Here is a 57,671-nt window from a genome sequence, read left to right on the forward strand (position 1 = left end):
CTCTGATCAATCAGCGTACCGGCGGCTGGCATCAGGCACTATCGTTCCCCTAGCATTTTGACATGGTGCGCGACCGTAACCAGCCGGAACGAGCGCACCAATAAAAGCGTCCGTGCCGGAGATGTTCCGGCGATGGCGGACCTTGCAGGGAGTGGCTGATGAGCCTTGAAACCAGAATTCGCCGCAAGTCGTTGCATGACCGGATCGTCACGCCTGAGACGGCGGCGGCGCTGATCAAGGACGGCATGACGATCGGCATGAGCGGCTTTACCAAGGCTGGCGATGCGAAAGCCGTGCCGCTGGCCATGGCGCAGCGGGCGGCTAAGGAGAAGTTTCGCATCACCCTGATGACCGGAGCGTCGCTCGGGCACGACATCGACAAGATGCTGACGGAGGCGGGCGTTCTTGCGCGCCGCCTGCCGTTCCAATCCGATCCCGTGCTGCGCGCTGCCATCAATCGCGGCGAAGTCATGTTCATCGACCAGCATCTCTCTGAAACGGTCGAGCAGCTCCGCTCCGGCCAGATCAGCCCGATCGATTATGCCGTCGTCGAGGCGGTGGCGATTACCGAGGACGGTGGCATCGTGCCTTCGACGTCGGTCGGCAACTCCGCAAGCTTTGCGATCCTCGCCAGGAAAGTGATCGTCGAGCTCAATCTCAGCCACAGCCCGGAGCTCGAGGGGCTGCATGACATCTACATTCCGGCCAAGCGACCGTCGCGCACGCCGATCCCGGTCGTCGCCTGCGACAGCCGCGTCGGCTCACCCTATATTCCGATCGATCCGGACAAGATTGCAGCGATCGTTATCACCGAAAAGCAGGACAGCGCCGCGCGCATCTCGCCACCGGATGCCGAGACCATCTCGATCGCCGGGCACCTCATCGACTTCCTTCAGGACGAAGTGCGCAAGGGTCGGCTCGACATGACGCTGAACCCGTTGCAGGCGGGTATCGGCGTCATAGCGAATTCGGTCTTGAGTGGCCTCGTCGACAGCCCGTTCCACGATCTGCGCATGTACAGCGAAGTGCTGCAGGACAGCACCTTCGAGCTTTTCGAGGCCGGCAAGCTGAGCTTCGCCTCGGCGGCGTCGATGACGCTCAGCAGCACCTGGGCCGATCGGGTCTTCCGCAATATCCGCGCCTACAAGGACAAGGTGATCCTGCGGCCACAGGAGGTGAGCAACCATCCGGAGATCATCCGCCGCCTCGGTGTCATAGGCATCAACACCGCGCTCGAGTTCGACATCTATGGCAACGTCAACTCGACCCATGTCGGCGGTACCGACATGATGAACGGCATCGGTGGCTCCGGTGACTTTGCCCGCAATGCGTTCCTGTCGATCTTTGTTGCGAAATCGGTTGCCAAGGGCGGCGCGATCTCGTCCGTGGTGCCGATGGTTTCCCATGTGGATCACACCGAACACGATGTCGATATTCTGGTCACCGAGCATGGGCTCGCCGATCTGCGCGGCCTTGCGCCGCGCGAGCGCGCGCCGTTGATCATCCGCAATTGTTGCCACCCGGCCTATCGCGAGTTGCTGGCGGATTATTTCAAGCGCGCCGTGGCAACACGGGCAGGGCAGACGCCGCATATCCTGGAGGAAGCCTTCGACTGGCACGTGCGCCGACTGAAGACGGGCAGCATGCTGCCGGGTGCCTGACCGCCTACTCCTGCGCCAGGTAGGTCATCAGGGCTGACATCGCCGCCGCCGCACCCTCGGCGTCGGCAGACGCGATCGCGTCGATCACCCTGATGTGGCGCTCGACCGATCCGCGCATTCGCTCGACGGACGCTGCGGCAAACCAGATGCGCCGGGCATGCGTCTGCAGTGGCGCAAGAGCCGCCGTCAGGAACCTGTTGGGGCAGACTTCCTCCATCAGTTCGTCGAAGACCTTGTCGGCCACCAGGAAGCCTTCCATGTCAGCAGCGTCTGCGCATCGGCTCATTTCCGCGGCGCATTCCTTCATTGCGCGCCGTGCATCCGTGGTGGCGTGTTCCGCGACCAAGGCGGCTGCAAGCGGCTCCAGCTTCTGGCGAGTTTGCACCACATGCGCGCGATCGTCCGGCCCGATCGTCGTTATCTGCAGTCCGATGCGCGGACGGACTTCCATCAGTTCCTGCCAGGCAAGCTTCTGGATGGCCTCGCGCACCGGCGTGCGGCCATGGCCGGCAAGTTCGATCAGTTGTCTTTCCGTCAGCAACATGCCGGGCTCAAGCTTGAGCGTAACGATCAGCCGCTCAAGAGCGAGATAGGCGAGGTGGGCCTGGGAGTGAACTGACATGTGCATCCCACAGTTTCTGATATATCAGAGCGTGTCATGTTTTCAGTTTAATGGCAAACGAACTCATGGCTGCTAATCAGGAATGATTACACTGATCGAAGTGGTAGCCATGGAACGGTAAAAGCCTCAGATTTCAACGGCCTGAATAAATTTGGCTTGCCGCCCGTTCGAGGGTTGAATGGTGTTGACGAAGAGGAAGCTGCTTGTCAGTCTTCTCTAAAAAGAGCGTCAGACATCGGCGTTGAGGGGCTTGGCTAAAGGTGGGTGCGTTTCTGGTCTGGTCGCTGATTGTTTTTGCGGGTCTGCTTGCCGTCCCGGCAGTCAGCCATACGAACGCGCAGACGACGTTCTCGCTGATGGCCTCCTCGATGGCTTTCGTCGGTATGGGCATCGCGCAGTTCATGGCGGCACGCCCGCCGGTCATCGAGCCGTTGTTCGGCGGGCTTGACCGCATTTATCACCTTCACCGCAAGATCGGCATCAGTGTGCTGGTGCTTATCCTTGTCCACTATTTCCTGACGCCAGATTTCAAGGGGCTGTCATTCACCAGTGGACTGAACCAGCTTGCCGCCTCCGCCGGGAAGTATGCGTTCTACGGGCTTGTCATTCTGCTTGTTCTCAGCCTCGTCAAAATCATCCCAAAGACGAAGATCAAGATTCCCTACCACCTCTGGCGCTATACCCATCGCTTCATCGGCCTGCTGTTCGTCCTTGTCGCGTTCCACCAGATGTTCATCAAGCGTCCCTATGACAGCACCGCTCTGCTTGCGGTGTATCTCAATGTGTTCGCAGCACTCGGGATCCTGAGTTATGCCTATACGCAGCTTCTGCCTTGGCTGAGGACCCGTCGATACGACGTTTCCGAGGTGGTGAGGCACGATGGAGCGACGATCATTTCGGCGCGGCCAAAAGGTCGGGCGCTGCGGGCCAAACCCGGGCAGTTCGGTTTCCTGCGTGTGTTGAAGACTGGCCTGCGCGAGCCGCATCCCTTCACCATTGCCGGCATCGATGGCGACGGCACGGTGTGCTTCGCCATCAAGCCGCTCGGTGATTATACGCAGGCCCTGCGGGATAGCGTTGCCGTTGGCGACCGGCTGAAGCTCGAAGGCGGATACGGTCATTTCAATCATCGACGCGGCGCCAGGAAGCAGATCTGGCTTGCCGGAGGCATCGGGGTCACGCCGTTCCTCGCCATGGCCCGCCATTTGACCGGCGGCGAGGGGCAGGACATCCACATGGTCTATTGCGTACGCGACCGAAAGGAAGCGATCGGCCTTGAAACCTTCGAGGCGCAGGCGGAAAAGCTCGGCAACTTCAGCTTCGTGCTGCACGATTCGGCCACGGACGGGCGGCTTGATGCGGCCAAACTGGCGGCGGGCAGTCTCATCGATCCGGGCGAGGCCGACCTTTGGTTCTGCGGTCCGGCACCGCTGAGGGAGGCGATCGTCAAGGGCTTGAAAGAGCTTGGAAAGAAGCCGCTCCGCGTGGAGTTCGAACAGTTTCAGTTTCGATAGCAGTTTAATTGAAGATTTTTCGATTGAGGGAGTACGGCCATGCGCGGTCTGCGTGAAATGCGAGCAAGCGTCTCGTCAAGTGCCGGCATCCGCACGAGGAACGGATTGGTATTGATTGCCGGTCTGCTCACCGCCACGCTCTGTCCCGGCGCCGCATCGGCGCGCGACGCTTTTGCCGAGGACGCCTTCTCGACCTACAAGGCGAATGTCGGGAACGGCAAATACATATTCAACGCAGCCGGCTGCGGCGCCTGCCACGGATCGGGCGATGAAACCGAGCTTTTGTCCGGCGGCATGGAGATGAACACGGCGATCGGAACCTTCTATGCGCCGAACATCTCGAACCATGCCAACGGTATCGGCGGCTGGAGCAATGCCCAGTTTCTCAATGCGGTGATGGTCGGGCTCGACCGCGACGGCAACAATCTCTATCCGGTCATGCCCTATACGTCCTATGGCGGGATGAGGCCGGAGGACGTGCTTGATATCAAAGCCTATGTCGAGACCTTGCCGCCGTCGGATGCGGCCTCCAAGGAACATGAGATCGCTTTTCCCTTTAGTCGACAAACGACGATAACTCTATGGAAACGCAGCAATTTCAACGTTCAGGCCTATCAGCCGCGCGAAGAGACGCAGATGGAGCGCGGGCGCTATCTGGTTGAAAATGTCGGCGGCTGCGGCGACTGTCATACGCCGCGCACGACCACCTACGGGCTCGATCTGGAACGCGCATATCAGGGCGAGAAGGGGCTGACGGGTGCGGTCGCGCCCGATATCGGCAAGGCGAAGATGGCGGGTCTGGCCGCGCCCGAAGTCTTTACCACGGGCCTGATCGGCGAAGGCAAGAAGCTGTCCGGCGCACCGATCAGCGATCCCGTCATGCGACGCATCGTCAAGGGACTTTCGGCGCTCAGCGACGATGATCGTCGCGCGATCTACGCGTTCCTGTCCGATCGCGAGGTCAAGGCGCCGGCACCGGTGGCGCAATCTGTCACGGCAGTCTGCAAGGAGACCACCGCCTCGACGGCGTTCTCTGGCGACAATGCAGCACTCGCCCAACAGGCGGATGCATTCATCGGCAAGTATTGCCGCAACTGCCATGGTCCCGGCGAGAGTTCGCAGGGCAGCTACCCCGCAGGCGAACTGACGTCGATCGCCGCCGATGCCAATTTCGTCACGCCGGGCAATGCCGCGAAATCACGCCTCTTCACCTCGGTCACGAGCGGCCGCATGCCGCTTGGCAAGCGACCAACGGATGAAGAGGTCAAGGTGCTCGAAGACTGGATCAATTCGCTCAGTGAAAAGAACCTGCCGCAGACGGCGGCCGCCAAGCCGGATCGATCGCGCCCGATGCTGTCCTACGACCAGTTCGTCGAAGCGGCGCTCAAGGATATCTCCAAGGTCAGCGCACTCGATCGTCGGCACGTGCGCTACTTCTCTTACCGCGACCAATATAACGGCATGATGGGTTGCGAAGACGACGCCACGTTCATGAAGCGGATGGATGTGCTGGCGGGTGGCTTCAAGAAGTTGCTGAACTCCTTGTCTTATGGTCCGAAGCTGGTGGTGCCGGCGGAGGTGGACGGCACCAATGGCCTGCTCGTGCGGGTCGATCTGCGAGACTTGCAGTGGGATACCGCCGACTATGATTTCCTGGTCAAGCGCTACTTCTATGGCGTCGATCCGAAGAGCGATGCCTCGCTTCAGGCGCTGTCCACCGAGATGCAGACGCAGCTGCCGATAATGCGCATCGACTGGTTCATGAGCAATGGCGCCCGGCCGGAGATTTACAACAGGCTGATGAAGTTGCCGACGCATATCCGAGAACTGGAAACGCGCTTCAAGATCGATGTGGACGACAACATCAGGCGGCGCAATGTTCTGCGGGCCGGATTTGCGGATGGCTCCTCTGGTGTTTCGGACCACAACCGCATGCTTGAGCGGCACGATATGCCGTTTGGCGGATACTATTGGAAATCCTACGATTTCGCTGGTGATCTCGGCAAACAGGTGCTGAAGCGTTTCCCGCATGGGCCCAAGGAACTGGGCACGCTCGATGCCGGTCTGGTGCCGTTTGAGCACGATGGCGGGGAAATGATCTTTTCGCTGCCCAACGGCTTGCAGGGCTATTACCTGTCGACCGCGGCAGGAAAACAGCTCGATGTCGGGCCCACCACCATCGTTTCGTTCCGCGAGCGGCCGATAGGCAAGGGGGTCGAGATCGTCAATGCCCGCTCCTGCTTCGATTGTCATGCCGATGGCATTCTGTCGAAGCGTGATCAGTTGCGCGACCACATCGCCACGTCGACGCTGTTCAGCAAGGACCAGCAGGATGTGCTGCTGGCGATGTATGTGAAACAGGCGGAGCTGGACGAGGCCTATCGCAAGGATCGCGAGCGCTTCGTCGGGGCTCTGCAGAAATTGGAAGTAACCGAACCGACACCGGACGGCGGACTGCAGAGCAAGCACGCGCCCGGCGACGCGGAGATCGTCACCTATTTCGCCGACAAGTATGAAGACGAACTCGACTTCGACGGTCTGGCGGCTGAATTCGACATGACGCCGCAGCAGTTTTCCGAAGCGGTCAAGCGCGTGACGGATGTGAATGTGCTGCGTCTCGGGCTGGATTGGGTCACGACGCTGGAGGCCGGCGGAACTGTTCCGCGCAACGAGGTCGAACAGCAATATGCCCTGTTGCTGGAGCCGCTCACCCAGCGTCGCGCCCTCGATACCGGCTTGATCGTGGTCGCCGGCGACGGACTGCAGCCGGAGGCAATGCCGCAGTCTGTGGCCGCGGCGGTTCCGGACTACCGCAAACAGGAGGCGACGGACGGCAGCAAGCTGGAGCTCGCGTTGAAGGTGCCGACGACGACGGCCAAGGTCGGCGACCAACTATCGTTCGAGCTCAGCGCCAATCAGGCCTGCGAATTGCAGATCCTCTATGTCGAGGAAAACGGCAATGTCGAAGTCATCCCGGACGAGATGATCGGCAACACGACGCTGCAGCCCGGCGAACCCAGACTGATCCCGCAGCCCGGGACCGGCACGCTGACCTTCGATACGGCAGCGCCCGCTGAAACAATGCTTGCCTTCTGCCGGGTCGGTGGCCTGGCGGAGCAGAAGCTCACGCTGGAGAAAGCACGCCAATACGTCGCCCAATCGAAGTTGCCGCCGACGCGTGGGCTGGCGGTCAACCTCGCCAAGAAGGCGCGGGCGGACAACGGCGCGAGCAGCGTGCAGATGGTAACTTTCGAGATCAAGGAATAGCGCTAAAGCAATGGGCAAGATGATGAAAAGGTTGATCGTCGCTTCCGCAGTGTTGTTGCCGCTCGCCAACCCGGCCAGCGCCTGTGACGCGTTGGTCGAAGCCTCTGAAGCTCTCAACAGGGGCGACGAGGCGGGGGCGCGATCGGCTGCCGCGCTGGAACGCACGAAAGCTTGTTCTGATACGGAGGCAGCGCTTACCCGGCGCGTGGCGGCGCTTGCGACTTTCAACCGCATCGCAAACGCGGCCGGGGGTGGCGCCTCCCTTGAAACGTTCCAAGGCGAGCTTGAAGCGGCGCGCGACGATGTCGGTGGACCATGGCAAATCCTCGACGCGCTTGGCGATATCGACCGGGCGCGAAAGAAATACGAAAGCGCGGCGACCTATTACCAGCAGGCGTTGGAGGATGCGGCCAACGAGCAACTGACCCCGGAGTGGATGGCGCCGGACAACGCCTACATTCTGCGCCTCGATCGGCTTGCTTCCGAGATGCGGCTTGCGGCGGCCAGGCCGGTGAAGCTCGCGATGCGCGGCGCCTGCAAATTTTCCTATCGCGGCGTATCGATCCGGAAGAAGGCGACGCCGGTTCGCTATGTCTTCGGGACTACCGAGTTCACACCTGAAGGGCTGCAGTCAGCAAAGGATCTGTTCGAGTGCCTGAAATCGGCAAAACCCGTGTCGATCACCCTGATTGGCCACACGGATCCGGTGGGCGGCACAGAGGCGAACAAGACGCTGTCGTTGGCGCGTGCCGAAGCTCTCGCGCACTATCTCGTGGACGCTGGCTACAAGGGCACCTGGACCACGGTCGGCAAGGGTGAGGAAGAGCCGTTCAAGCCGGATGACCCGAGCGCCTATGACGAAGCGATGCTGCACCAATTGGATCGCCGCGTTGAAGTTGATGTGGAGAAATAGACGGTGCTGCGCGAAGCTCTGATTTCGAGCGTGATCTTTGGGCTATCGGCGCTGCCCGCCATGGCCGCCACGTCAGCGCTTGTTGTCGGCGTCGATACCTATCCACATGAAGTGAGCCTCGACGGCGCCGTCAAGGACGCACGTGACGTGGCGCAGGCATTGAAGGCGGCAGATGTCGGCCCTATCCGCGAATTCATCAATGAACAGGCGACCAAGGACGCGATCCGCACGGCCTGGCTGGAGCTTGTCGAGGCCGCAGCAGCCGGCGACACGATCATCTTCACCTATGCCGGGCATGGCGCTCAGATGCCGGAGCTTGTTGCCGGCAGCGAGCCGGATGGGCTGGACGAGTTTTTGGAGCTTCCGGGCTTCGATCGCAGCCGGGCTGCGGAGACGGCAAGGGAGGTCATCGTCGATAACGAGCTCAATGCCTGGTTCGCCGAAGCAGAGGCCAAGGGCGTTCAGGTGTTGTTCGTTTCCGACAGTTGCTACTCGGGCGGCATGAACCGGTCGATCTCCGGCAAGACGCGGCTTGCGCCGACGGTGCGGGCGCAGTTGCCGCCGCCGTCGCAAGAGGCGGTTTCCGGCGCGGCGGTCAAGGACGAGGATCTGGCGCAGGTGACGATCCTTGCCGCATCGCTTGAGAGCCAGCCAACGCCGGAGGTTGTGATCGAAGGTGAGCCAAGGGGCGCGCTCAGCTGGAGTTTCGCCCGTGCGCTTGAGGGGGCAGCCGATCGTGATGGCGATGGCCTGATCTCAAGGGTCGAGCTTGAGGACTACGTCTTTTCCAACGTCAAGCTCCAGTCCGAGGCGCTGCAGGTGCCGAACTTTACGCCGCAGGTTCCGCGATCAGATAGGGAAATCGTCCTGTCCCTGCCCAGAAGCGCGACGCTGGCAATAGGCAACAGTGCTGCCGCGACCGGCCGGTCGGCAAAGCTGAAACCGGCCCGGGACATGGGGTGGACGGGCAAGCTGGCGCTCAGCGTCGACGGCGTGGCGCCGACGCTTGAGAATATCGGTGGCAGCGGCGTCCCCTATCGATGGGATGCTACCAGCGGCACATTCTACACGCCAAACGGCGATGTTGCCGGCGAACACGTTGCCCCCGATATGGTGCAGGGGGTGGTGGACAAATTCATCGTCCTCGATTTCCTGAAGGCTCTCGCCGCGCAGAACCCCGGCAAAGTCTCGCTGACGCCGGCCAAGGACATCTATTCATCAGGGGATCGCCTGAACTTCGATGCGCCGCAATCCGGATACGCGAACATGTTGGTCGTCAATCTCGCCAATACCGGGGAAGTCCAGCTTCTCGACGCCCAGATAGCAGGCTCCGGCAGCCATGTATTCAAGCTGACGGACCTGGAAGTGGTGAAACCCTTCGGCGCCGATCATCTGGTGGTCATCTCGACGAATGCTTCGATCGACGCGGTCGCTGCTGCCCTCGCGGGCCCCGGCGTCGATGCATCGAGGTTTTTGCGTCTCCTGGAAGAACGGCTTGATGGAACCGACAGTGCCGTCGCGGTCCAGCCGCTCTATACGCGGGAGCGCGGGCAATGAGCGTCGACATCAGAGCCTGGTCATTGCTGTTGCCGTTTGTAAGCTTGGGGATGTGTTCGCCTTCATTGGCTGCGGACAGGGCCTTGCTGATCGGGATCGGAAGCTACCAGAACCTGCAGCCAAAGCTGTTTCTACACGGGCCGAAAAATGACCTTGTTGCCATGGAGGGGTTACTGGCCGGCACTCTCGGCTTCGATCGTTCTGTCATTCGCGTCCTGAAGGACGAGCAGGCGACGCGCGCGACCATCCTGTCGTCGATCGAGGAGTGGTTGGTCGCGGGCACGCAGCCCGGCGACCGAGCCTATCTCTATTATTCAGGTCATGGTCTCCAGGTCGCCGATATCGATGGCGACGAGGAGGATGGTTTGGATGAGGCGCTGGCGCCGTTCGATGTGGTCGCCGGGATCAAGGATTGGGACGGTGCCGTCACCGATGACGAGCTCGATGCCATCCTCGACCGTTTGAAGGGCAGGGCGGTGACCCTGGTGATCGACGCCGGTTACTCAAGCACGATTTCGCGGTCGCTGTCGGGCGAGGTATCCGCCGGTATCGACGGCGCCCGTTTCCTGGCGCGGCCCGAGGCGAAACCGATGGAGCAGGCGCTGACACGTGGGCTTCGCATCGACCTTGGTGTCGTCGACAAGCCCAGCCGCGTCAAAGAGAGCGGTATCGTCGCCTGGAGTGCAAGCGCACCCTATCAGGTGGCATGGGACGATGTGAGGCTGCCGATCGAAGGCCGCCAGGGCGTTTTCACGAAGGCCTATGTCGCTGGACAGACGGGGGCGGCGGCGGACGCCAACGCCAACGGGCTGACCAGCAACGCCGAACTTTTCGAATATATCACCGCGCAATCTGCTGCTTACTGCGCATCGCAGGAGAAATGCGAGACCCTCGACCCGCAACTTGAGACGAAGGCGCTGAACCTCGGCGCCAGTGCAGTCGTTCCTGTTCAGGCAGGGACTGAAGTGACGGCACGGTATCAGCCCGTTGCCGGCGACGGTGCCGCCCCGGCAAGTTATCAGGATGCAGATGCAGTCGATGCGGTCGGCGATATCGTCGGCAAGGCCGATGCTGGCGACGTGCGTATCAGCATCAACCGGCCAACCACGATGAAAGCCGGTGACGTGTTCAAGTTGACGGTCGCAAGCAAAGCTGCCGGAAGCCTCATCCTCATCGACGTCAATGCGAACGGCACTGCAACCCAGATCTTTCCCAACGAGTTCGCGCAGAAGATTACGCCGCTCGCCGCCGACGTTCCGTTGACATTACCGGACGAGTATTACGGCTTCGACTTCGAAGCCTCGGGAGAAGGCGACAGCGCCTTTGTTGCCCTCGTGATCAGCGATGCCGTCGATCTGGCAGACGTTGCGCCGAAAACCAGGGGACTGAAGGTCGAGCTCAGTGCGCGAGAAACGCTTAGCGAAATTGTCTCGCGGCTGCAGCAGGCCTGGACTGACGACCTGGAGAGACGTGGTATCCGCTGGTCGGTCGGCACGCTACGCTATCACGTCGAATGATCGTTTCTGCGACAGGCCGGATAGTAAAAAGCCCGCCGAAAAGGCGGGCTTTCTGTTTGAAGTCTTTCGCAATCCCTAGTGCAGGATCTGGCTGAGGAAGAGCTTGGTGCGCTCGTGCTGCGGATTGTCGAAGAACTCGGCGGGCGAGTTCTGTTCGACGATCTGGCCCTGGTCCATGAAGATCACGCGGTTGGCGACCTGGCGCGCAAAACCCATTTCGTGGGTCACGCACAGCATGGTCATGCCTTCTTCGGCGAGGCCCACCATTGTGTCGAGCACTTCCTTGACCATTTCCGGGTCGAGCGCCGAAGTCGGTTCATCGAACAGCAGGATCTTCGGCTTCATGCACAGCGAACGGGCAATCGCCACGCGCTGCTGCTGGCCGCCCGAAAGCTGGCCCGGATACTTGTGGGCCTGCTCGGGGATCTTGACGCGCTTCAGGAAGTGCATGGCGATTTCTTCGGCCTGCTTCTTCGGCATCTTGCGAACCCAGATCGGGGCGAGCGTGCAGTTTTCCAGGATCGTCAGATGCGGGAACAGGTTGAAGTGCTGGAACACCATGCCGACTTCGCGGCGCACTTCATCGATCTTCTTCAGATCGTTGGTGAGCTCGATGCCGTCTACGACGATCTTGCCCTTCTGGTGTTCTTCCAGGCGGTTGATGCAGCGGATCATCGTCGATTTGCCGGAGCCCGATGGGCCGGCAATGACGATTCGCTCGCCCTTCATCACCTTCAGGTTGATGTCACGGAGAACATGGAAGTCTCCGTACCATTTGTTCATTCCGCTGATTTCGACCGCAACGTCAGTCGCGGATACGGTCATCTTGGAAACAGTGGCTGCATTGGCCATGCGATCTCCCCCTCTTATCGTTTATGGCTCGTGTCGAGCACGCGTTCCATGAAGCCTGAATAGCGCGACATACCGAAGCAGAAAAGCCAGAATATGAAGCCAGCGAAAATTAGCCCTGAGATCGGCGTCACCGCCGAAGCCCAATTGGCATCCGAGAAGTTCAGCCGGACGATACCAAGAAGGTCGAACATCCCGATGATCGAGACCAGCGAGGTGTCCTTGAACAGCCCGATGAAGGTGTTGACGATGCCGGGGATAACGAGTTTCAGCGCCTGCGGCAGCACGATGAGGTTCATCTTCTGCCAGTAGCTGAGGCCGAGCGAATCGGCGCCCTCATACTGCCCCTTGCCGATCGCCTGCAGACCGCCGCGCACCACCTCGGCCATGTAGGCGGAGGCGAAGAACGACACGCCGATCAGCGCCCGCAGGAACTTGTCGAAAGTCACCCCCTGCGGCAGGAACAGCGGCAACATCACGCTCGCCATGAACAGAACGGTGATAAGCGGGATGCCACGCACAACTTCGATGAAGAATGTGCAGAGCATCTTGATCACCGGCATGGTCGATCGCCGGCCGAGCGCAAGCAGGATGCCGAGCGGCAACGAGACCGCGATGCCGACGAAGGACAGCACCAGCGTCACCATCAGGCCGCCCCACAGCGGCGTCTCGACGAACGGCAGTCCGAACCACCCGCCTGGCAGAAGGATGAGCGCCAGGATAGGCAGAACGGCGAGAAGCAGGATCGCGTTGATGTTCTTGTAGGGAACCTTCGGGATCAGCATCGGGGTCAGGAACAGGACGAACAGGATGCCGACAAGTGCGGGGCGCCAGCGCTCCTCGATCGGGTAACGCCCGAAGAGGAACTGGTCGAACTTGGCGTTGACGAAAGCCCAGCAGGCGCCGCTCCAGCCATCCGGTTGCGAGCCACCCTGCGCGACGGTCGCACAGACACCACGTCCGCCGCCGGTCCAGGCGGCATCAATGAACAGCCATTGCACGGCCGGCGGGACGAGCCAGGCGAGCACAAGCAGGCTGATGATCGTCAGAGCCGTATCTTTCGGCGTCGCAAAGAGGTTCTTGCGAAGCCAGTAGGCAAGGCCGCCCGTCTGTATAGGCGCCGGTGCAGCCTCGATCATCGAGGCGCGGACAAAATTTCCCTGGTGTGAGTTCATGATCTTATCTCTCCACCAGGGCCATTCGGGCATTGAACCAGTTCATCAGCAACGACGTCGTCAGGCTCAGCGACAGGTAGACGATGATCCAGATCGATACGACTTCGATCGCCTGACCGGTCTGATTGAGAATCGTTCCGCCGACGGCAACCAGGTCGGCGTAGCCGATGGCAATCGCCAGTGACGAGTTCTTGGTCAGGTTGAGATACTGGCTGGTGAGCGGCGGAATGATGATCCGCATCGCCTGGGGTACGACGACAAGGCGGGTGGTGAGGCCGGGCCGGACGCCCAGTGCATGGGCAGCCTCGGTCTGTCCCTTCGAGACGCCACGGATACCGGCCCGAACGATTTCGGCGATAAAGGCGGCGGTGTAGAAGGAAAGCGCCAGGAACAGCGACAGGAACTCCGGTCCGATGACCGAGCCGCCGGTGAGGTTGAACTTGCCGGCTACCGGGACATCGAAGGTAATCGGCGAGCCGGTTGCCAGGAAGGCGAGGAGTGGCAACCCGATGACGAGGCCAAGCACGGTCCAGAGCAACGGGAAGCGCTGTCCGGTTGCTTCCTGCTTGATGCGGGCATGGTGGGCGACGAGGAAGCTCGCGATCACGGCGATCACGAAGGCATATAAGACATATTGCGAGCCGTCGCCGAAGACCGGCTTCGGAAAGGCGATGCCGCGGTTGTTGAGGAAGATGTTGAGGGGCAGCGCGGCCGATTCGCGCGGTTGCGGAAGCACGGCCAGAACGCCGCTGTACCAGAAGAAGATGACCAGCAGCGGCGGGATGTTGCGGAACACTTCGACATAGGCGAGCGACAGTTTCGCGATCAGCCAATTGTGCGAGAGCCGCCCGATGCCGACGATGAAGCCGATGATGGTTGCGGTGATGATGCCGGTTATCGCCACGAGCAGCGTATTGAAGAAGCCGACGACCAGCGCGCGCCCGTAAGTGGAGTCACTCGTATAGGCGATCAAGGACTGCCCGACATCGAAGCCGGCGCGCCCGTTGAGGAAGCCGTAGCCGGACGCGATGTTGGCACGCTTGAGGTTCTCGATCGTGTTGTCCGCTATCCAATAGACGACGGCAACGAGAATAATGACGGTTATGACCTGGTAAAATATTCCGCGCACCTGCGGGTCGTTGATGATCGAACCGGAAGGTTTGCTTTTCTCAGGCGTAGTTGTGACGCCAATCGCCATGCAATGCCTCTTTCCCCTTGTCACCCTTTTGGGTGTTTTTATCGTTGGGATGGGGAAGCGGCGTGCCGCTCCCCCTTTCGTGTCGGGCCGTATTAGCGGACCGGAGGAGCGTACTGAATGCCGCCCTTGCTCCACAGCGCGTTGAGGCCGCGTTCGATCTTCAGCGGGCTGCCGGCGCCAATGTTACGGTCGAAGACTTCGCCGTAGTTGCCGACTGCCTTGATGATGTTGACGGCCCATTCGTTGGTCAGGCCAAGGTCGGTGCCGATCTTGCTGTCAGCTTCGACGCCGAGGAAGCGCTGAACGTCCGGGTTGGTGGACTTCTTCATTTCTTCGATGTTTGCCTGCGTGACGCCGAATTCTTCTGCCTGGATCAGCGCGTAATGGACCCAGCTGACGATATCGAACCACTGGTCGTCACCCTGGCGAACGGCCGGACCAAGCGGCTCCTTCGAGATGATTTCCGGCAGGATCATATGATCGTCGGGCTTGGACAGCGTCAGGCGCAGCGAGTAGAGGCCGGACTGGTCGGTGGTGTAGACGTCGCAACGACCGGCGTCATAGGCCGCGTTCACTTCTTCGAGCTTTTCGAAGACGACCGGGTTGTACTGCAGGTTGTTGGCCTTGAAGTAGTCGGCGAGGTTGAGCTCGGTCGTGGTGCCGGTCTGTACGCAGACGGCAGCGCCGGAGAGTTCGAGGGCCGACTTTACGTTCAGGCCCTTGCGGACCATGAAGCCCTGGCCGTCATAGTAGTTGACCGGGCGGAAGTTGAAGCCGAGAGCGGTGTCGCGGTTGATCGTCCAGGTGGTATTGCGGGCGAGGACGTCGACCTCACCGGACTGAAGGGCCGGGAAACGTTCCTTGGCCGAAGTGGGTGTATATTTTACCTTGGTGCCATCCGCGAAGATCGCGGCGGCGATCGCCTTGCAATAGTCGACGTCGAAGCCGCTCCAGTTGCCCGAAGCATCCGGTGCCGCGAAGCCGGCGAGACCGGTGTTCACGCCGCATTGGACGAAGCCCTTGGCCTTCACGTCATCGAGTGTCGCAGCCGAAGCCGCATGCGCGCCAATCCCCATGACAGCAGCGCCAACAAGAGCTGTCAGAATACTTCTTGCCATTTTTTAGAACCTTTTTCTGTTGTCGTTAGTTCCCGTCTGCACCAGCGCGTCTCCCTGCGCGTACAGCCTCCGCCACCCTCATGGCGCGAGTGCAATCTATCTCATGCTCAAAATCCATGGGGGTCAAGAGAGCTTGCCGATTTTCTGAACTTGCGTGTGAAAAACCTGAAATAAGCCAGAAGTTTAGGCAGGTTTTGCAGGAAACGGGCAATTGCTGAGCGAAAAATCGCCAATCCTCGCTTCATTCGGCCGCAAAGTGTGTTTGTCGGATTTTGCCACTTGACCCCGGTTGTAGGGCGTTCGAAGAGTTTGGGATCGGTTTTTCAGCATCGGACACTTCAATGGCAGACAGCGGCAATGTGAACGGCAAGATGGGCATCAACACCCGTCTGGCCCATACCGGCAACAAACCCTTCGACTATTTCGGTTTCGTCAATCCGCCGGTCGTTCACGCGTCCACGGTGCTGTTTCCAAACGCTCAGACGATGGAGACGCGCGCGCAAAAATACACCTACGGCACCCGCGGCACGCCAACGACGGACGCCCTCTGCGACGCGATCAATGAGCTTGAGGGGGCCGCCGGCACGATCCTCGTTCCCTCGGGCCTTGCTGCCGTCACCGTGCCGTTCCTGGCCTATCTTTCGTCCGGTGACCACGCGCTCATCGTCGATTCGGTCTATTTCCCGACCCGCCATTTCTGTGACACGATGTTGAAGCGTCTCGGTGTCACCGTCGAATATTACGACCCGATGATCGGTGCGGCGATCGAGAGCCTGATTCGCCCGAACACGCGCCTGGTTCACACGGAAGCTCCGGGCTCCAACACGTTCGAGATGCAGGATATCCGGGCGATCGCCGATGTCGCGCATCGTCATGGCTGCATTGTCACCATGGACAACACGTGGGCGACGCCGGTCTATTTCAAGCCGCTTGACCATGGCGTCGACGTATCGATCCATGCAGCCACGAAATACCCCTCGGGCCATTCTGACGTGCTGTTCGGCACAGTCTCGGCCAACGCCGCCCACTGGCCGGCGTTGACGAAAGCCATGGTCACGCTCGGCATCTGCGTTTCGCCGGACGACAGCTACCAGATCCTGCGCGGGCTTCGCACCATGGGCGTCCGTCTCGAGCGGCACCAGGAAAGCGCGCTGTCGCTCGCCACTTGGCTCGAGGGGCGTGACGAAGTTGCCCGCGTCCTGCATCCGGCGCTGCCGAGTTTCCCGGGCCACGACCTCTGGAAGCGCGACTTTACCGGCGCGAGCGGCATCTTTTCCTTCGTGCTGCGTGCGGAAAGCCCCGACCGCTTCAGGGCCAAGGCACATGCCTTCCTCGACGCGCTGTCGCTGTTCGGGCTTGGCTATTCCTGGGGTGGCTTCGAGAGCCTGGCGCTTCACGTCGGTCTGTCGGATCGCAAGGTTGCGTTGGCGCCAACCGAGGGCCCGGTCCTTCGCCTGCAGATCGGACTTGAGGATGTTGCCGATATTCGCCGGGATATCGAGGCAGGGCTGGCAGCGGCGAACGCCGTCTGACCGTTTTCAGCGTTCGGGAGCGCCGTAGCCGTAGAGCCAATCGAAATCGGCTGCGAGCGCTTCCGGACCCTTCATCGACAGAACGATATTCCGCCCGAGCCGGAACGGACCTCGAGCGTGATAGGCGAAACGGTTGAAGGCAGCGCGACGGCGTACCTGGGCGATGCGCGGACGGCGCTTGGCCTCGAAGGCGCCGAGGGCTTGGCCAATATCGCCTGAGCCGGCGAGGCAAGCCGCAAGCTCATGCGCATCCTCGATCGCCATGGCAGCGCCTTGTGCAGCAAACGGCGTCATCGCATGGGCGGCATCGCCGATGAGAACCGTCTTTCGCCCACTCTGCCAGGCGCCATCTGTTACCGTGCAAAGCGGCCAATAGGTTGGCGCGTCGGCGTTTTTCAGCAACGTTTGCAAGCCAATGTTCCAGCCGGAAAAGGCTTCAAGGTAGTCGCGACGTCGATCTTCAGAATCCCTGCCGACCCAGACGCTGTCGGTTTCCTTGCCCTCGATGATCGCAACCAGGTTGAAGCCATCGATTTCGCGCAAGGGGTAGGCGACGAGATGCGCCCGTGCGCCAAGAAAGGCGGTGACGCGATCCGGCTGCAGAAGGCCGGCGGCGGCATCGCGCGTGACTGTCATGCGCCATGCGACATTGCCCGAAAACTGGACCGTACCGGCACCGGGAATTGCACTGCGCAGGCGCGACCAGATGCCATCGGCGCCGATGATCAGCGCTGGTGGCCGACCGGTGATGATGGCAATCGCCTGCTCGGCATCTCCATCGATGCGGTGGCCGAGATGGAGGCGGCAGCGCGGTTCGGCGATTACGGCAGCGATTAGTATCCTTTGAAGGCTTGCCCGGTGCAGCACGCCATAGGGCGCACGCCATCGCTCACGGGCAAAACGGCCTGACGCAACGCTTGCAAGCGAACGCAGGGATTTTCCATCGACAAGCGCGATTGCATCAGGCTCTGTCCAGACAGCCTCAAGCGCCTCGGTGAGACCGAGTTCACGCAGGACGCGCGACGCATTGGGGGAGAGCTGAAGTCCGGCTCCGACCTCGGTCAGAGCGGCTGCCTGCTCGACTATGTCGACTTCAAAACCGCGACGGGCAAGGCTGAGTGCTGCCGTGAGCCCGCCGACGCCGGCACCGACGATCGCGACCGCCGCTGACATCCGCGTTGATCAGGCTGCCTGGAACGTAAAGAGACAGCCAGGTGGGTTGGTTTCGGTCGCCTTCAGCTTCGGATTGTAGCGATAGAGCGTCGAGCAGTAGGAGCAGACCTTTTCATTGTCGTCGCCCATGTCGATAAAAATGTGCGGATGGTCGTAGGGAACGGACGCGCCGGTGCACATGAATTCCTTGACGCCGATCTCGATTGCCTGGTGTCCGCCGTCATTCTGGAAATGGGGGATGCTGTGGCCGGCCATGTCATGCTCCGATGTATGCAAGTCTTTGAGGGTCGAATTTGCCGGTACCATAGTGAGCTTTGTTGCAAAAGTGTAGCGGCAAACACGCCGCACCTGTGGTTTTTGCGGGCTCGGGGTTTCCCTCTTGGGAGCGACAAATTAGGTTGCGCCAAACCGATGCCGCCTCAAGGACTAGAATGATGGATCTCAATCCGCCCCCATTTTCGCACTTCACGCATGAGGGGCTGGATATTGCCTTCTTCGACGAAGGTGATCCGTCCGGTCCGCCGATCCTGCTCATTCACGGCTTTGCCTCGAGCGCCAACGTCAACTGGGTTTTCCCCGGTTGGCTGAAGACGCTTGGCGATGCCGGCTACCGGGTGATCGCGTTTGACAACCGCGGTCACGGCAAGAGCAGCAAGCCCTATGATCCAGCCGTCTACCATCCCCAGCAGATGGCCGGCGATGCGATCGCTCTGCTTGGGCATCTCGGCATCGCCGAGGCGCATGTCATGGGTTATTCCATGGGTGCGCGCATCTCGGCGTTCTTGGCGCTGGCTCATCCCGATCGTGTGCGCTCGCTGGTGTTCGGTGGGCTCGGTATCGGAATGGTGACGGGGGTCGGCGATTGGGACCCGATCGCCGATGCGCTCGTGGCGTCGTCGCTCGACGTCGTGACACATGCGCGTGGCCGCATGTTCCGCGCCTTTGCCGACCAGACCAAAAGCGATCGTCAGGCGCTGGCCGCCTGTATCTCGACCTCGCGCGACCTTTTGACCGCCGAGGACATGGGGCGCATCGATGTTCCGACCCTGATTGGCGTCGGCACCAAGGACGATATTGCCGGCTCGCCGCAGGAGCTTGCCGACCTGATGCCGAATGCGCGTGCGCTCGATATTCCGGGCAGGGACCATATGCTTGCGGTCGGTGACCGGGTATTCAAGAAGGCGGTCCTTGAGTTCCTCGAAGAGGTGGGGCGAGCTTAAGCGCGTCTACGACCTTTGGTCGAACTGGTTCCAGCCCATTTATGTCCAGCCTGATTTCCCCTATATTGACGGCATAGACCGATTGAGAAGGAGTGCGACGATGGTCGCGACGACCGAACTTCGTCAGACGGAATCCCTCAAGCTGATGGATCCGATCTGGAGCAGCCTGCGAGAGGAAGCACGCCTCGCCGCCGAGCAGGATCCGATGCTGGCAGCGTTCCTCTATTCCACGGTCGTCAACCAGCATTCGCTGGAAGAAAGTGTCGTCTACCGCATCTGCGAGCGCCTCGATCATCCCGATCTGCAGGCGAACCTCTTGCGACAGACCTTTGCTGAAATGCTGGAGGATTGGCCGGAATGGGGCACGATCCTGCGCGTCGACATCCAGGCGGTCTATGACCGCGATCCGGCCTGCACCCGGTTTCTTGAGCCCGTACTTTACTTCAAGGGCTTTCATGCGATCCAGACGCACCGGCTCGCCCATTGGCTCCTGAAGCGCGGGCGCCGGGATTTCGCGTTCTATCTGCAGAGCAGGGCATCCAGCGTCTACCAGACCGACATCAACCCGGCCGCCCGCATCGGACGCGGCATCTTCCTCGATCACGCCACCGGCCTGGTCGTCGGCGAGACCGCTGTCATCGGCGACAACGTTTCGATCCTTCACGGCGTCACGCTCGGCGGTACCGGCAAGGAAGGCAGCGACCGTCATCCCAAGATCGCCGACGGCGTTCTGATCGGGGCAGGCGCCAAGATTCTCGGCAATATCCATATCGGCCACTGCTCGCGCATTGCCGCCGGCTCCGTGGTCCTGAAACCGGTGCCGCCGAAAACGACGGTTGCCGGCGTTCCGGCCAAGGTCGTCGGCGAAGCCGGATGTTCCGAACCGTCACGCCAGATGGACCAGATCCTGACAAGCTTCGAAATTTGAACCATCGGGAACCGGTGCGTAGCCGCTTTCGAGGGGTTTACACCCGCCAATGCAGCGTGCGAGAAGCGCCGCACATCAAAAACGGCTACGGAGAAGACATTTGAAGCCCGAAGAAATCCGCAAGCTTGAAGCCTACCTCAAGCGCACGTTCAACCAGTCGATGGTCGTCAAGGCTCGCCCGAAGAAGGACGAGTCGGCTGAAGTCTATCTCGGTGACGAATTCCTCGGCGTCGTCTTCCGCGATGAGGAAGATGGCGAACTGTCCTACAACTTCTCCATGGCGATCCTCGACATCGACCTTTAAGTCGCCGATCGACCGTTTCAGGAAATGACCCGGTGGCGAGCGATCGTGCCGGGTTTTTCTATGCTTTGACGTTTTTTGGGGCGCAAGGCCGAAGAAATTTGCGCATCCGTGGCTCTTTTTCATCAAGCTGTTGCAAGTATTGTGTTTTATTGCACTGCACGCTCGACTTGACTTTTTGTGCAGTGCACATAAACTGAAGCCTCCAGATCAGGCCGTCACTAAGGAGACACCCGATGTTCAACTTCGATGATGCAAACAAGAAAAGCAAAGAAGCCATTGACGTGGCTGTGAAAAGCTATTCCGCCTGGACCAAGGGCCTTCAGGCCATTGCGACCGAGGCTGCCGATTTTTCCAAGAAGTCCTTCGAAGACAGCGTTGCGCACGTGGAGAAGCTCTCCAGCGTCAAGAGCGTCGAGACGGCTTTCGAACTGCAGACCAACTTCCTGAAATCGAGCTACGAAGGCTTCTTTGCCGAGGCGACCAAGATCGGCGAAATGTATGCCGACCTCGCCAAGGACGCCTACAAGCCGTACGAAGCGCCGGTTGCCAAGGCGACCGCAGCGGTCAAGGCCGCCGCTGCCGCGTAACGCAACGGATCATTGCCGTCATTGGAAGGCCGGTCGCCGATACAGCGACCGGCCTTTTTGCTGTTTCGCACACTTCGCGGTGGATCGAAGAAAGTTGATCAATCTTATGCCTCTCCGTGCGATTATGATTGCAGTGCGTTGGTTCGGTCTTAAAATCTAGAAACGAACCATTAGATAAAGGGCAAGCACGCCGCGGCACATCAGATGGATCCGCGGCTTGTACTAAGGAAAAGACACGAATGATCGCCATGCCGGTCCGGATGCAGCAAGGAAGCGACGACGAAGGAGGGGGAAGCAACCGCAGCACCTCCGTCATCACGCGCACCAAGCCGAAGACCAAGAAGCCTAGTTTGTATCGCGTTCTGCTTTTGAATGACGATTACACGCCGATGGAGTTTGTCATCCATATTCTGGAACGTTTTTTTCAGAAGAATCCGGAAGAGGCGACTCGCATTATGCTCCACGTCCACAATCACGGTGTGGGGGAGTGCGGCGTCTTTACGTACGAAGTCGCCGAAACGAAGGTGACGCAGGTGATGGATTTCGCCCGCCAGCATCAGCATCCGTTGCAATGCGTCATGGAAAAGAAATGAGGAACTAACGTGCCAACATTTTCGCCCAGCCTCGAAAAGGCGCTGCACCAGGCACTGACTTTTGCCAACGAGCGCCACCACGAATATGCGACGCTTGAGCATCTGCTTCTGGCATTGATCGACGATGCCGATGCAGCGGCCGTGATGGGCGCGTGCAACGTCAATCTAGAGACGCTGCGCAAGACCGTGACAGACTATGTCGACAACGAACTGTCAAACCTGATTACCGGCTATGACGAGGATTCAAAGCCGACCGCCGGTTTCCAGCGCGTCATCCAGCGGGCCGTGATCCACGTTCAATCGTCCGGGCGCGAGGAAGTGACGGGCGCAAACGTGCTCGTTGCGATCTTCGCCGAGCGCGAAAGCCATGCCGCCTATTTCCTGCAGGAGCAGGAAATGACGCGCTACGACGCGGTCAACTTCATCTCGCATGGCATCGGCAAACGGCCGGGAAGCTCCGAGGCACGTCCGGTGCGCGGGGCAGAGGAACACGAATCCGAGCAGAAGCCTGCACGCGAAAACGAAGAGGCGAGCGCCAAGAAGCAGCAGGACGCGCTGACGGCCTATTGCGTCAACCTCAATGAGAAGGCGAAATCGGGCAAGATCGATCCGCTGATCGGCCGGCACGCCGAAGTCAATCGCACGATCCAGATTCTCTGCCGCCGTTCGAAGAACAATCCGCTCTATGTCGGTGACCCCGGTGTCGGCAAGACGGCCATCGCCGAAGGCCTTGCCAAGCGCATCATCGAGAAGAAGGTGCCGGAGGCGCTTCAGGACGCGACGATCTTCTCGCTCGACATGGGGACGCTGTTGGCCGGTACGCGCTATCGCGGCGATTTCGAAGAGCGACTGAAGCAGGTCGTCAAGGAACTAGAGGATTATCCGGGTGCGGTGCTGTTCATCGATGAAATCCACACCGTCATCGGCGCCGGCGCAACATCGGGCGGCGCGATGGATGCGTCGAACCTGTTGAAGCCTGCGCTTTCGTCGGGTGCGATCCGCTGCATCGGATCGACCACCTACAAGGAGTACCGGCAGTTCTTCGAAAAGGACCGCGCGCTCGTGCGCCGCTTCCAGAAGATCGATGTCAACGAGCCGACGATCGCCGATACGATCGAGATCATGAAGGGGCTGAAGCCTTACTTCGAGGACTATCACCACCTGAAATATTCGAACGAGGCGATCAAGGCGGCGGTCGAGCTTTCGGCCCGCTACATCAACGACCGCAAGCTGCCGGACAAGGCGATCGACGTGATCGACGAATCCGGTGCAGCGCAGATGCTGCTGCCGATCAGCAAGCGCCGCAAGCTGATCACCGAACGTGAGATCGAAGCCACCATCGCGACGATGGCCCGCATTCCGCCGAAAACCGTCTCGAAGGACGACGAAGCGGTGCTGGCCAACCTCGAGAAGGAACTGCGCTCCGTCGTCTACGGTCAGGATCTGGCGATCGAGGCCCTGGCGTCGTCGATCAAGCTCGCCCGCGCGGGTCTGCGCGAACCGAACAAGCCGATCGGCTGCTACGTCTTCTCCGGCCCGACCGGCGTCGGCAAGACCGAAGTCGCCAAGCAGCTGGCAACGTCGCTCGGCGTCGAACTTCTGCGCTTCGACATGTCGGAATACATGGAACGGCACACGGTATCGCGACTGCTCGGAGCACCTCCCGGCTATGTCGGTTTCGACCAGGGCGGTCTTCTGACCGATGGCGTCGACCAGCATCCGCATTGCGTGCTGCTTCTCGACGAAATCGAAAAGGCCCATCCGGACCTGTTCAACATCCTGTTGCAGGTTATGGACCATGGCTCGCTCACGGATCACAACGGCAAGAAGATCGACTTCCGTAACGTCATTCTGATCATGACGACCAATGCGGGCGCTTCGGAAATGGCACGGGCCGCAATCGGCTTCGGTTCGTCCAAGCGCACCGGTGAGGACGAGGAAGCGCTGAACCGCCTGTTCACGCCTGAGTTCCGCAACCGTCTCGATGCGGTCATCCCGTTCGCATCGCTGCCGACACCGGTTATCCATCAGGTGGTGCAGAAGTTCGTCATGCAGTTGGAAACCCAGCTTGCAGAGCGCAACGTCACGTTCGATCTGGCACCCGATGCCATCGCCTGGCTTGCGGAGAAGGGCTACGACGAGAAGATGGGTGCGCGGCCACTGGCCCGCGTCATCCAGGAGCACATCAAGAAGCCGCTCGCCGACGAAATTCTGTTCGGCAAGCTGAAGAAGGGTGGCGTCCTCAGGGTGACGATCGGCACAAAGCCCGATGGAACCAGAGGGCTGTTGCTTGATGCCGTACCGGAAACGGCGCCGATCAAGCCGAAGGCGGAAGTGACACGCCCGGCGATGAAGAGCGCCAAGCCGAAGAAGGCCGAGGAAAAGGAAGCCGTCGGCGCTGAGCCCGCACCGAAGGCCAAGCCGAAGAAGGCTGCCGCCAAGGCGCCGTCTGTCGCCGAAGCCAAGGATACGGGCGCGGCAAGCCCACGAAAGGGCAAGACGGTGCCGAAGGTTCCGCGGAAGAAGTAGTCCTACTGGACATGATGTTTGGCGCTGCCGGATGATCTCATCCGGCAGCGTTTTTCTGAATAGAACATTCCGGAACAGCTGATGAAAAGTGATGAAAACGACCAGTCGTCGGTCGTCTGGTTTCTGAGCGGCATGCGTGGCCTGTTCAGCCTACCCGCCTTTATCCTGATGCTGTCCTTCGTCGGCTTCTGTTCGCTGACGGCGCAGGCTGGAATTCCGCCGGAACAAGTCGTGTTCATGACCGGCATGGTCTGGGCATTGCCAGCCAAGGTCATTCTCGTCAGTTCGATGATGAGTGGCGCAAGCCTGGCGGCCGCCTTCCTTGCCGTCTCGCTCTCTTCCGTCCGTCTGATGCCGATGGTTGCGGCGCTCATTCCCGAATTGCGCACGTCGAAGACACCGACATGGCTTTTGCTGTTCCTGTCGCATTTCGTCGCGATCACCGCCTGGGTGTTCGCGATGGAGAGGGTGCAGGCGGTGCCGCGCGACAGGCGTGTCGCCTTCTTCGCCGGTTTCGGCATCACGCTGGTTGTCGCCAATATGGTGCTGGTCGGCGTCGTCTATCACTTCGTCGCTGATTTTCCGCCGATTGTCGCGGGTTGCCTGTTCTTCCTGACACCGATCTATTTCCTGGCTTCGATCTGGCATTCGGCGCGCCATCCGGTCGTCCATATCGCGCTGCTCATCGGCCTGGTGGCCGGTCCGTTGTTCTATTGGCTCGTGCCCGAATTCGACATCCTGCTTGCGGGCGTCGGCGGCGGGACGCTGGCCTGGGCCACGGAGCGGCTGTGGCATCGGCGCAAGGAAGCCAGCGCATGACGTGGCAGGATGGTTGGTGGGCCTACGCCTTCATCGCGATTGCCGGATGGCTTGCAACCGACATCTGGCGCTGGCTGGGTGTCATTGCCGGAAACCGGCTGCGCGACGATTCCGAGGCCCTGAACTGGGTGAGGGCGGTTGCGACCGCGCTCGTCGCGGCCGTCATCGCCAAGTTGATCCTCTATCCGACGGGCGTACTTGAACAATCGCCGCTATGGCTGCGCCTGGGGTCGGTGGCGATTGGCGCAACGGCATTCTTCCTGCTCGGCCGCAAACCGGCAATCGGCATCGCCACAACGATAGCAGCATTGGCAGCAGGCTTATGGTGGCTAGGTTTCTAGAGCGCCGTTCAGTGGGACGCACCAAGGACGTTCTAGCACTCTGATTCTAAAGCATCTTATCCGCCTGCAGCGATTGCACTTGAAAGCCAGATGCTCGGGAAATGCGAAGCGTGGCAGGTGACGGCCGCTGGCGCGACCGTCAGACTTGCATTCAAAGTGCCTGGCGCACTTTCTCGGCATTGGCGGCCAGCACCGCGCCATCTTCCATCGTACCGGAATGGGGCTTCAGCGGAACGCCGTCGCGTCGCGGAATGACGTGGAAGTGCAGGTGGAAGACGGACTGGCCGGCGGGCGCCTCATTGAACTGCATGATCGTCACGCCGTCGGCATCGAAAGCCTCCTTGGCGGCGACGGCGATTTTCTGAACCGCGGCGATCAGCGCCGGCAGGCTCGCGGCGTCCGCATCCAGCAGGTTGCGGGAAGGTGCTTTGGGAACGACCAGCATGTGGCCCTCTGCCTGCGGCATCACGTCCATGAAGGCGATCGTCGCATCGTCCTCGTAGACACGATGCGACGGGATCTCGCCCCGCAGGATCTTCGCGAAGATGTTGTTGGTGTCGTAAGCGCTCATTGTCTTTCCTCGTAGATTGGATCCGGCCAAAACCGGAGAGCGGTTCAATCGTCCTGGCGCTCACCTTTTCGGAAAGGGCCGTGCTCTGCAAGAAACTCAGCCGTTTCCTCCACATCCCTGCGTTCGCGAACGAGATAGTCCTCGACTGCGCGGGCGAGGCCGGGATGGCTGATGTAGTGTGCCGAATGGGTTGTGACCGGCATGTAGCCGCGGGCGAGCTTGTGCTCGCCCTGCGCACCGGCTTCCACGCGCTTGAGGCCCTTTGCGATCGCGAAGTCGATTGCCTGGTGATAGCAGACTTCGAAATGCAGGAAAGGGTGGTCCTCGGTGCAACCCCAGTGGCGGCCATAAAGCGCATCGCCGCCGATGAAGTTGATAGCACCTGCAATATAGCGGCCATTGCGACGCGCCATCATCAGAACGATGTCGTCTGGCATGCGCTCGCCGATCAGCGAATAGAAGGCGCGCGTGAGATACGGGCGCCCCCACTTGCGGCTGCCGGTATCCATGTAGAACGTGAAGAACTGGTCCCAGATCGCTTCCGTCAGATCGCTGCCGGTTAGCCAGTCGATCGTGATGCCATTTTCAAGTGCCGCACGGCGCTCCTTCTTCAGGGCCTTGCGTTTTCTGGATGCCAGCGTTTCCAGGAAGTCGTCATGGGTGCCATAACCTTCGTTGAGGAAATGGAACTGCTGGTCGGTGCGGTGAAGGAAACCGGCGTTTTCGAAGATTGGCATCTCCGCTTCACGCACGAAGGTCACATGCGCCGACGAGGCATCGTGCCGTCGCGCCAGTTCCTTCAAGCCTGCCGCAAGCCCATCCTGTACGGGCGAGCCATCGTCCCCCGAAACCGTCAGCAGCCTCGGCCCGGTTGCCGGCGTGAATGGAATGGAGCCTTGAAGCTTCGGATAATAGCGGCCGCCGGCGCGCTCGAATGCGTCCGCCCAGCCATGGTCGAAGACATACTCACCCTGGCTGTGGTTCTTCAGATAGCAGACGAGCGCCCCGAGAAGTTGTCCATCGGAGCCCTCCATCAGCAGATGTTGCCCGAGCCAGCCGGTTTTGGCCGTGGCCGAACCCGATTCCTCCAGCGCCGAGAGATAGGCATGCGAGACGAACGGATTGTAGATTGCGCCGCCTCGCCCCTTCGCCGCGCCGGAAAGCGTATTCCAGCGCGCCGCCGGTATCTCGGCGAAGGATTGCTCTATGCGGATGGTGACGGCGTCGGACATGAGCTCAGGAAATCAATGCCTCCCGCGGGTCGAAGCCCTCGAAGGTCATCTGGTCGGCATGGGCGTAGGTGTATTCTTCAGCCTGCCTGTCGCGAACGGTCCAGGTGATGATCGTCCGGCCGAGGGTGCGTTCCTTGGTGATGAACGAGTTCGGCAGATGGCCGTAATGGTAGGAGATGAAGTCGAGGCCGAGTTGCATCGCCTCTTCGTGCACGAAGAAGGTTTCCGGTCTGGCACCTTCGGCGGTCAGGCCGAGCGGGTAGGGCGCATCCAGTGCTTTCAGGTCCTTGAGCAGCCAATGGTCGAAGCTCATCAGGGCGACGTGGCCCTTGTAGCCTTCGAGCGTTTCGAGGACGGCTGCGGCAAAGCCCTCATCGTCGCCCTTGCGCCCTTTCAGTTCGATGACCAGTGGCACTTGGCCCTTGACGAGCCGTAGCATCTGCGACAGCGTTGGGACCTTGTCCTTCGTGCCGCCGATCGCCATCAGGCCGAGTTCACCGGCCGTTCTCGCCCGCACGTCGCCCTTGATGCCGCAGAGCCGCTCGGTGTCGTCGTCATGGAAGACGACAGGCACGCTGTCGGCGGTGTATTGCAGGTCGCATTCGATCGCGAAGCCGGCGTCCGCAGCGCGGGAAAACGCCGAGAGCGTGTTCTCCCACACTTGCTTGTTCATGTCGTGATAGCCGCGATGGGCGATCGGCTGGGCCTTCAGCCAGGAAAGGTCAGTCATGCCTGGCACCTGATCACGCGATCTCGATGACGGCGTCGATCTCGACGGCGGCATTGAAGGGCAGGGCGGCCATGCCGACGGCAGCGCGCGCATGCTTGCCTGCTTCGCCGAGGACATTGGCCAGCAGGTTGGAGGCGCCGTTGAGCACAAGATGCTGTTCGATGAATTCCGGCGTGGAGGCAACGAATCCGTTGATCTTGACCAGCCGGCGGATGCGGCCGAGGTCGCCGCCGAGTGCGGATTTGGCCTGGGCTAGAATATTGATCGCGCAGAGTTCGGCGGCGCGCTGGGCGCCCGCAACGTCGACGTCCTTGCCAACATGGCCGGTCACTGCGATCTTCCCGCCTTCCATCGGCAGCTGTCCGGAGATGTAGAGCATCGAGCCGCTGATGACGTAGGGTACGTAGTTCGCCGCCGGCGCTGCCGCCTGGGGAAGGGTGACGCCGAGGTCCTTAAGGCGCGTTTCGATCTCTGCGGACATGGAAAGCTCCGTTGTTGTCTTTTGTGTTAAAATCCGGCATTCAGGCCGGATCGCGGTGGGCGACGGCATTTAAATGTGGTGACGCCTCGCTTCTGCCGAAAGCTTGTTTATAGCATTGCCCGCGAGTCCAACAGGAGGAAACGGATGTTTCGTAAAGGCTTCGGTCTCGCCGGTTTCGGCAGCGCTTGCTTTGCAGCGATGATGGTTTCGGGCCTCAGCGCCGCGAGCGCAAATGTCCTTGTGCCGCATCGGGCCGTCTACGACCTCGAGCTCAAGGACGCTTCCGACCGATCGGGTATTTCCGGCATGTACGGCCGAATGGTCTACGAGTTCAATGGATCGGCCTGCGAGGGGTACACGGTCAGTTTCCGCTTCGTGACGCAGGTCAATACCGGCGAAGAAACGCGCATGACCGACCAGCAGACGACCACCTATGAAGATATGAAGTCCGGCAACTTCCGCTTTTTGACGCGCTCGTTCACCGACGAGAAGCTCGACAAGGAAGTGCGCGGCACGGCCCATGACGACAAGACCGGCGTCAAGGTCGAACTGACCGCGCCGGACAAGCGCGAGGTCGAGCTGGCGGCAAGCCGGTTTCCGACCGAACATATGGTCGAGGTTATCGACCGTGCCAAGAAGGGCGAAAGCTTCTTCGAGGCGCGGATCTTCGATGGATCCGATTCGGGTGACAAGACGCTGATCACCTCGACCTTCGTCGGCAAGTCGCGCAAACCGTCGGCCGACGAGCCGGATGCAGGCAAGGCTGGCAAGCTCGGGACCGAGAATTACTGGCCTGTCACCATCTCCTATTTCAACGACGACAAGAGCGGCGATGCGCTGCCGATCTACCGCATGTCGTTCAAACTGTACGAAAACGGCATTACCCGCGATCTGACGATGGACTACGGCGACTTCGTGCTGAGCGGTAAGCTCGCCGACCTCGAAGTCTTCAAATCGGAAGAATGCAAGTAGTCGATATGACAAAAACGGACTCCAAGTCTTGATTTGTCGGGCAGTTGCCGGTAAGGGGCTGCCCATTCCACACGTGAGGCATGGGATGTTCCGGGAGAAATCCGGATCGTTCCGCCGGTGGGCTTTTCAAAAGAAGAGCTCGACGTCTCGCGGAGGTTCAACCGGAAAAGGAGAAAAGGCATGGCATTGCCTGATTTTAGCATGCGCCAGCTGCTTGAGGCTGGTATTCACTTCGGCCACCAGACACATCGCTGGAACCCGAAGATGAAGCCCTACATCTTCGGCGATCGTAACAACGTTCACATCATCGACCTCGCACAGACCGTTCCGATGCTGTCGCGCGCACTCCAGGTCGTTAGCGACACCGTCGCCAACGGCGGCCGCGTCCTGTTCGTCGGCACCAAGCGCCAGGCTTCTGAAATCATCGCTGACGCTGCAAAGCGTTCGGCCCAGTACTACGTCAATGCTCGCTGGCTCGGCGGCATGATGACCAACTGGAAGACGATTTCGAACTCGATCCAGCGTCTGCGCAAGCTCGACGAAATCCTCGCTTCGGAAGCTTCGGGCTTCACGAAGAAGGAGCGTCTGAACCTTGAGCGCGAACGCGAAAAGCTCAACCGCGCTCTCGGCGGTATCCGCGACATGGGCGGCACGCCGGACCTGATGTTCATCATCGACACCAACAAGGAATCGATCGCAATCGACGAAGCCAAGCGTCTTGGCATCCCGGTTGTCGCCGTTATCGACTCCAACTGCGATCCGGACCAGATCGACTACCCGATCCCGGGCAACGACGACGCATCGCGTGCAATCGCTCTTTACTGCGATCTCATTGCTCGTGCAGCCATCGACGGCATTGCCCGTCAGCAGGGCGCATCGGGCCGCGATCTCGGCGCATCGGCTGAAGCTATGATCGAGCCGGCGCTCGACGAAGCCTCCGAAGCCTGATCGGACGGCGCGGCGGACATAGGATCGCCGCACCAATCTAATGTCGGGACGAGGCCGTTTGGGATGAAAGATCTGAACGGCCTTGTTCTTTTCAGCGAGGGATGAAGCGGCTTGGACCGGCGATCCGCGCCCCGGACACGACAGCGGTGGGCGCGTTCATCACGGTGTCACATTCGCAAGCCATTCCCCTGCCAAACCTCCTGGTGCCGCGCCACTTGCGGGCAGCGCGCCAGCCAAACAGACAAAGAGGCAAAAGATGAGTGTAACTGCAGCAATGGTGAAGGAACTGCGCGAAAAGACCGGCGCAGGCATGATGGATTGCAAGAAGGCGCTCGCCGAAACCAATGGCGACATGGAAGCTGCGATCGACTGGCTGCGTGCCAAGGGCATCGCCAAGGCCGACAAGAAGTCGGGCCGCACGGCTGCTGAAGGCCTCATCGGTATCGTCAGCGGCGGCGTCAAGGCTGTTGTCGTTGAAGTCAACTCCGAGACCGACTTCGTTGCCCGCAACGAAGCCTTCCAGGAACTGGTTCGCGGTGTTGCCAACGTTGCTCTCGGCACCGACGGTTCTGTCGAAGCCATTGCCAACGCCAACTACCCGGCAACCGGCAAGTCGGTCGACGACACGATCAAGGATGCGATCGCCACCATCGGCGAGAACATGACGCTCCGCCGCGCAGCCCTGCTGCAGGTCGAGGATGGCGTCGTTGCCACCTACATCCACAACGCTGCCGGCGACGGCATCGGCAAGCTCGGCGTTCTCGTTGCGCTGAAGTCGATTGGCGACAAGGAAGTTCTGTTCTCGGTCGGCCGCCAGGTCGCCATGCACATTGCTGCCACCAACCCGCTGGCCATCCGCGCCGACGAAGTCGACGCTGCTGTTGCCGAGCGCGAACGCAACGTGTTCATCGAACAGTCGCGCGCTTCGGGCAAGCCGGACAACATCATCGAAAAGATGGTCGAAGGCCGCATGCGCAAGTTCTTCGAAGAAGTCGCTCTGCTGTCGCAGGCCTTCGTCATGAACCCGGAAATCACCGTCGGTCAGGCCATCAAGGATGCTGAAAAGCTCGCTGGCGCACCGATCGAAGTGACCGGCATGGCCCGTCTTCTGCTCGGCGAAGGCGTCGAGAAGGAAGAATCGGACTTCGCAGCCGAAGTTGCGGCTGTCGCCAAGGGTTGATTTCTTCACCCTTGTTTGGAAAACCTCAGGGCATCGCGTGACAACGCGGTGCCCTTCGTGTATCCGGCTTCGTCAATGCGCCGGACCCGCCGGAAAATGCTCCGCAGCGGTTGAAACCGGGTAGCGCACTATGTCCTTATACGCAGCGCGCCTTTTTGCGTGCACGCGTACCGATCTGATCAGGAGCGATGATGCCGGCCGAGCCAATCTACAAGCGTGTTCTACTCAAAGCCTCCGGTGAAGCCCTGATGGGAAGCCAGGGCTTCGGCATCGATGTGGCTGTCGCTGACCGCATTGCGGCCGACATCGCCGAGGCGCGCGCCATGGGCGTCGAAGTTGGCGTCGTCGTCGGCGGCGGCAACATCTTCCGCGGCGTCGCTGTCGCCTCCAAGGGTGGCGACCGGGTGACCGGCGACCATATGGGCATGCTGGCAACCGTCATCAATGCGCTCGCGCTGGCGACGTCGCTGCGCAAGCTCGACATCGACACGGTGGTGCTCTCGGCAATCGCAATGCCTGAGATCTGCGAAAGCTTCTCGCAGCGCGCAACGCTCTACCATCTGTCGCTCGGGCGCGTGGTGATCTTTGCGGGCGGTACCGGCAATCCGTTCTTCACGACCGATTCTGCAGCCGCGCTGCGCGCCGCCGAAATGGGTGCCGAGGCGATCTTCAAGGGCACGCAGGTGGACGGCATCTATTCCGCCGACCCGAAGAAGGACCCGACCGCGACGCGCTTCGACCACCTGACCCACAGCGCCGTCCTGGAAAAGGGCCTGGCGGTGATGGATGTGGCAGCGGTGGCGCTGGCGCGCGAGAACGCCATTCCGATCGTCGTCTTCTCAATCCACGAGAAGGGCGGCTTTGCCGAAATATTGACCGGTGGCGGCCGCGCCACCATCGTCACGGACAACTAGAAGCTGCCAGACAGCTATCTGCCGATGAAAGACAGAACGGGAGTTTTCAACCATGAGTGAAGGTGTAGACCTGAAGGAACTGAAGCGTCGCATGGATGGCGCTATCTCCGCATTCAAGAGCGATATCGCATCGCTACGCACCGGCCGCGCGTCGGCGAATGTTCTCGATCCGGTGACCGTGGAAGCCTATGGCTCGCGTGTTCCGCTCAATCAGGTGGCAAACATCACTGTGCCAGAACCGCGTATGCTGTCCGTTTCGGTCTGGGACAAGCAGATGGTCGGCGCCGTCGATCGCGGCATCCGCGAATCGAACCTCGGCCTGAACCCGATCATCGACGGCCAGAACCTGCGCATCCCGTTGCCGGAACTCAACGAAGAGCGTCGCAAGTCGCTGGTCAAGGTTGCGCACGACTATGCCGAAAAGGCCAAGGTCGCCGTGCGGCACGTTCGTCGCGATGGCATGGACGACCTGAAAAAAGCCGAAAAGGATGGCGACATCGGGCAGGATATCAGCCGTGCTCAGTCCGAGCGGGTGCAAAAGATGACCGATGAAACGATTTCCGATATCGACCGCTTGCTCGTCGATAAGGAAAAGGAAATCATGCAGGTCTGATCTGCCCCTGATCCTTTGAGTCTCCTTTCGCGGACGCCTTATGCAAACTCTCCTCCCGATCACCGTTCCGGAACACGTTGCCATCATCATGGATGGCAACGGGCGCTGGGCGAACGCGCGCGGACTTCCGCGCACGATGGGGCACCGCAAGGGTGTTGAGGCGGTTCGCGACGCCGTGAAGACGGCGGCGGAAGCCGGGGTTCGCTACCTCACGCTCTTTGCGTTCTCATCGGAAAACTGGAACAGGCCGCAGGCCGAAGTGACGGATCTGATGGGCTTGCTCAAGGCCTTCATTCGCCGTGACCTTGCCGATCTGCATCGCGAAAACGTCCGCATCCGGATTATCGGAGAGCGGTCGAACCTGCGAGGCGACATCCTGCCCCTGCTGATCGAGGCCGAGGAGACGACGAGCGGAAATACCGGCATTACGCTGGTGATCGCCTTCAATTACGGTGCGCGTGACGAGTTGACGCGCGCCATGCGACGCCTGGCGACGGAAGTCGCCGAGGGGCGCCTGCGGCCCGAGGACATCACGCAGGAGCGTATTGCCGCTTCGCTCGATACGGCCGGGATACCCGATCCGGATCTCATTCTTCGCACCAGCGGCGAAGAGCGGCTTTCAAACTTTCTGTTGTGGCAGGGCGCCTATTCGGAACTGCTGTTTGTTCCCGAGCTTTGGCCAGACTTCACACGCGAGACGTTCCTGTCCGCGCTCGAGAAATTCGCCTGCCGCGAGCGTCGCTTCGGCGGTCTGGCGCAGCCGACGTTAGCGGTTGGTTCGTAATGCAAACAGAACTCAAGCTTCGCATCGCTTCCGGAGTGGTGCTCGCGGCGGTCGCCCTTGGCGCGACCTGGTTCGGTGGCCTGGCCTTCCAGCTGCTTTCGGTGGCGATCGCCTTGCTCGTCTACTACGAATGGTCGACGATAACAGGCCTTGCGGAACGTGATTTCCAGGGCAACGCCTTCGGTTGGCTGTCTCTGGCGACAATCGCGGCGCTCATTCTTCTCGGAAACATCGGCTACAGTCTGCCGGCCCTGCTCCTTGCCGTCGTAATAGCGGTGCTCTGGGTGTCGCTCAAAAAGGGGAGCTGGTGGCTGCCGGGTGGGATTGTCTACGCCGGATTGACGGGTATCTCGTTGGCTGCCCTGCGAGGCGCCGACAACCCTGGCCTGGTGGCGACGTTGTTCGTTTTCGCCGTCGTCTGGGGAACCGATATTCTTGCCTATTTCGTCGGCCGCGCCCTCGGCGGACCCAAGCTGGCGCCGCGCATTTCGCCCGGCAAGACCTGGTCCGGTGCGATTGGTGGCACCGTCTGCGGTGTTCTAGCCGGAACGGCCGCTTTTATGGCATACTTCCCGCTGCAAGACCTGCGTATCCCGATGTTGGCGCTGGTTCTCTCCGTCGCGAGCCAGATCGGGGACCTCTTCGAATCCTTCATAAAGCGCCGCTTCGGCGTCAAGGATTCGAGCCATCTCATTCCTGGGCATGGCGGGGTCATGGATCGGGTCGACGGTCTGGTCTTCGCCTGTATCGCCACGCTGGTCCTTGTCCTGATACAGTATGTCGTCAGCGATGGGCGTCAGATCGCCTTCGGTTCGGTCCTGCTCGGCCTGTGATGCTGGTGGCAGGCACTTAAGGAAAGTCCATGACATATCTGCTTGATGCCCTGCAATTCGTGACCGGCTATATCGTTCCATTCCTGCTGGTTCTGACCCTCCTCGTCTTCGTGCACGAAATGGGACACTACCTGGTCGGCCGGTGGTCGGGCATTCGTATCCTCGCATTCTCGGTTGGCTTCGGACCGGAACTGTTGGGCTGGACCGATAAGCATGGCACCCGGTGGAAATTCTGCGTGATACCGCTTGGCGGCTACGTCAAGTTCTATGGCGACGAGGATGCGGCCAGCACGCCGGACTACAAGCGGCTCGAGACGATCTCGCCGCAAGAGCGGGCGCAAACCTTTCTCGGGGCCAAGCTGTGGAAGCGGGCAGCGACGGTGGCCGCCGGCCCCATCGCAAATTTCATCCTTGCCATCGCCATTTTTGCCGTTCTCTTCGCCGTCTACGGGCGTTCGGTGGCAGACCCCGTCGTCGCTCAGGTCAAGGAGAACAGCGCCGCGGCCAAAGCCGGCATTCTGCCGCGCGACCGGTTGATCGCTATTGACGGGACCCCGGTGGCGACGTTTGACGATGTTCGTCGCTATGTCAGCGTGCGGCCGGAACTCGAGATCAAGATCCGGATCGAGCGGGACGGTGCATTCCTGGATCTTCCCATGGTGCCGCAACGGACCGAGATTTCCGACCAGTTCGGAAACAAGATGGAGATTGGCATCATCGGTATCGTAACCGATCAGGATGCCGGTAATTTCCGTCTGGTCACCTATGGCCCGATCGAGGCGATCGGGCAGGGTGCGCTGCAGAGCTGGCACATTGTTACCGGTACGTTCGACTATCTGGCGAATCTCGTTACCGGGCGGATGAAGGCGGATCAGCTTGGCGGCCCCATCCGTGTGGCCCAGGCGTCGGGTCAAATGGCGACCCTGGGTGTTGCAGCCGTGCTGCAGCTTGCGGCTGTCCTGTCAGTTTCCATAGGATTGCTTAACCTCATGCCCGTTCCGGTGCTTGATGGCGGCCATCTGATGTTCTATGCGGTTGAGGCCTTGCGCGGAAAGCCGGTTGGAGCCGCCGCGCAGGATGTCGCCTATCGGATTGGCTTTGCCATGGTGCTGATGCTCATGGTTTTTGCCACCTGGAACGACATTTCGATGTTCTTCGGCTAGCGTTCGGCCGGGGAGTGTTTGGGCGGATACGACGACCGATACTGTGAACGATAGGATTTCAATGGCTTGTGCAGCAAGGATTTGTTTACGATAACTCGAATCTGTAGTGGCCGTTAAGCCACGGTTCGAATTGAAGTAAACAGAAATTAACGAGCTGGCTTGCTTGTATGGGAAAAGCGGGTAAAACGGCAACCGTGACCGGAGTCGGCACGAAATTGCCGCGCGACGTTGGGAAAAGGTAAGATTTGAACATGAAAGCTGGTTCAAGGTTTTTGAACGCGGTGTCTGCGTTTGCGCTATCCACGAGTATTGTGGTTTCTGGCGCTGGTGTTGGATTGCTCGCAGGCGCTTCCGTCGCAGAGGCCGCCACCATCAGTCGTGTTGAAGTTCGCGGAGCCACGCGCGTCAGCGCTGAGACGGTGCGCGCGAACATCACGATTGTTCCCGGTAAGAGCTTCAGCAATGCCGATATCGATGCTTCCGTGAAGCGTCTGTACTCGACCGGCTATTTCTCTGATGTCAGCATCAATATTGCCGGTGGGACGCTCGTCGTTACCGTCAGCGAGAATCAGCTGATCAACCAGGTTGTCTTCAACGGCAATCGGAAGATCAAGGACGACAAGCTGCAAGGCATCGTCCGCACCCAGCCGCTCGGTCCCTACAGCGAAGCAACCGTCGAAACCGATATTCAGTCGATCAAGGACGCCTACGCGGCGATCGGTCGCAGCGATATCACGGTGACGACCCAGGTTGTTCCGATCGCCGAAGGTCGTGTGAACCTTGCCTTCGTGATCAACGAAGGTGAGCGTACCAAGATTTCGCAGATCAATTTCGTCGGCAACGAAGCCTACAGCGACGGTCGTCTGCAGTCGGTGATCGCGACGAAGGAATCGGGCATCTTCTCGTTCCTGACCCGCAAGGACGTTTACAACCCGGACAAGCTGCGCGCCGACGAAGAGCTGCTGCGCCAGTTCTATTTCAACCGTGGCTACGCTGACTTCCAGGTCATTTCGTCCGAGGCTACGCTGAACGAAGCGACCAACGAGTACACGGTGACGGTCACCGTCGAAGAAGGTCCGCGTTACGACTTCGGTGCGGTGACGGTTGAATCGACGGTCGAAGGTGTGGATGCTGAATCACTGAAGGGTGTTGTCCTCAGCCGCGAAGGATCGGTCTACAAGGCCAAGGATATCCAGGAAACGATGAGCGAGATTTCGAAGCGCGTCGCTTCGGCTGGCTACCCGTTTGCGCGCGTCACCCCGCGCGGTAACCGCGACCTCGGCAATCATACGATCGCAGTCGATTATCTCGTCGACCAGGGCGAGCGCGCCTATGTCGAGCGCATTGAAATCCGCGGCAATACCCGCACACGTGACTACGTTATCCGTCGCGAGTTCGATATGGGCGAAGGCGATGCCTTCAACCAGGAAATGGTAGCGCGTGCCAAGCGTCGCCTTGAGGCTCTTGGCTACTTCTCAACCGTCAACGTCTCGACGGCTCCCGGCAGTGCTGCCGACCGTGTCGTGGTTATCGTTGACGTTCAGGATCAGTCGACCGGTTCGTTCGGTATTGGTGCCGGTTACTCCGCTGGCAGCGGTGGCGGCTTCCTCGTCGAAGCCTCGATTGAAGAAAAGAACTTCCTCGGTCGCGGTCAGTACATTCGCGTCGCTGCAGGTCGCGGCGATGAGAGCCGGACTTACAACGTTTCGTTCACCGAGCCGTATTTCCTTGGTTACCGTCTGGCCGCCGGCTTCGACGTCTTCAAGAACGAAAACGACTTTGATGACGACAACTACAGCTATGAAGACCAGGGTTTCAGCCTGCGCATAGCGGCGCCGATCACCGAAAACCTTTCGACCACGCTGCGGTACAACTATACGCAGTTCGACTATAGCAGCGGCAATCTCGCAGATCTGTCGTCGCCTTACGTTCGCGCAGTTGAGGGTGGAAATTGGCTCCGCTCGTCGGTATCGCAGTCGGTCACCTACAACACGCTGGATGACGCGCAGCTGCCGCATGACGGTATCCTGGCAACGTTCACCCACGAGTTCGCGGGCCTCGGCGGTGATTCCGACTTCTACAAGATGACCGGTAAGGCCAAGTGGTACTACACCGTGAACGACGAAGCGGACATCATTGCCTCGCTTAGCGGTGGTGCTGGTCATATCTTCGAAACCGGCAGCGACCTGCAGGTCTTCGACCAGTTCCAGCTCGGCAGCAACGATATTCGCGGCTTTGAGCGTAACGGTATCGGCCCGCGCGACCAAAGAACGGGCGACGCGCTTGGCGGCACAACGTACTTCACGGCTTCGGCAGAAGCGACGTTCCCGCTTCCGGGTATCCCGCGTGACAGCGGTTTCCGCGGCGCGGTCTTTGCCGATGCGGGTACGCTCTATAGCAACAAGGTCGCCATGTTGCCTTCGGAAACGGTCCAGGGCAACGGTTCCTCGCTGCGTGCGTCGGTCGGTCTCGGCTTGATCTGGGCTTCGCCGTTCGGTCCGCTGCGTGTCGACTACGCCTGGCCGATCGCGAAGGAAGATTTCGACAAGGTTCAGAACCTGAAGTTCGGTATTTCCTCGTCGTTCTGATAAAGAAGCAGTCCAGAACTGCCGAAAGTTGATTGTTCTGGAGTGTCCATGGAACAGAACTGGTTTTTTCCGCCCCATAAAGGGATTCGTTTGGGTGACCTCGCGGATCAAATTGGGGCGGAGTTGTCGGATGGCGCGGTTGCAGATCGCGCTATCCATTCCGTAGCACCTGTCTATCGGGCAAAGCCCGGCGACATTTGCTATATGCTCTCGCGCAAGTACCGCGCCGAACTGGAGAGCTGTCAGGCCTCCGCGATTATCTGCGACAAGACGATCGCTCCGCTCGTGCCGCCTCACATTCCCATTCTCCTGACTGGACGGCCGCATACGGCCTTTGCCTTGGCTGGCACGCTGTTGCACGAGGTGGCGATGCGCCCGTCGCGCAATACCAGCCTTGCTGGCGTCTCGCCGGCTGCTTTCGTCGATCCGTCCGCGCGTCTGGAAGAGGGCGTTGAGGTCGAGCCGATGGCTGTGGTCGGGGCCGATGCGGAGATTGGTAGCGGCACCCGGATTGCTGCCGGCGCGGTGATCGGCCCCGGCGTTCGTATCGGGCGCGACTGCACGATCGCGGCAGGCGTCAGCGTTCTTTGCGCTCTTGTTGGCAACAACGTCATCATCCATCCCGGTGCACGGATCGGCCAGGACGGGTTCGGCTACGCGCCGGGTCCCAAGGGTGGAATGATCAAGATTGTCCAGGTCGGGCGTGTGATCATTCAGGACCATGTCGAGATCGGTGCAAACACGACGATTGATCGTGGCACCATGGACGACACTGTCATCGGCGAGGGCACGAAGATCGACAACCTCGTGCAGGTGGGCCACAACGTCCGCATCGGCCGCTATTGCGGTATTGTCAGCCAGGTTGGTATCGCCGGCAGCACCAGAATTGGTGACGGCGTGATGATCGGCGGTGGCAGCGGCGTCAACGGCCACATCACCGTGGGCGACGGCGTGCAGATTGCCGCGATGAGCGGCGTTGCAAGCGACGTGCCTGCGGGCGAGCGTTATGGCGGTATTCCAGCGCGTCCGATGCGCGATTTCCTGCGCGATGTCGCCGAAATGGCGTTGCGCGCAAGTGACAGACAGAAAAAGAAGGGTGGCACGAATGAGTGAGGCGGCAACGGTTCTGGGTACGGCGGATATTCAGGAGATCCTGAAGCTTCTCCCGCATCGCTACCCCTTCCTGCTCGTCGACCGGATCATCGAGATCGACGGTGACAATTCGGCGATTGGCATCAAGAATGTCTCGGCGAATGAGCCGCACTTCACCGGCCACTTCCCGGAAAAGCCGATCATGCCGGGCGTATTGCTGATTGAAGGCATGGCGCAGACCGCAGGCGCGATCTGTGCGCGCAAGACTGCTTCGGGCACCAACCTCGTCTACTTCATGACCATCGACAATGCGCGGTTCCGCAAGCCGGTTGTTCCGGGCGATCGTGTCGAGTTTCATGTCGTGAAGCAGAAGCAGCGCGGCAATATCTGGAAGTTTCATTGTGACGCAAAAGTTGACGGGCAACTTGTCGCGGAAGCTGATATCGGCGCGATGATTGTCAGCACGGAAGACGCTTGAACATGATTGCAGCAACAGCGAAGATCCACCCGTCCTCGATCATCGAAGATGGGGCGACGATCGGCGAGAACGTCAAGATCGGCCCGTTTTGTTACATCGGGCCGAAAGTCGTTCTCGGCGACGATATGGAACTCAAGAGCCACGTCGTCGTGGACGGCCGTACGACGATCGGCAAGGGCTCCAAGATTTTCCCGAATGCCGTCATCGGTGGAGATTCGCAAAGCGTGCATCACAGCACGGTCGACACCATCCTGCAGATTGGCGACAACTGCACGATCCGCGAAGGCGTGACGATGAATGCAGGCACCGTCGAGTATGGCGGCGCGACGATCGTCGGCAATAACAATCTGTTCCTCGCCTATTCGCATGTGGCGCATGATTGCCGCCTCGGCGACAATATCATCATGTCGAACAACGTGATGTTGGCAGGCCACGTAACGATCGGGGACCGGGCAATCCTCGGCGGCGGCTGTGCCGTGCATCAGTTCACGCGCATCGGCCGGCAGGCGTTCATCGGCGGTCTTTCGGCCGTCAGCTACGACGTCATTCCCTATGGTATGCTAAACGGCAATCCCGGCGTCCTGAGCGGGCTCAACGTGGTGGGCATGACTCGCGCGGGCATCGAGCGTGCAACCATCCACGTGGTGCGTCGCGCCTACAAGCAGATCTTCGAAGGGCCGCAATCGGTTCGCGCCAATGCAGCCGCGATTCGCGCTGATTATGCGGACTGTGTACCGGTCGTCGAAATCCTCGATTTCATTGCAGCCGAGAGCGACAGGGCACTGTCGTCGCCAAGCCGCGGCAAGGCCTGAGCGTGACGTCGGCCGGGGCGAGCCGTGCGGCAAAAGGCGGCCGGCTCGCGATCATCGCCGGAGGCGGCGCTTTACCCCACCACGTGGCCGAGGCGGTTCGCGCCCGGGGAGAAGATCCCTTTATCATTGCGCTCTCGCGCGAAGCAGAAGAGAGCGATTGGCTTGAGTTTGACCACTCCGTTCTCCCTATCGGTGATTTCTCCGCAATCAGCCGCACCTTTAGGGATGAAGGTATCGACCGGGTCGTGCTTTCGGGTTGGGTTCGCCGGCGGCCGGAATGGCGCGATATTCGACCAACGCTGAAAACGCTTGCCAAGGTCCCGAGCGTGTTGAGGACGCTGGTGTCCGGCGGAGACGATGCCGTCTTGCGCATGGCGATGCAACTCATCGAAGCGAGCGGCGCGCATGTGATCGGCGTGCACGAGGTTGTTCCGAACCTTCTGGCAGATCCGGGGCCCATAGGCGCCCTTGCTCCATCAAGCGATGATCGACGCGATGTTGAGGCGGGTATCGCTGCCGCCAACGCGCTCGGTGCTCTTGATGTGGGGCAGGGCGCCGTCGCCGTCGGTGGCCGAGTGGTTGCGCTGGAGGGTGCTGAAGGCACCGATGCGATGCTCGAGCGCGTAGCGACACTCAAGGCGGAAGGACGGGTCTCGGCGCGCCGCCGCGGGGTGCTGGTCAAGCTGTGCAAGCCGGAACAGGATTTGCGTGCAGATCTGCCGTCGATCGGTCCATCGACAGTTGCCGGCGCTGTCGCTGCGGGGCTTGCCGGAATTGCCGTCGAAGCCGGCCGCGCCCTGGTGCTCGAGCGTGCCGAGGTGATCGAGGCCGCCAACCGGGCAGGGCTGTTTGTCATCGGCGTCGAGCGCAGCGATTACCGGGGAAGGGCATGAGCGGACAAGGCTATAGGCTGGCGGTGATTGCCGGCGAGGTATCGGGTGATCTGCTTGGGACAGATCTGGTACGGGCACTGCGCATCCAGTGCGGCCGTGATGTCGAGTTGGTCGGCGTCGGCGGGGACGGCCTGGAGGGCGAAGGTCTGAAATCGCTGTTCGACTACTCCGAACTGTCGATCATGGGCTTTTCGCAGGTGCTGGCGCGTCTGCCGAAGCTGATTCTGCGCATCCGGCAGACTGCCAATGCTATCATTGCGGCGCGCCCCGATGCCCTGCTGATCATCGATAGTCCGGATTTCACCCATCGTGTGGCGCGTCGCGTGCGTGCCGCATTGCCGGATCTGCCCGTCATCAACTATGTCTGCCCGAGTGTATGGGCGTGGAAGCCGGAACGTGCGCCACGCATGCGCAGCTATGTCGACCACGTGTTGGCGGTTCTGCCGTTCGAACCCGAGATCATGCGCAAGCTCGAGGGCCCGCCGACGACCTATATAGGCCATCGCCTGGCCTCGGACGCCAATGTGCTTGCCGTTCGCGCCAGCAGGCGTGAGAAATTGCGCGAGGAGAATGGCAGTTCCGTTTCGACCTGCCTGCTTCTGCCGGGCTCTCGGTCGAGCGAGATCGGGCGACTGCTGCCGATTTTTGGACAGATGGTTGACGAACTCGCGGCCCGGCATCCGGGCGTCCGGTTCCTGTTGCCAACGGTTCCTCGCCAGGAAAAACGCGTGCGCGAGATCACGTCCGGTTGGAAGGTTCAGCCCGAGATATCCGTCGGCGCTGCCGAAAAATGGGCGGCCTTCGACAAGGCGGATGCTGCAATCGCCGCGTCGGGCACAGTCATTCTTGAACTCGCGCTTGCCGGCGTTCCGGTCGTCTCGACCTATGATGCCGATTGGCTCGTGCGGTTGCTGCATAACCGCATCCGAATCTGGAGCGGGGCACTTCCCAATCTGATCGCCGATTTCCCGATCGTGCCGGAATATTTCAACCAGAGCATTCGGCCGGGCGCCCTGACCCGTTGGGTCGAGCGGCTGTCTGCCCCGACCGCCCAGCGCGCATCAATGCTCGATGGCTACGCGCTCGTGCAAGAGCGCATGGCGACAAGCAGACCGCCCGGCCAACTGGGCGCTGAGATCGTCCTTGCGCATATGCAGGACAAAAACGTCCGCTAGTTACGCATTTCCCGACGGAAAACCGCTCCGCACATTTCCTGGAAATGCTTTGGCGACCGATCTCCTTGGGCATTCGATCTTTCGGTGCAGCGATCACCACGGCAATAGAGTAGACCGGAACATCGTCGCGATGGTCCGGTCTCCAAATGAAAAAAAGCCCGGTCATTTCTGGCCGGGCTTTTTCATTTTATATCAAGATCTTAACGCTTGGAGACCGGCACGTAGTCGCGCTGCGGAGCGCCGACATAGAGCTGGCGCGGGCGGCCGATGCGCTGTTCCGGATCTTCGATCATCTCGTTCCACTGGGCGATCCAGCCGACGGTGCGCGCGAGCGCGAACAGCACGGTGAACATGGTGGTGGGGAAGCCCAGCGCCTTTAGCGTGATGCCGGAGTAGAAGTCGATGTTCGGGTAGAGCTTCTTCTCGATGAAGTATTCGTCGGTGAGCGCAATACGCTCGAGTTCCATCGCCACTTCGAGAAGCGGATCGTCCTTGTGGCCAAGTTCCGCGAGGACTTCATGCGTGGTCTTCTGCATGATCTTGGCGCGCGGATCGTAGTTCTTGTAGACGCGGTGGCCGAAGCCCATCAGGCGGAACGGGTCGTTCTTGTCCTTGGCCTTGGCGATGAATTCCGGAATACGGTCAACCGAGCCGATTTCGGCCAGCATGTTGAGCGCAGCCTCGTTGGCGCCGCCGTGAGCAGGCCCCCAGAGGCAGGCGATGCCGGCGGCGATGCAGGCAAACGGATTGGCTCCGGACGAACCGGCAAGGCGCACGGTCGAGGTCGAGGCGTTCTGCTCGTGGTCGGCATGCAGGATGAAGATGCGATCCATTGCGCGCGACAGCACCGGGTTGACCACATACTCCTCGCAAGGCACGGCAAAGCACATGCGCAGGAAGTTGGAGGCGTAGTCGAGGTCGTTCTTCGGATAAACGAAGGGCTGGCCGATATGGTACTTGTAGGCCATGGCGGCAATCGTCGGCATCTTTGCGATCATGCGCAGCGAGGCGACCATGCGCTGGTGCGGATCGGTGATGTCGGTCGAGTCGTGATAGAACGCCGAGAGGGCGCCGACGCAGCCGCACATGACGGCCATCGGGTGGGCGTCGCGGCGGAAGCCGGTGAAGAAGCGCGACATCTGCTCGTGCACCATGGTGTGGTGCGTGACGCGATAGTCAAAGTCAGCCTTCTGTGCCTTCGTCGGCAGTTCGCCGTAAAGCAGCAGGTAGCAGACTTCGAGGAAATCGCCATGTTCGGCAAGCTGCTCGATCGGGTAGCCGCGATGCAGGAGCACGCCTTCATCACCGTCGATATAGGTGATTTTGGATTCGCACGACGCCGTCGAGGTAAAGCCCGGGTCGTAGGTGAACATCTTGGTCTGCTTGTAGAGCGAACCGATATCGACCACATCAGGACCGATGGACCCCGATCGCACTGGTAGTTCCGCCGACTTTCCATCGAGTGTTACGACCGCGCTTTTTTCTGTCATGGGGACCCTCCGTCTTATGGCAACGTGGCACAGAGATATGCCACGAAAATGAACGTTGCGAAGTTGCTATATGATTTATTTTCGGCTGCCAAGCTGTACGAAAGGCAAATTGTGCGATGCGAAAATGTGCATATGGCGACGCAATAATCGCACGTTAGGGCAATATGTCCAACGGGATCAATGGCGGTCAAAGCAATGGTGGGGGACCATTCCATATAGGATTGCCGCTTTTTTCGGCAGATAGCGTCCTGGTTGCGGATCTGGCGTGTTGGTTGCATCATCGATGTCGACTGTCTTCGGGGGGAAGTGCCGTACGATGAGCGAGATCGAGGCCCGGTCTTCGATGCAGGATGGAGTTCGCGCCGCTCCGGCGCTACCCGCGTCGGTTTTGGCCGACGGTGCGCCTGCAACGCCTGCGAACAGGCGCGCCAAGCTCGTCTTTCGCTTTTTGAAGTCTATGGCAATGGCTGCGCGCATGCGCCTGCGACCGGCTGCCATTGCTTCATCCTGGCGCAGCGCCATCGAGGAAGAGGCGACGTTCGGCCACGGATTGGTCCTCGTCCCGGTGCTGCTTGCCGCCGGTGTGCTGACGTGGCTTTCGCTGCCTTATGACCTCGGACTCGTCAAACTTGCACTGCTGCCTTGCGTTTTCAGTATAGCCGCCTTGTCGTGCAACGGGGCCGTGCGCGCCATTCGCCCGCTGATGATCGCCGCCGGGTTGTTCAGCGCGGGCATGGTGCTTGTCGCGGCCGAAACGGCGCGCATCGACACGGTCGTGCTCGACGGCCCGGTAACGACCAATCTGCGCGGGAAAGTGTTTTCACGCGAGAAGAATGATCGTGAGCATTGGCGCTACGGCGTTCTTATCGAGCAAACCACCGAGCCGACGCTGCGGCGGCCACCGCTCAAGGTCATGGTACTGTCACGCAGCCCGCACACACCGTTGTCGATCGGAGCCACGATCGAAGGCAGGGCACGCCTTTCTCCACCTTCGGGCCCCGCGCTACCGGGTCTCAACGATTTCGCATTTGACGCATACTTCCGGCAGATTGGCGCCGTCGGCTATTTCTACGGTGCGCCGCATAGCCCTGCGGTCGATGCTGGCGCCGCGAAGGAGGACCCTTCGCTTTGGGCGCAAATGGCAGAAGGTCTGGCCGCGATGCGCGCAGCGGTCGGCGAGCGGATCCGCGGGGTGATCGGGGGCGACACCGGTGCGCTCGCCGCGGCCCTGGTGACAGCCGAGGAGAGAGCGATCGGTCGCGACACCGTCGAGATGCTGCGGCAGGCAGGCCTCGCCCACGTGTTGGCGATTTCCGGTCTCAACATGGTGCTCGCCGCGGGAACCTTCTTGATCGGGGCTCGAACGATCCTGAGCGCGGTTCCCGGTTTGGCGCAGCGGGTGGCGATCAAGAAGATTGCCGCTGCCGGTGCGCTGGCCATGGTCTTTCTTTACATCCTGATTTCCGGCGGCGCTGTTTCCGCGGTGCGAGCGTGGATCATGATCTCGATCATGCTGGTGGCGGTGTTTTTCGATCGTATGTCGATCAGCCTGCGAAACATCGCGCTGGCTGCAATTGTCATCATCGTGATTACGCCATCTGCCGTTGCGGGGCCGGGCTTCCAGATGTCTTTCGCCGCCACGCTGGCGTTGGTTGCCGGTTACGCACGCTGGCGTGAGCGTGCGCAAGCTGATGAGCTGGCAGCCGCCGGACGCTGGTGGGGCAGGCGGCTCGTCGTGGGCTTTGTCATCGGCGTACTTGCGACCTCGCTGATCGGCGGCCTTGCGACGTCCGTCTACTCCGCCGCCTATTTCCAGCGCCTGCCGGCCTACGGCCTGCTCGCCAACATACTCGCAGCGCCTCTGATCAGCATTGTCATCATGCCGTTCGGTCTCTTCGCCATGTTGCTGATGCCCTTTGGTCTCGAACAGTATCCGCTTGCCGTGATGGCATGGGGGCTCGATGGCATGCTGGTGATCGCCCGTTTCGTGACGTCGCTCGACGGCGAATTCCTGACGGGCCGAGTCGGGCCTTTGGCTTTCCTGCTTATTGCCTTTGGCGGCATCATACTGTGCGTGTTGCGGACCTGGCTTGCGGCTCTGGGTGGCGTCGTGTTGCTCGTCGGTTTGATGTGTCTCGTCGTCGAGGACAGACAGCTGCCGGCGGTTGTGGTGTCGGAGGACGGGCGTCTCGTTGGATTGGTCACTGACGCCGCCATTGCGACGAACCGGGATCGGCCCTCGGATTTCCTTTTTTCACAATGGCAGCGCGCATTGGCGGTCGAGAGCCACGTCGCTCCAATGCCTGCGCTTGGGGCGGTAGCCGAAGGCCTCTATCCCGAAGCCAAACGCCAATCCGGCAAGGCAACGCCGCGGGTGTTCGATCCAGCGGCCGCCGCCACCATCCGCAAGGATTTCAACGCCGCGCTCAGTAACGCGTCGCCCAATGTCTTTTCATGCCGCGAGAAGCAATGGTGCGTCGCCCGAAGCAATGCCGGATGGATGGTCGCCCTCATCGAAAATCCCAACCTGTTCGAGGTGCTGTGCGATCAAGCCGATCTGTTGATCGTGCCCGGAAGCTTTAGCGAGCGGACCTGTTCATCCGGTCAAGCGCGGATACTGAATGGACGCCTGCTGCGGTTGACAGGTGCGGTCGAGATTTTCGCGGAGCCGACCCTAGGCAATCAGCGTTCGGACATGCGTTTCAAGACGTCGTTTACGTCCCTGCAACGCCCCTGGGAGCGTCACCGTGCTTATGACTGGCGGCGGGACGACTTTGGCGATGATCCGCCACTGCTCTAAATCTTGAGGCCGGGTGGGTTGAAATGCAGGCGCGAAATTATTCTTGATTTATATACTCCACAAATCCTTGTGTTTCGGTCATAGTTTGTCGTAAAGAGCGGCCAATGCACGTTGAGGTGGCTCGAATTCCGGCTGCCAGTGATTTTGTGATGGCGAAACGGACCAGTACGCGAGGAACAAGATGCCCAACCGAACCCGATCGAAGCTGAGTTTTTTGGCGGCAGCGACATTGGTGCTGGCTTGCAGTGTTTCCTCAACGGTCGTCTTGGCTCAGGCCACTTCAATCGAGACAGCAACCCCGACCATCGGTCAGGTTCAGAGCGCCGAACCGGCGGCAACGGCACCGAGCAACGCAGGCACTGCGACCCAAGGCGAGCAGCCCGCGGATTCTGGGGCAGTAACGTCGCAGCCCGTGGACGCTCAACCGGCTGCCGGTACGCAGCCGACGGAGAACGGAATTGCAGTGACTGGAGCAGATACCGGCGGACAAACCCCGCCCGTATCGGTTGATACCCCCGCAGTCGAAGCGCCGTCGGAAGTCGCCGCCAACCCCATTCTGCCGCATGATCTCTCGCCGATGGGTATGTTCCTTGCTGCCGACATGGTGGTGAAGGCCGTGATGATCGGACTTGCGCTTGCCTCGGTGATCACATGGGCGATTTTCGTGGTCAAGACGTTCGAGCTCTTTGCCGCAAAGGCACGCCTTGGCCGTGCTGTCCGTCAACTCTCGGCTGCAAACGGATTGGCTGAGCTTAAGTCCACATTCGACGGCAGGTCGGGGCCTGCCGCGGAAATGGTTGCCGCTGCGATCGATGAGATGGTGCGTTCCGAGGCTGTGCTCGATCACGCGCCGGCGGCAGGTCTCAAGGAACGCGTCGCATCGCTGCTGACGCGCATCGAAGTTCGCGCCGGCAAGCGCATGACCAGCGGTACGGGCATTCTTGCCTCGATCGGATCCGTCGGTCCGTTCGTCGGCCTGTTCGGAACCGTCTGGGGCATCATGAACTCCTTCATCGGCATCAGCAAAGCACAGACGACCAATCTGGCGATCGTTGCCCCCGGCATTGCCGAAGCGCTGCTGGCGACCGCAATAGGCCTCGTCGCCGCAATCCCAGCAGTTATCATCTACAACTACTTTGCCCGCTCGGTGGGCGGCTACAAGGTGGTCCTCGCTGACGCGGCAGCCGCTGTCGAACGGCTTGTCAGCCGTGATCTCGATCATCGCCTGGTGCGCAAGGCACAACCGCGTCGCCAAGAGGGCTTCGCCCATCCGGCAGAAGCATCCATCGCAAGGATCGGGTGAGACATGGCCGGCAAGGTTAGCGATAGCGGCGGCGATCTCGACGAAAACAGCGAGATCAACGTCACTCCTTTCATCGACGTCATGCTCGTCTTGCTCATCATCTTCATGGTGGCAGCACCGCTTGCGACCGTGGACATGAAGGTTGATCTGCCGCAGTCAGTCTCCAAACCGACGCCGCGTGACGACAAGCCGGTGTTCGTGACGCTCAACGCCGATCTTGGCTTGGCGATCGGCAATGAGGAAACGGCCCGCGAAGAGTTTGCGGCGGAGCTTCAGCGCCTGACCGAAGGCAACACCGAGACACGCGTCCTGCTGCGTGCGGACAAGGCCGTCGACTACGGCGAGCTGATGACGGTCATGAACCTCATCCAGAACGCCGGTTATGCCAAGATTGCCCTTGTTGGGCTGGAGGGTGCGCCTGGCCGCTGAGTCGGGCGTTAGCCGTTCGGGTGTCGGCCGGCCGCATGTCTGGCGCATTTATCGGGGCGCGCAATCGCCGAACCCGCTTTTCCGGTTTCCTTTTTCCGCTGCAAGATGTCGCTGTCGCTTGAAACCGGCGGGGCGGCGATTTATGAGCTTATGGAAAGGCTGCGCATCGGCAGCCGTATGACGACTGCGCGGTTTTCCGGGATGCCGGTACCGCGCCCATCCGGACACGAGGGCAGTATGATGAATTTCGAAGCGGCGCGCACCAAGATGGTGGACAATCAGATCCGGACGACGGATGTCACGTCCCACGCGATCTTGTCCGCTTTCCTTTCCGTACCGCGCGAAGAGTTCGTGCCCGCGCGCATGAGGGAGCTTGCCTATATCGACGCCGACATCGAGCTCGACGGAACCAAGGGCGTTGGCCCACGGTACCTGATGGAGCCGTCGCCGCTCGCCAAGCTGTTGCAACTCGCCGAAATTTCGAAGTCGGACGTTGTGCTGGAGATCGGTTGTGGCACCGGCTACGCCTCCGCGCTGCTTTCGCTGATCGCCGGCTCGGTCGTCGCACTTGAAAGCGATGAGGCGCTTGCCGCCACGGCGACGGAAACGCTGGCCCGGCTCGGTTATGACAATGTTGCCGTCGTCACAGGCGATCTTGGCAAGGGCTATGCCGCCGAAGCACCCTATGACGTGATCTTCGTTAACGGGTCCGTGGAGGTGCTTCCTGCGGCATTGTTCGAGCAGCTGCGCAACGGCGGCCGGCTGATTGCGGTCGAAGGCTTCGGTAATGCTTCGCGTGCTAAGCTCTATGTCCATGAGCATGGGAAGACGTCCGAAAGGGCGGACTTCAACACTGCGGTAAAGCCGCTTCCCGGTTTTCGCCGCGAGCAGACTTTTGTTTTTTGAGGTGCCACTTATTGAGGTATCTCAACATTTGATTGTGCTGCTAAAATAGCAATGTTGCCAATTGGCAACGAACCACCTGTTTCTTTTTGAAATGATCGTGCGCAGTATCGGTGTACAGTTGTGATCGTGCCGATTCCGGGTTTCAAAGAGTGCTGAGGTAGTGATTTGCTCACCGGTGGGCGGTGTGAGCGCTTCATCGCCGTATTTATGGCGGCTCGGTTTCGACTTCGGAATGGTGCCGCAGGAAATAGTGGGCTGGCTTTGCCGCCCCGATCGGAGAGGGAAGTATGGTGTCGATTGTCCGCAAAGCAGCCTTTTGGGCTGCCGTCTCGACGAGTGTACTGCTTGCGCCGCAGGCCGTGCTGGCGGAGACGATCTTCGGCGCAATGGCCAAAGCCTATGAGAATAACCCGGATCTGAACGCCGCGCGCGCCGGTCTTCGGGCGACCGACGAAGGGGTTCCGATCGCGAAGTCCGGGTTTCGCCCACAGGTTTCGGCGTTTGCAAACGGAACGCTTTCCAATGTCCAGAACGACGTTATCGGAAGCCGGAACTTTCACCAGGGGCAGATCGGTGTCACCGTAACCCAGATGATTTTTGACGGCTTTCAGACGTTGAACAACGTTCGCGCCGCCGAATCGAATGTCTTCGCCAACCGCGAAGGGCTTCGGGCGAACGAAATTCAGATTCTGCTGGCAGCAGCGACATCATACGCCAACATCGCACGCGACCAGCAGATCGTTTCCATCCGTCGACAGAACATCGCCTTCCTCAAGGAGCAGCTGAACGCGTCTCAGGCCCGCCTCGACGTCGGTGAAGGCACGCGGACTGACGTGAGCCTTGCTGAAGCATCGCTCGCCAACGCTCAGTCGCTTCTGATCAGCGCCATCGCGCAGCTGAAGCAGAGCGAGGCGGTTTATGTTCAGATCGTCGGCGTGGCGCCGACCGGCATCAAGCAGCCGGCACCTGCCTCAAAGGGGCTTCCCCGGTCGCTCGATCAGGCTGTTGCCCTTGGGCTGCGCCAGCATCCGACCATTCTCGCCGCGCAATACAATGTCGATACGGCCGGCTTCCAGGTGAAGTCAGCTGAAGGCACGATGCTCCCCGGCGTGACTATCCAGGGCCAGGTTGGGCGCACGACGGGTAATTCCGGTGACGGTGTCGTCAGCGACACGTCGAGCGTCACGGCTCGCTTGACGGTGCCGATCTATCAGGGCGGTGCAGAATATGGTCAGATTCGTCGGGCCAAAGAGACTCTCGGGCAGCAGCGTATTCTGGTCGATTCGCAGCGTGCAGCCGTTCAGCAGAACGTTGTGACGGCTCATGCCCAGCTTGAGGCGGCGATCGCCCGCATCGGCGCCAACAAGACCCAGATCTCGGCGGCCAACATGGCGCTCGCCGGCGTCATCGAAGAGCGCAAGGTCGGCCAGCGCACGACGCTCGACGTCCTCGACTCGCAACAAACTGTGCTGAATGCGCAGGAACAGCTGGCGATTGCCCAGCGCGATGCTGTCGTAGCGAGCTACGGTCTGCTCGCCGCCACCGCGATCTTGAGCGTCAAGAGCCAGGGCCTGCAGGTTGCCGAATACCGTGCCGAAGAGCACTACGAGGCGGTCAAGGACAAGTGGTTCGGACTTCGAACCGTCGACGGCCGCTGATCAAAGAAAACGCCTCGGGAAACCGGGGCGTTTCTGCTTCTGCCGGCAAAAACAAATCTGTGCAACAATCCAAGTGTCTGATTCGCGGCGTATGTTTCGCCCGCGAACTCACTTAAGGTTTGTTTGCAATCGGCACATGCGTCGTTTCGGGACACATGCTCGGCCGCGTCAAACGGGGATAGAAATGGCACAGCTCAATGTCGCGCGTGAACCTTCGATGGATGAGATTCTTGCATCCATTCGTAAGATCATCGAGAGCAACGAGCCGGGGCAGATCGATTTCTCCTCGCAGGATCACTACGAGGACGATGCGTCCGACGAAATCGAGCTGACGATCGACAGCGAAATCGAAGCAGCGGCTTTCGGCGGGCGCGACGAGAGCCTCGAAGCGCCAAAGCCAGCAACGCCTGCGCCGGCGATCGAGGTGGCCGTCATCCCTTCGGAGCCGCATGCAAACATCGCGCAGCCGCCGCTTTCCCTGGCCGATGTCGCTGCCCGGGTGCGGGCGGCCTCCGAGCGTCATACCGTGAGCTATACGACGAAAGCGAACGCCGGCGACGAACCGCCGCGTAGTGTTCACGATAGCCCGGTGATCACGTCGCGAATGGCTGCCGTCTCGTCGCCGCAAGCGCCGGCTGGTCGTCTCCCGCTGAGCGAGGCCCAGCAGCCCGGCAACGAGAGTGTCGCGGTTGAAACGCCGGTAGCGGCGCCGAAGCTGGTAGAGCCTGTGGCCGTCGCCGTTTCGGCCGGTCCGGTGGCGCTTGTCGCTGAAGAACCTGTGGTCGAAAAAGCCGCACCTGCGATCATTTCGGCCGAGGTCGGTCGTCAGGTTGCGCAGTCCTTTGACAATCTTGCCCAGGCGGTCGACCTTAGCACGCGTCGGTCGTTCGATGAAATTGCCGAAGAAATGTTGCGTCCGATGCTGCAGGAGTGGCTGGACGACAACCTGCCGACCTTGGTGGAACGGCTCGTGCGGGAAGAGATCGAACGCGTCGCGCGCGGCCCCCGACGCTAGTACCTGAGCCTTTCCGACACAGGGGCCGCGGAACAGTCGCGGCCTTTTTGCGTTCGTGTTGACTTGCACCGGTCGTTCCGGTTTACAAGACATAGATATCAATCTCCAAAATTGGCTTCAAAATGCTTGATAAGACCTACGATTCCGCATCCGTCGACCCGCGTATCGCCAAGAAGTGGGACGAAGAAAACGCGTTTCGTGCAGGTGCGGGAGCAAAGCCCGGCGCCGACAGCTTCTGTATCGTGATCCCGCCACCGAACGTGACGGGCTCGCTGCACATGGGCCATGCGCTGAACAACACGCTGCAGGACGTCCTGGTGCGGTTCGAACGCATGCGCGGCAAGGACGTGCTGTGGCAGCCCGGCATGGACCATGCCGGTATCGCCACGCAGATGGTCGTCGAGCGCAAGCTGATGGAACAGCAACAACATCGCCGCCAGATGGGCCGCGAAGCCTTCATCGAGAAGGTCTGGGAGTGGAAAGCCGAATCCGGCGGATTGATCTTCAATCAGTTGAAGCGCCTGGGCGCTTCCTGTGATTGGTCGCGCGAGCGCTTCACCATGGACGACGGCCTGTCGGAGGCTGTGCTCGAAGTCTTCGTTTCGCTCTACAAGGAAGGCTTGATCTACAAGGACAAGCGTCTGGTCAACTGGGATCCGAAGCTGCTGACGGCAATTTCCGATCTTGAAGTCGAGCAGCACGAAATCAACGGAAACCTCTGGTATCTGCGCTATCCGTTGGAGCCGGGCGTCACCTATCAGCACCCTGTTGCCTTCGATGAAGACGGCAAGGCGACGGATTGGGAAACCCGCAACTATCTGGTCGTTGCCACCACGCGACCGGAGACGATGCTTGGCGATAGCGGCATTGCCGTCAATCCGGAAGACGAGCGCTACAAGCCGCTGATCGGCAAACACGTTATCTTGCCGATCGTTGGCCGACGCATCCCGGTCGTTGGCGACGACTATGCCGATCCGACAGCAGGAACAGGTGCCGTCAAGATCACGCCGGCGCACGACTTCAACGACTTTGACGTCGGCAAGCGTGCCGGCCTTGCCGCCATCAACATCCTGACGATCGAAGGCCGGATCACCATCAAGGACAACGAGGAGTTCCTCGAGGGCCTCAGCGATCCCGCCGCCCTGCATGGCGCTTGGGACGAGCTGGAAGGCAAGGACCGATTCGAGGCGCGCAAGATCATCGTCCGGATTTTCGAGGAAGCCAGTCTGCTCGACAAGATCGAGCCGCACAAGCACATGGTTCCGCATGGCGACCGCGGCGGCGTGCCGATCGAGCCGCGCCTGACGGAGCAATGGTATGTCGATGCAAAGACGCTGGCAAAGCCCGCGATTGCATCGGTCAAGGAAGGCCGCACCAACTTCGTTCCGAAGAACTGGGAGAAGACCTATTACGAATGGATGGAGAACATCCAGCCGTGGTGCGTCTCGCGCCAGCTCTGGTGGGGACATCAGATTCCGGCCTGGTACGGACCGGACGGTCAGGTCTTCGTTGAGAAGACCGAGGAAGAGGCGCTGCACGCTGCGATCCAGCATTATCTGGCCCACGAGGGCCCGATGAAGGCCTATGTCGAAGACCTGCTTGAGAACTTCAAGCCGGGCGAGATCCTGACCCGCGACGAGGACGTGCTCGACACCTGGTTCTCCTCGGCACTCTGGCCGTTCTCGACGCTCGGCTGGCCGAACGAGACACCGGAACTCGAAAAATACTACCAGACCGACGTTCTGGTCACCGGCTTCGACATCATCTTCTTCTGGGTCGCCCGGATGATGATGATGGGACTTCACTTCATGAAGGATGCCGACGGCACGCCGGTCGAGCCGTTCCACACCGTTTATGTCCACGCGCTCGTTCGCGACAAGAACGGCCAGAAGATGTCGAAGTCCAAGGGCAACGTTATCGATCCCCTGGAGCTGATGGACGAATACGGCGCCGACGCGCTGCGCTTTACGCTGGCGATCATGGCCGCCCAGGGGCGCGACGTGAAGCTCGACACGGCCCGCATCGCCGGCTACCGCAACTTCGGCACCAAGCTCTGGAACGCAACGCGTTTCGCGCAGATGAACGGCGTCACCAACAGCGACGGCTTCATTCCGGAGGCGTCGTCGCTGACGATCAACCGCTGGATCCTGACCGAGCTTTCGCGCACGATCCGCGACGTGACCGAAGCGCTTGAAGGTTTCCGCTTCAACGAGGCTGCCGGCAGCCTCTATCGCTTCGTCTGGAACCAGTTCTGCGACTGGTATCTCGAGCTGCTGAAGCCCGTCTTCAGCGGTGACGACGAAGCGGCAAAGCGCGAATCCCAGGCCTGCGTCGCCTATGTTCTCGATGAGATCTACAAGCTGCTGCACCCGTTCATGCCCTTCATGACCGAAGAACTCTGGGATCAGACGGCGGGCGAGGGACGTGAGCGCGCCGGCCTGCTCTGCCACGCGGAATGGCCGTCTGCGTCCTATGCCGACGATGCTGCCGCCGACGAGATCAATTGGTTGATCGATCTGGTGTCGGGCATCCGTTCGGTCCGCTCCGAAATGAACGTGCCGCCGGCGGCAACCGCGCCGCTCATCGTCGTCGCCGCCAATGCGCTGACGCGCGAACGGCTGGAACGTCACGCTTCGGCCATCGGTCGGCTGGCGCGTGTGGAGCATATCGATCATGCGACCGTTGCCCCGCGCGGCAGCGCCCAGATCGTGATCGGCGAAGCGACGGCCTGCCTGCCGCTGGGCAACCTGATCGACCTCTCGGTTGAAAAGGCACGTCTTGAAAAGGCGATTTCCAAAGTCGATGTCGAGCGAGACCGTATTCTCGGCAAGCTGGCGAACGAGAAGTTCGTCGCCAACGCAAAGCCCGAACTGGTTGAAGCCGAGCGTGAGCGTCTCGTCGAGCTGGATCTGCAGAAGGAATCGCTCGGCATTGCCCTGGCGCGGGTGGCGGAAGCTGGCTAAGCGGATCGCAAGATCTTGATTTTATACGATCCGCGGTGGCAACACCGCGGATTTTTCATTTTCTGACGGTGCATCCGGAGCGTCTGCCGAGCCGATTCGTCGCGCCGGCGCGGCGGCTTTCTGTCGCGCCGCCTTGGGCGTTCGAGGCTGGCTTTCAAACCCGGATATTTCTTTTTTGGTGCAAAAACCAATGTTGTTGTCGTTGAGTAACACTTTCGGATTATATTGGAAAATAATACTAACATTAGCGACATAGTCGCCGTTGGGAGGAAAATCCGTTCGATTTGCGGGGATTGTGTTCAAATGATGAGAATCTTACGTAAATTTGGCGGCGGCGATGGCCGGTATCCCCCTAGAATGCGGCATTTGCGATTTCACGTGATCGTGAGAATACTTTTGCCACAGGCGACGTGAGGTGGATTGTCGCAGATTGAAATGCAGGGGGAGGAGCTTAATGGCTCATGAGAATTTGAAGCGGGGCGTCCTGGCGTTGGCAGCCGGAATTCTGGTTGCGTCGTCGGCGCACGCTGGCGGTCTTGAACGCGGCGGTTACAACATCGACCTGCTGTTCGACCCGTCGGACTATGCGGCGGAAGCAGCAACGACTTACGTGGTGCCGCAGCGCAGGCTGAAGAATGTTCGGGACACTGATACCGGCAACACGGACATCCTCGGCGGGACGTTCGGTGGGGGAAATCTGAATTACCGTCCGAATTCCGTCGATGACACCGAGAACTATTGGGTCCCCCGTGTTGGTATCAAGGCAGCCTTGACTGACGGTATCGATTGCATGGCTGACTACTCCCAGCCTTGGGGTGCGCACACCAATCCCGGCAAGAACTGGGCTGGCGCCAATAACAATATCGAGACGAAGGTCGAGAGCGATAACTATGCGGCGACCTGTTCCTACAAGTGGGATATGGGTCCCGGTCAATTCCGCATCATCGGCGGCGTCTTCTACCAGGAAGTGAACGGCTTCAAAGAACGGTTGGTCCAGGATTATACGGGCACCGCGCTGGCAGGCCTCTTTTCGGGCGTTGGCAGGCTTGAGCTGGAAGGCGACGGCTGGGGCTGGCGGACGGGCGTGGGCTATGAAATCCCTGAATACGCCCTGCGCGCGAGCCTCGTCTACAACAGTTCGGTAGAGTTGGATAATCTGTCGGGCTTCATCGATCTGCGTCAACTGGGCTTCGTTGTCCCCGGTGTTGGCCTGGTCACCGGCACGAAGTACGATGTAAACGGTTCGGCTTCGATGCCGGATTCGCTCGAACTCAAACTGCAGAGCGGGTTCGCGCCGGATTGGGCTGCGTTCGGCTCCGTCAAGTGGACCGACTGGAGCCAGTTGCAGGTCTTGAAATTCTGCCCGGCCACCGTATCTCGTACGACCCCTTGCACCAGCCTGGACCTTCTTTATCGTGATGGCTGGACCATTTCAGGCGGCGTCGGACACAAGTTCAACGACCAGTGGAGCGGTGCGGTCAGCCTGACCTGGGATCGTGGCACGAGCCACGGTTATGGCAGTCAGACTGATACCTGGCTCTTGGGCTCGGGTGTCTCGTATACGCCGACGAAAAATGTCGAGTTTCGTATGGCTGGTTTCGCCGGTATCATGACAAGCGGCAGTTCCGGCGCGGTTACCTATCAGGGCGACGTCATCGGCGACGATGTGTCGTATGACTTTGGCAATGATTTCGTCGGAGGGATTTCGACGGCACTCAAGGTAAAATTCTGATCCACTATCGACCAGAACGTTCAAGGCCCGGCTCATCCCCGGGCCTTTTCTTTGGGGTGCGCGACATCTGTTGGTGAGTGTTCCGCGGCCCGCCAATGTGACGATTCAGCAACACATTTAATGCTAGAGTTTGCTAGGGTCGGACTCAAGGTGAGTATGTCCATTTCCCGCCACAAACAGGGAGCAGCGATGTTGGGGACAAACGTGCAACTCGAAGATCGAGCCTGCAATGTTTGTAACGAAATGAAGTCATGTGTTGTCCTGAGTGAGCTGCCGCACTTCTGCGGAAATGGTCGGCTAAGGCTACACAAAATGGAGTTTCATCCTGGATTGGGTGCGTCGATGTTTTCGGCGGTTTCGGTGAACAATTGAATGGCAAAGGGCTGTTCAGGCGTTTGTGTTTGCAGCGGTGATGAGTTCGGCGTGGCCGGCTGGAACGGAAGAATTAGACTGTGATGCTTGCGGGTGAACTGAAGTCTCTGAAGGTTGCGATGCTCGG

Annotated in this window: 51 protein-coding genes (1 of these 51 only partly in view); 38 read left to right on the plus strand and 13 right to left on the minus strand. The window is 60.3% G+C overall.

The annotated features are described in order from the left end of the window. Nucleotides 1-158: 158 nt before the first annotated feature. On the plus strand, nt 159-1,661 hold the full coding sequence (gene scpC / locus LPJGGPFB_RS10270; RefSeq protein ID WP_173419831.1) for a succinyl-CoA:acetate CoA-transferase ScpC: 1,503 nt from the start codon (nt 159-161) through the stop codon (nt 1,659-1,661). 4 nt (nt 1,662-1,665) lie between these two features. Here the strand turns inward: scpC and LPJGGPFB_RS10275 are convergent, their stop codons facing one another. After that, entirely contained in the window at nt 1,666-2,283 is a 618-nt protein-coding gene (locus tag LPJGGPFB_RS10275; protein ID WP_173419832.1) for a GntR family transcriptional regulator, read from the minus strand. A 260-nt stretch (nt 2,284-2,543) separates the two neighbouring features. Between LPJGGPFB_RS10275 and LPJGGPFB_RS10280 the strand changes: the two genes are divergently transcribed. The 5 genes from LPJGGPFB_RS10280 to LPJGGPFB_RS10300 all read left to right on the plus strand — a co-directional run bounded on the left by LPJGGPFB_RS10280 (nt 2,544) and on the right by LPJGGPFB_RS10300 (nt 11,051). Beyond that, nucleotides 2,544-3,797 (plus strand): ferric reductase-like transmembrane domain-containing protein, encoded by a 1,254-nt coding sequence (locus LPJGGPFB_RS10280; protein WP_173419833.1) that lies wholly within the window; start codon nt 2,544-2,546, stop codon nt 3,795-3,797. 39 nt (nt 3,798-3,836) lie between these two features. Continuing rightward, nucleotides 3,837-7,064: a c-type cytochrome gene (locus LPJGGPFB_RS10285; RefSeq protein WP_173419834.1), complete on the plus strand. Its 3,228-nt coding sequence runs from the start codon at nt 3,837-3,839 to the stop codon at nt 7,062-7,064. A 22-nt stretch (nt 7,065-7,086) separates the two neighbouring features. Beyond that, nucleotides 7,087-7,977, plus strand: a complete 891-nt coding sequence (locus tag LPJGGPFB_RS10290; RefSeq protein WP_173419835.1) for an OmpA family protein — start codon at nt 7,087-7,089, stop codon at nt 7,975-7,977. 3 nt (nt 7,978-7,980) lie between these two features. Then, on the plus strand, nt 7,981-9,534 hold the full coding sequence (locus tag LPJGGPFB_RS10295; RefSeq protein ID WP_173419836.1) for a caspase family protein: 1,554 nt from the start codon (nt 7,981-7,983) through the stop codon (nt 9,532-9,534). A gap of 83 nt (nt 9,535-9,617) precedes the next feature. Then, complete coding sequence (locus tag LPJGGPFB_RS10300) at nt 9,618-11,051, plus strand: caspase family protein (RefSeq protein ID WP_173419837.1); 1,434 nt, start codon at nt 9,618-9,620, stop codon at nt 11,049-11,051. Nucleotides 11,052-11,126: 75 nt separating this feature from the next. Here LPJGGPFB_RS10300 and LPJGGPFB_RS10305 read toward each other — a convergent pair whose 3' ends face one another. The 4 genes from LPJGGPFB_RS10305 to LPJGGPFB_RS10320 form a co-directional block, all read right to left on the minus strand. Beyond that, nucleotides 11,127-11,903, minus strand: coding sequence for an amino acid ABC transporter ATP-binding protein (locus LPJGGPFB_RS10305; RefSeq protein ID WP_077498313.1), 777 nt, complete (start codon nt 11,901-11,903; stop codon nt 11,127-11,129). A gap of 14 nt (nt 11,904-11,917) precedes the next feature. Beyond that, nucleotides 11,918-13,075 (minus strand): amino acid ABC transporter permease, encoded by a 1,158-nt coding sequence (locus LPJGGPFB_RS10310; RefSeq protein WP_173419838.1) that lies wholly within the window; start codon nt 13,073-13,075, stop codon nt 11,918-11,920. 4 nt (nt 13,076-13,079) lie between these two features. Then, entirely contained in the window at nt 13,080-14,273 is a 1,194-nt protein-coding gene (locus LPJGGPFB_RS10315; protein WP_173419839.1) for an amino acid ABC transporter permease, read from the minus strand. Nucleotides 14,274-14,365: 92 nt separating this feature from the next. Beyond that, a complete protein-coding gene (locus LPJGGPFB_RS10320) occupies nt 14,366-15,391 on the minus strand; it encodes an amino acid ABC transporter substrate-binding protein (RefSeq protein ID WP_173419840.1) in 1,026 nt (341 codons plus the stop codon). A gap of 341 nt (nt 15,392-15,732) precedes the next feature. Between LPJGGPFB_RS10320 and LPJGGPFB_RS10325 the strand changes: the two genes are divergently transcribed. Further along, complete coding sequence (locus LPJGGPFB_RS10325) at nt 15,733-16,923, plus strand: cystathionine beta-lyase (protein ID WP_173419841.1); 1,191 nt, start codon at nt 15,733-15,735, stop codon at nt 16,921-16,923. A 6-nt stretch (nt 16,924-16,929) separates the two neighbouring features. Here the strand turns inward: LPJGGPFB_RS10325 and LPJGGPFB_RS10330 are convergent, their stop codons facing one another. Together LPJGGPFB_RS10330 and LPJGGPFB_RS10335 are read right to left on the minus strand one after the other, a co-directional pair. Next, nucleotides 16,930-18,096 (minus strand): FAD-dependent monooxygenase, encoded by a 1,167-nt coding sequence (locus tag LPJGGPFB_RS10330; RefSeq protein ID WP_173419842.1) that lies wholly within the window; start codon nt 18,094-18,096, stop codon nt 16,930-16,932. Between the two features lie 9 nt (nt 18,097-18,105). Then, complete coding sequence (locus LPJGGPFB_RS10335; protein WP_053247284.1) at nt 18,106-18,351, minus strand: zinc-finger domain-containing protein; 246 nt, start codon at nt 18,349-18,351, stop codon at nt 18,106-18,108. Nucleotides 18,352-18,530: 179 nt separating this feature from the next. On the opposite strand from LPJGGPFB_RS10335, the gene LPJGGPFB_RS10340 reads away from it, so the two are divergent. The 8 genes from LPJGGPFB_RS10340 (at nt 18,531) to LPJGGPFB_RS10375 (ending at nt 25,417) form a co-directional block, all read left to right on the plus strand. Beyond that, nucleotides 18,531-19,316, plus strand: a complete 786-nt coding sequence (locus LPJGGPFB_RS10340; protein ID WP_173419843.1) for an alpha/beta fold hydrolase — start codon at nt 18,531-18,533, stop codon at nt 19,314-19,316. 100 nt (nt 19,317-19,416) lie between these two features. Next, nucleotides 19,417-20,244, plus strand: a complete 828-nt coding sequence (cysE, locus tag LPJGGPFB_RS10345) for a serine O-acetyltransferase (RefSeq protein WP_053247285.1) — start codon at nt 19,417-19,419, stop codon at nt 20,242-20,244. Between the two features lie 100 nt (nt 20,245-20,344). Continuing rightward, entirely contained in the window at nt 20,345-20,548 is a 204-nt protein-coding gene (locus LPJGGPFB_RS10350) for a DUF3126 family protein (protein WP_003535016.1), read from the plus strand. A gap of 233 nt (nt 20,549-20,781) precedes the next feature. Continuing rightward, nucleotides 20,782-21,135 carry a phasin family protein gene (locus LPJGGPFB_RS10355; protein WP_025426808.1) on the plus strand — a complete coding sequence of 118 codons (354 nt, stop codon included), beginning with the start codon at nt 20,782-20,784 and terminating at the stop codon, nt 21,133-21,135. A 239-nt stretch (nt 21,136-21,374) separates the two neighbouring features. Continuing rightward, nucleotides 21,375-21,728, plus strand: a complete 354-nt coding sequence (clpS, locus tag LPJGGPFB_RS10360) for an ATP-dependent Clp protease adapter ClpS (protein ID WP_025426809.1) — start codon at nt 21,375-21,377, stop codon at nt 21,726-21,728. 9 nt (nt 21,729-21,737) lie between these two features. Next, on the plus strand, nt 21,738-24,257 hold the full coding sequence (gene clpA / locus LPJGGPFB_RS10365; RefSeq protein WP_173419844.1) for an ATP-dependent Clp protease ATP-binding subunit ClpA: 2,520 nt from the start codon (nt 21,738-21,740) through the stop codon (nt 24,255-24,257). An 81-nt stretch (nt 24,258-24,338) separates the two neighbouring features. Continuing rightward, complete coding sequence (locus LPJGGPFB_RS10370) at nt 24,339-25,076, plus strand: AzlC family ABC transporter permease (RefSeq protein WP_173419845.1); 738 nt, start codon at nt 24,339-24,341, stop codon at nt 25,074-25,076. After that, nucleotides 25,073-25,417, plus strand: coding sequence for an AzlD domain-containing protein (locus LPJGGPFB_RS10375; RefSeq protein WP_173419846.1), 345 nt, complete (start codon nt 25,073-25,075; stop codon nt 25,415-25,417). Before LPJGGPFB_RS10370 ends, LPJGGPFB_RS10375 begins: the two co-directional genes overlap by 4 nt. Nucleotides 25,418-25,568: 151 nt before the next feature. On the opposite strand, the gene LPJGGPFB_RS10380 is transcribed toward LPJGGPFB_RS10375, so the two are convergent. The 4 genes from LPJGGPFB_RS10380 to LPJGGPFB_RS10395 are packed head-to-tail and all read right to left on the minus strand — an operon-like array spanning nt 25,569 to nt 28,431. Then, nucleotides 25,569-25,988, minus strand: a complete 420-nt coding sequence (locus tag LPJGGPFB_RS10380; RefSeq protein ID WP_173419847.1) for an HIT family protein — start codon at nt 25,986-25,988, stop codon at nt 25,569-25,571. A gap of 44 nt (nt 25,989-26,032) precedes the next feature. Continuing rightward, complete coding sequence (locus tag LPJGGPFB_RS10385) at nt 26,033-27,220, minus strand: GNAT family N-acetyltransferase (protein WP_173419848.1); 1,188 nt, start codon at nt 27,218-27,220, stop codon at nt 26,033-26,035. 4 nt (nt 27,221-27,224) lie between these two features. Beyond that, complete coding sequence (locus tag LPJGGPFB_RS10390) at nt 27,225-27,950, minus strand: glycerophosphodiester phosphodiesterase (RefSeq protein WP_173419849.1); 726 nt, start codon at nt 27,948-27,950, stop codon at nt 27,225-27,227. A gap of 13 nt (nt 27,951-27,963) precedes the next feature. Beyond that, entirely contained in the window at nt 27,964-28,431 is a 468-nt protein-coding gene (locus tag LPJGGPFB_RS10395) for a RidA family protein (protein WP_077498299.1), read from the minus strand. Between the two features lie 144 nt (nt 28,432-28,575). Here LPJGGPFB_RS10395 and LPJGGPFB_RS10400 point away from each other — a divergent pair, with 144 nt between their 5' ends. From LPJGGPFB_RS10400 to LPJGGPFB_RS10465, 14 genes are all read left to right on the plus strand, one after another. Beyond that, the gene (locus tag LPJGGPFB_RS10400; protein WP_173419850.1) at nt 28,576-29,403 is read left to right on the plus strand and encodes a cell envelope integrity EipB family protein; all 828 of its coding nucleotides are present in this window, start codon (nt 28,576-28,578) and stop codon (nt 29,401-29,403) included. Nucleotides 29,404-29,583: 180 nt separating this feature from the next. After that, complete coding sequence (gene rpsB / locus LPJGGPFB_RS10405) at nt 29,584-30,351, plus strand: 30S ribosomal protein S2 (protein ID WP_077498297.1); 768 nt, start codon at nt 29,584-29,586, stop codon at nt 30,349-30,351. A 256-nt stretch (nt 30,352-30,607) separates the two neighbouring features. Continuing rightward, a complete protein-coding gene (gene tsf / locus LPJGGPFB_RS10410) occupies nt 30,608-31,531 on the plus strand; it encodes a translation elongation factor Ts (protein WP_173419851.1) in 924 nt (307 codons plus the stop codon). 191 nt (nt 31,532-31,722) lie between these two features. Continuing rightward, nucleotides 31,723-32,445 (plus strand): UMP kinase, encoded by a 723-nt coding sequence (gene pyrH, locus LPJGGPFB_RS10415; protein WP_173419852.1) that lies wholly within the window; start codon nt 31,723-31,725, stop codon nt 32,443-32,445. A gap of 52 nt (nt 32,446-32,497) precedes the next feature. Continuing rightward, nucleotides 32,498-33,058 (plus strand): ribosome recycling factor, encoded by a 561-nt coding sequence (frr, locus tag LPJGGPFB_RS10420; protein WP_025426821.1) that lies wholly within the window; start codon nt 32,498-32,500, stop codon nt 33,056-33,058. Nucleotides 33,059-33,098: 40 nt separating this feature from the next. Further along, entirely contained in the window at nt 33,099-33,842 is a 744-nt protein-coding gene (locus LPJGGPFB_RS10425) for an isoprenyl transferase (RefSeq protein WP_173419853.1), read from the plus strand. Beyond that, entirely contained in the window at nt 33,842-34,675 is an 834-nt protein-coding gene (locus LPJGGPFB_RS10430) for a phosphatidate cytidylyltransferase (protein ID WP_173419854.1), read from the plus strand. Before LPJGGPFB_RS10425 ends, LPJGGPFB_RS10430 begins: the two co-directional genes overlap by 1 nt. 29 nt (nt 34,676-34,704) lie before the next feature. Next, the gene (gene rseP, locus LPJGGPFB_RS10435) at nt 34,705-35,838 is read left to right on the plus strand and encodes an RIP metalloprotease RseP (protein ID WP_173419855.1); all 1,134 of its coding nucleotides are present in this window, start codon (nt 34,705-34,707) and stop codon (nt 35,836-35,838) included. Nucleotides 35,839-36,089: 251 nt separating this feature from the next. Next, the gene (bamA, locus tag LPJGGPFB_RS10440; RefSeq protein ID WP_173419856.1) at nt 36,090-38,426 is read left to right on the plus strand and encodes an outer membrane protein assembly factor BamA; all 2,337 of its coding nucleotides are present in this window, start codon (nt 36,090-36,092) and stop codon (nt 38,424-38,426) included. Between the two features lie 48 nt (nt 38,427-38,474). Beyond that, on the plus strand, nt 38,475-39,539 hold the full coding sequence (lpxD, locus tag LPJGGPFB_RS10445; protein ID WP_173419857.1) for a UDP-3-O-(3-hydroxymyristoyl)glucosamine N-acyltransferase: 1,065 nt from the start codon (nt 38,475-38,477) through the stop codon (nt 39,537-39,539). Beyond that, a complete protein-coding gene (fabZ, locus tag LPJGGPFB_RS10450) occupies nt 39,532-39,996 on the plus strand; it encodes a 3-hydroxyacyl-ACP dehydratase FabZ (protein ID WP_025426827.1) in 465 nt (154 codons plus the stop codon). Before lpxD ends, fabZ begins: the two co-directional genes overlap by 8 nt. 2 nt (nt 39,997-39,998) lie before the next feature. Further along, entirely contained in the window at nt 39,999-40,808 is an 810-nt protein-coding gene (gene lpxA / locus LPJGGPFB_RS10455; RefSeq protein WP_427857868.1) for an acyl-ACP--UDP-N-acetylglucosamine O-acyltransferase, read from the plus strand. A 2-nt stretch (nt 40,809-40,810) separates the two neighbouring features. Continuing rightward, nucleotides 40,811-41,701 carry an LpxI family protein gene (locus tag LPJGGPFB_RS10460; RefSeq protein WP_173419859.1) on the plus strand — a complete coding sequence of 297 codons (891 nt, stop codon included), beginning with the start codon at nt 40,811-40,813 and terminating at the stop codon, nt 41,699-41,701. Further along, nucleotides 41,698-42,876, plus strand: a complete 1,179-nt coding sequence (locus LPJGGPFB_RS10465) for a lipid-A-disaccharide synthase (RefSeq protein ID WP_173419860.1) — start codon at nt 41,698-41,700, stop codon at nt 42,874-42,876. The genes LPJGGPFB_RS10460 and LPJGGPFB_RS10465 overlap by 4 nt, the downstream gene beginning before the upstream one ends. A 200-nt stretch (nt 42,877-43,076) precedes the next feature. On the opposite strand, the gene gltA is transcribed toward LPJGGPFB_RS10465, so the two are convergent. Continuing rightward, entirely contained in the window at nt 43,077-44,366 is a 1,290-nt protein-coding gene (gene gltA / locus LPJGGPFB_RS10470; RefSeq protein ID WP_077498285.1) for a citrate synthase, read from the minus strand. 316 nt (nt 44,367-44,682) lie between these two features. Between gltA and LPJGGPFB_RS10475 the strand changes: the two genes are divergently transcribed. From LPJGGPFB_RS10475 to LPJGGPFB_RS10505, 7 genes are all read left to right on the plus strand, one after another. Continuing rightward, a complete protein-coding gene (locus LPJGGPFB_RS10475) occupies nt 44,683-47,166 on the plus strand; it encodes a ComEC/Rec2 family competence protein (RefSeq protein ID WP_173419861.1) in 2,484 nt (827 codons plus the stop codon). Nucleotides 47,167-47,347: 181 nt separating this feature from the next. Further along, the gene (exbB, locus tag LPJGGPFB_RS10480) at nt 47,348-48,469 is read left to right on the plus strand and encodes a tonB-system energizer ExbB (RefSeq protein ID WP_427857871.1); all 1,122 of its coding nucleotides are present in this window, start codon (nt 47,348-47,350) and stop codon (nt 48,467-48,469) included. A gap of 3 nt (nt 48,470-48,472) precedes the next feature. Next, entirely contained in the window at nt 48,473-48,898 is a 426-nt protein-coding gene (exbD, locus tag LPJGGPFB_RS10485) for a TonB system transport protein ExbD (RefSeq protein WP_173419863.1), read from the plus strand. 240 nt (nt 48,899-49,138) lie between these two features. After that, the gene (locus LPJGGPFB_RS10490) at nt 49,139-49,804 is read left to right on the plus strand and encodes a protein-L-isoaspartate O-methyltransferase family protein (protein ID WP_173421011.1); all 666 of its coding nucleotides are present in this window, start codon (nt 49,139-49,141) and stop codon (nt 49,802-49,804) included. 287 nt (nt 49,805-50,091) lie between these two features. Beyond that, nucleotides 50,092-51,462 (plus strand): TolC family outer membrane protein, encoded by a 1,371-nt coding sequence (locus tag LPJGGPFB_RS10495; protein ID WP_173419864.1) that lies wholly within the window; start codon nt 50,092-50,094, stop codon nt 51,460-51,462. Nucleotides 51,463-51,646: 184 nt separating this feature from the next. After that, nucleotides 51,647-52,477 (plus strand): PopZ family protein, encoded by an 831-nt coding sequence (locus LPJGGPFB_RS10500; RefSeq protein ID WP_173419865.1) that lies wholly within the window; start codon nt 51,647-51,649, stop codon nt 52,475-52,477. A 122-nt stretch (nt 52,478-52,599) separates the two neighbouring features. Further along, the gene (locus tag LPJGGPFB_RS10505; protein WP_173419866.1) at nt 52,600-55,440 is read left to right on the plus strand and encodes a valine--tRNA ligase; all 2,841 of its coding nucleotides are present in this window, start codon (nt 52,600-52,602) and stop codon (nt 55,438-55,440) included. Between the two features lie 21 nt (nt 55,441-55,461). Here LPJGGPFB_RS10505 and LPJGGPFB_RS10510 read toward each other — a convergent pair whose 3' ends face one another. Beyond that, a complete protein-coding gene (locus LPJGGPFB_RS10510) occupies nt 55,462-55,743 on the minus strand; it encodes a hypothetical protein (RefSeq protein ID WP_173419867.1) in 282 nt (93 codons plus the stop codon). A gap of 151 nt (nt 55,744-55,894) precedes the next feature. Between LPJGGPFB_RS10510 and LPJGGPFB_RS10515 the strand changes: the two genes are divergently transcribed. Together LPJGGPFB_RS10515 and exoR are read left to right on the plus strand one after the other, a co-directional pair. Further along, the gene (locus LPJGGPFB_RS10515; RefSeq protein WP_173419868.1) at nt 55,895-57,172 is read left to right on the plus strand and encodes an outer membrane protein transport protein; all 1,278 of its coding nucleotides are present in this window, start codon (nt 55,895-55,897) and stop codon (nt 57,170-57,172) included. A gap of 455 nt (nt 57,173-57,627) precedes the next feature. After that, nucleotides 57,628-57,671: the beginning of an exopolysaccharide production regulator ExoR gene (exoR, locus tag LPJGGPFB_RS10520; protein WP_173419869.1), read on the plus strand. The gene runs 763 nt beyond the window's last position; 44 of the gene's 807 nt are visible here — the first part of the coding sequence; the start codon lies at nt 57,628-57,630; its stop codon lies off the right edge, out of view.

Source organism: Ensifer adhaerens, assembly GCF_013283195.1.
In the GTDB taxonomy this organism is placed as follows: domain Bacteria; phylum Pseudomonadota; class Alphaproteobacteria; order Rhizobiales; family Rhizobiaceae; genus Ensifer; species Ensifer adhaerens_G.

Bases quoted from the DNA above. Each gene is read 5' to 3' on its own strand.
- LPJGGPFB_RS10500 (WP_173419865.1), top strand. From the start codon at position 51,647: ATGGCACAGCTCAATGTCGCGCGTGAACCTTCGATGGATGAGATTCTT.
- LPJGGPFB_RS10465 (WP_173419860.1), top strand. From the start codon at position 41,698: ATGAGCGGACAAGGCTATAGGCTGGCGGTGATTGCCGGCGAGGTATCG.
- LPJGGPFB_RS10475 (WP_173419861.1), top strand. From the start codon at position 44,683: ATGAGCGAGATCGAGGCCCGGTCTTCGATGCAGGATGGAGTTCGCGCC.
- LPJGGPFB_RS10335 (WP_053247284.1), bottom strand. From the start codon at position 18,351: ATGGCCGGCCACAGCATCCCCCATTTCCAGAATGACGGCGGACACCAG.
- lpxA (WP_427857868.1), top strand. From the start codon at position 39,999: ATGATTGCAGCAACAGCGAAGATCCACCCGTCCTCGATCATCGAAGAT.
- LPJGGPFB_RS10400 (WP_173419850.1), top strand. From the start codon at position 28,576: ATGTTTCGTAAAGGCTTCGGTCTCGCCGGTTTCGGCAGCGCTTGCTTT.
- fabZ (WP_025426827.1), top strand. From the start codon at position 39,532: ATGAGTGAGGCGGCAACGGTTCTGGGTACGGCGGATATTCAGGAGATC.
- LPJGGPFB_RS10380 (WP_173419847.1), bottom strand. From the start codon at position 25,988: ATGAGCGCTTACGACACCAACAACATCTTCGCGAAGATCCTGCGGGGC.
- exbB (WP_427857871.1), top strand. From the start codon at position 47,348: ATGCCCAACCGAACCCGATCGAAGCTGAGTTTTTTGGCGGCAGCGACA.
- LPJGGPFB_RS10495 (WP_173419864.1), top strand. From the start codon at position 50,092: ATGGTGTCGATTGTCCGCAAAGCAGCCTTTTGGGCTGCCGTCTCGACG.
- LPJGGPFB_RS10325 (WP_173419841.1), top strand. From the start codon at position 15,733: ATGGCAGACAGCGGCAATGTGAACGGCAAGATGGGCATCAACACCCGT.
- exbD (WP_173419863.1), top strand. From the start codon at position 48,473: ATGGCCGGCAAGGTTAGCGATAGCGGCGGCGATCTCGACGAAAACAGC.
- LPJGGPFB_RS10315 (WP_173419839.1), bottom strand. From the start codon at position 14,273: ATGGCGATTGGCGTCACAACTACGCCTGAGAAAAGCAAACCTTCCGGT.
- LPJGGPFB_RS10285 (WP_173419834.1), top strand. From the start codon at position 3,837: ATGCGCGGTCTGCGTGAAATGCGAGCAAGCGTCTCGTCAAGTGCCGGC.
- LPJGGPFB_RS10290 (WP_173419835.1), top strand. From the start codon at position 7,087: ATGAAAAGGTTGATCGTCGCTTCCGCAGTGTTGTTGCCGCTCGCCAAC.
- LPJGGPFB_RS10370 (WP_173419845.1), top strand. From the start codon at position 24,339: ATGAAAAGTGATGAAAACGACCAGTCGTCGGTCGTCTGGTTTCTGAGC.
- LPJGGPFB_RS10320 (WP_173419840.1), bottom strand. From the start codon at position 15,391: ATGGCAAGAAGTATTCTGACAGCTCTTGTTGGCGCTGCTGTCATGGGG.
- LPJGGPFB_RS10505 (WP_173419866.1), top strand. From the start codon at position 52,600: ATGCTTGATAAGACCTACGATTCCGCATCCGTCGACCCGCGTATCGCC.
- LPJGGPFB_RS10355 (WP_025426808.1), top strand. From the start codon at position 20,782: ATGTTCAACTTCGATGATGCAAACAAGAAAAGCAAAGAAGCCATTGAC.
- LPJGGPFB_RS10395 (WP_077498299.1), bottom strand. From the start codon at position 28,431: ATGTCCGCAGAGATCGAAACGCGCCTTAAGGACCTCGGCGTCACCCTT.
- LPJGGPFB_RS10385 (WP_173419848.1), bottom strand. From the start codon at position 27,220: ATGTCCGACGCCGTCACCATCCGCATAGAGCAATCCTTCGCCGAGATA.
- LPJGGPFB_RS10330 (WP_173419842.1), bottom strand. From the start codon at position 18,096: ATGTCAGCGGCGGTCGCGATCGTCGGTGCCGGCGTCGGCGGGCTCACG.
- rseP (WP_173419855.1), top strand. From the start codon at position 34,705: ATGACATATCTGCTTGATGCCCTGCAATTCGTGACCGGCTATATCGTT.
- LPJGGPFB_RS10490 (WP_173421011.1), top strand. From the start codon at position 49,139: ATGAATTTCGAAGCGGCGCGCACCAAGATGGTGGACAATCAGATCCGG.
- LPJGGPFB_RS10375 (WP_173419846.1), top strand. From the start codon at position 25,073: ATGACGTGGCAGGATGGTTGGTGGGCCTACGCCTTCATCGCGATTGCC.
- scpC (WP_173419831.1), top strand. From the start codon at position 159: ATGAGCCTTGAAACCAGAATTCGCCGCAAGTCGTTGCATGACCGGATC.
- LPJGGPFB_RS10390 (WP_173419849.1), bottom strand. From the start codon at position 27,950: ATGACTGACCTTTCCTGGCTGAAGGCCCAGCCGATCGCCCATCGCGGC.
- LPJGGPFB_RS10275 (WP_173419832.1), bottom strand. From the start codon at position 2,283: ATGTCAGTTCACTCCCAGGCCCACCTCGCCTATCTCGCTCTTGAGCGG.
- LPJGGPFB_RS10305 (WP_077498313.1), bottom strand. From the start codon at position 11,903: ATGGCCAATGCAGCCACTGTTTCCAAGATGACCGTATCCGCGACTGAC.
- frr (WP_025426821.1), top strand. From the start codon at position 32,498: ATGAGTGAAGGTGTAGACCTGAAGGAACTGAAGCGTCGCATGGATGGC.
- lpxD (WP_173419857.1), top strand. From the start codon at position 38,475: ATGGAACAGAACTGGTTTTTTCCGCCCCATAAAGGGATTCGTTTGGGT.
- tsf (WP_173419851.1), top strand. From the start codon at position 30,608: ATGAGTGTAACTGCAGCAATGGTGAAGGAACTGCGCGAAAAGACCGGC.
- LPJGGPFB_RS10515 (WP_173419868.1), top strand. From the start codon at position 55,895: ATGGCTCATGAGAATTTGAAGCGGGGCGTCCTGGCGTTGGCAGCCGGA.
- bamA (WP_173419856.1), top strand. From the start codon at position 36,090: ATGAAAGCTGGTTCAAGGTTTTTGAACGCGGTGTCTGCGTTTGCGCTA.
- gltA (WP_077498285.1), bottom strand. From the start codon at position 44,366: ATGACAGAAAAAAGCGCGGTCGTAACACTCGATGGAAAGTCGGCGGAA.
- rpsB (WP_077498297.1), top strand. From the start codon at position 29,584: ATGGCATTGCCTGATTTTAGCATGCGCCAGCTGCTTGAGGCTGGTATT.
- cysE (WP_053247285.1), top strand. From the start codon at position 19,417: ATGGTCGCGACGACCGAACTTCGTCAGACGGAATCCCTCAAGCTGATG.
- pyrH (WP_173419852.1), top strand. From the start codon at position 31,723: ATGCCGGCCGAGCCAATCTACAAGCGTGTTCTACTCAAAGCCTCCGGT.
- LPJGGPFB_RS10425 (WP_173419853.1), top strand. From the start codon at position 33,099: ATGCAAACTCTCCTCCCGATCACCGTTCCGGAACACGTTGCCATCATC.
- LPJGGPFB_RS10310 (WP_173419838.1), bottom strand. From the start codon at position 13,075: ATGAACTCACACCAGGGAAATTTTGTCCGCGCCTCGATGATCGAGGCT.
- LPJGGPFB_RS10430 (WP_173419854.1), top strand. From the start codon at position 33,842: ATGCAAACAGAACTCAAGCTTCGCATCGCTTCCGGAGTGGTGCTCGCG.
- clpS (WP_025426809.1), top strand. From the start codon at position 21,375: ATGATCGCCATGCCGGTCCGGATGCAGCAAGGAAGCGACGACGAAGGA.
- LPJGGPFB_RS10340 (WP_173419843.1), top strand. From the start codon at position 18,531: ATGGATCTCAATCCGCCCCCATTTTCGCACTTCACGCATGAGGGGCTG.